Genomic DNA, 47,618 nt, shown 5'->3' on the forward strand with positions numbered 1-47,618 from the left:
TCGCCTTCGCACCCGCGATCGAGCTGATCGACTCGCGGATCAAGGACTGGAATATCGGCCTCGCCGACACCATCTCCGACAACGCGTCCTCCGCCGGTTTCGTGCTCGGCGCCCAGCGTGTCGCGCCGAAGGACATCGACGTCAAGGCCATCGACGCGGTGCTCACCCGCAACGGCGAGGTGGTCGCCGAGGGCCGCAGCGACGCCGTGCTCGGCGATCCGGTGATCGCGGTGGCCTGGCTGGCGCGCAAGGTCGCGAGCTTCGGCGTCCGGTTGAAGGCCGGTGACATCGTGCTGCCCGGCTCGTGCACCCGCGCCATCGACGCCCGTCCGGGCGATGACTTCCACGCCGAGTTCGCCGGACTCGGCTCTGTCCGTCTGCAATTCATCTAGGGAGGCTGTCGTGTCCAACGGGACCGTCACCGCCGCGATCGTCGGGTCCGGCAACATCAGCACCGATCTGCTCTACAAATTGCTGCGTTCGCAGAAGATCCAGCCGCGCTGGATGATCGGGATCGACCCGGACAGCGAGGGTCTGAAGCGGGCGCGCGGGCTCGGGCTGGAAACCTCGCACGAGGGCGTGGACTGGCTGCTCGGACAATCCGAACTGCCCGACCTGATCTTCGAGGCGACCTCGGCGTACGTGCACCGCGCCGCCGCACCGCGCTACGCCGAAGCGGGCATCCGCGCCGTCGACCTCACCCCCGCCGCCGTCGGCCCCGCCGTCGTGCCGCCGGTGAACCTGGGAGCGAATATCGACGCGCCGAACGTCAACATGATCACCTGTGGCGGCCAGGCGACGATCCCGATCGTCGCCGCGGTGTCGCGGGTGGTACCGGTGCCGTACGCGGAGATCGTCGCGTCGGTGTCCTCGGTCTCCGCGGGCCCCGGCACCCGCGCGAACATCGATGAGTTCACCAAGACCACCAGCCGTGGCGTCGAGACCATCGGCGGAGCGCAGCGCGGCAAGGCCATCATCATCCTGAACCCGGCCGAGCCGCCGATGATCATGCGCGACACCATCTTCTGCGCCATCCCCGACGACGCGGACACCGACGCGATCGCCGACTCCATCCACCGGATGGTCGCCGACATCCAGCAGTACGTCCCCGGTTACCGGCTGCTCAACGAGCCGCAGTTCGACGAGCCCTCGGTCGTCTCCGGCGGCATGGCCAAGGTGTCGGTGTTCGTCGAGGTGGAGGGCGCGGGCGACTTCCTGCCCCCGTACGCGGGCAACCTCGACATCATGACCGCCGCCGCGACGCAGGTCGGCGAGGTCATCGCCGAACAGATCGTCACGGCCCGGGTGTAAGGAGCTTTCGTCATGGCCTACTCAGCAGAACTCGACATCCGCGTCACCGACACCTCGTTGCGCGACGGGTCCCACCACAAGCGTCATCAGTTCACCGCCACCGAGGTTCGCGACATCGTGGCCGCGCTCGATGGCGCGGGCGTCCCGGTGATCGAGGTGACCCACGGCGACGGCCTCGGCGGCTCGTCGTTCAACTACGGCTTCTCCAAGACGCCGGAGCAGGACCTGGTCACCATCGCGGCCGAGACGGCCAAGCGGGCGAAGATCGCCGTGCTGATGCTGCCCGGCGTCGGCGTGAAGGAAGACATCAAGATCTCGCAGGACAACGGCGCGTCGATCTGCCGCATCGCGACGCACTGCACCGAGGCCGACGTGTCGATCCAGCACTTCGGTCTGGCGCGGGAACTCGGGCTGGAGACGGTCGGGTTCCTGATGATGTCGCACACCCAGCCGCCGGAGGTGCTGGCCAAGCAGGCGCGCATCATGGCGGACGCGGGCTGCCAGTGCGTCTACATCGTCGATTCCGCCGGAGCTCTTGTGCTGGAACAGGTTTCCGACCGGGTCGCGGCGGTGGTCGCTGAACTCGGCGACGACGCGCAGGTCGGCTTCCACGGCCACGAGAACCTCGACCTCGCCGTCGCCAACTCGGTCTACGCAATCCGCGCCGGCGCCACCCAGATCGACGGCAGCGCGAGGCGTTTCGGCGCGGGTGCGGGCAACACGCCGGTCGAGGCGCTGGTCGGTGTGTGCGACAAGCTGGGCGTCAGGACCGGCATCGATTTCTTCGCCATCGCCGACGCCGCCGAAGACGTCGTGCGTCCCGCGATGCCGCAGGAATGCCTGCTCGACCGCCAGGCCCTGATGATGGGCTACGCGGGCGTCTACTCCAGCTTCCTCAAGCACGCCGAACGCCAGGCCGAGCGCTACGGCGTCTCGGCGGCCGAAATGCTGGTGCGCGCGGGCAAGCGCAAACTGGTCGGCGGCCAGGAGGATCAGCTGATCGACATCGCGCTGGAATTGCAGCGGGAGAAGGCGACCGTCACCGCCTGACCGTTGCGGACCGGCACCGCTGTCGTGCACGTGGAAGGGTGGGGCGACGACGAGGAAGGCCGACCGCACCCATAGGCGCACCTGTGGACAACTGTGCACAAACCCCGCCCTACGGCAACGACGGGAGCGGGAAGCGCAGTAGCGCCGCGGCGAGGTGTTCCTCGAGTTCGGTGTCGGCCTTGACGTGCCGGACGGAGCCGCTCTCGTCGATGACGTTCTGGGCGAGTTCGTCCAGGATGTCCTCGGTCGGCCGGGGCCGGTCGCCCGACACCGGGCACTCGTCGCCGGACAGGCCGAGCCAGCCGCAGCTGTCGCAGACCGCCCCGGTTGACCAGCGCGCCGTCCTGGATCGGCAGGGTGTCCACCGCCTTGGCGGTGGCGGCTCGCAGGCAGTTCGCGACGCCCACGACGGCCGGGTTGCCGGTGGCGATCCGCTCCAGCACCTCGCCGACCCGGCGGGCGCGCGGCGGTGCCACGGTGAGGGTCCTCCTGCACGCCGCACCGACGTCGTGATTCACCGAGCTCAATCGCCCGGTACAGGCTCGGGCACGACCGGGGAACCCGAGCGCCGACTCGTGCGTGCGCCGTCAACCGGCACGGAGGACGGTGATCAGCTCCTCGGCCGGAATAGTGCGGGGGCGGTCGCTGACCTGTCCGTCACCGAGCTCCACCAGGCGCCAGACCCGATCCTCGCGCAGGACGAAGTCGGCCGTGACGAAGGGGAGGCCGAGTGCGGCGATAGCGTCCTCGACGGCGGCCGCGTCGAATTCGGCCTCCGGCATCTCGTCCGGGGTATCCGGGTGCGGGCCGACCAACCGGCATTTGCCCTCCAGCCACCAGGTGCGGATTTCCGCCGACCGGAAACGCTCGAAGCGGCGCAGGACGAATCCGCCGGTCAGCTCATCGCCACGCAATTCACGGAATCTGTTCGCGATGCGCCAGGCGGCGCCGGCGTCCGCTGTGTCCGGAATGAACGCCGCTTCGTGCCAGTAGTGCTTCATCGACTTGGTGTAGTCGCGCAGGACGGCGGCACCCGTCCCGAGTTCCCGGCACGCGCGATCGAACGCGGCGCGATCATCCCCGGTCGTCCATACCGATCGCGGAGTCATCTCGGCCAGTGCGGGGTACCACCCGGGCAATTCATGGGCGCGCCGGTACTGCTCCGCGGTCGTGCGTAAGGTGACGCCCCGCTGCCGCAAGCTCCGGTCGAACGCGGCGTACTGATCGCTACGCAACATCCACCCGCGATAGACAGCCACACCGTCCGGGCGAACGCGGTTAACGGCCCCCTCCGCGCCGCCAGGGCGGGTCAACGCGTCGTGATCGACCACAGCGACCTCCAGCCCGGCGTCGCTCGCCGCATCCGCCTCGGCGGCGAAATGCTCGTCGACACGCTGGGAACGGAGCACATCGGCCGGAACAAGCAGCAGCACGGCCCAATCCTCGCGCGTCGATACGCGATTCCCAACCGATTTCCGCGCATGACCGGACCGCTATCCGCTCAATTCCATCACGATCCTGCGCAGCTGGGTGGCGCGCTCGGCGGACGTCCGCGACTTCATCAGCCGCAGGAACAGCGCGTACCGCGCGGTGCGGTCGAGCTGATCAAAACGATCTCGGGCGCACGAGCTTTCGCTGAGAGCGGCGGACAAATCGGCAGGACAGGTGGCGGTGCGCTGAGGCGCGTAGGCGGCCTGCCATCGGCCGTCGGACCGGGCGGCGGCGATGGCGGCCGAGCCGGGTGAACGCATGCGGCCCGCGGCGATCAGCGCTTCGGCTTTGGCGACATTGACTTGCGACCAAGGACTCTTCGGACGACGCGGTGAATATCGCTGAAGGTAGTGGTCGGCGTCGAGGCCGCGGCGATGACTGTCGATCCAGCCGAAGCACAGCGCCCCGTCGAGCGCCTCGGCATTGCTGATCGTGTTGCCCCCGCCCCCCTTCTTCGCGATCTTCAGCCACACATCGTCTGCTCGCGAGTGATTGACCGCAAGCCATTCCTCCCACTGCCCGAGGTCAGCGCAATCCAAGATCCCTGTCTCATCGAACCGGCCCACGGCGTCCTCCCAAATCCGGTGCTCCCTTACCCACCCATCCTCCGTCCCAAAGTGCTCACCGAATGAGCACTTAACCCTTCGAGTGGTACATGAGCGTGCGGTCATCTCGCGTTTCGACGCGCTCATGTACCACTCACGAAGAAGCAGCGGAGTTCTGGGGGATCACCGATGCGCGGCTGGCTCTGCTCGTGCATTCGGTGGTGGGCGGCACGCCGGCGTGTCGGACCGAGATGATTCGCTACGACGCGCCTGCGGATCTCGCGGATTTCGATGATTGGGTGGTTCGAGCCATCCTGTCCCCCGGAAGCCCGATGTTCCTGGAAGCGCGGTACCTGCTCGCCGAGGAGCCTGATCTCCGCGACGGCGCGCTCTATCACTCGGTGCTCAACGCCATCGCCACCGGCAACACCGGCCGGGGCGGCATCGCCGGTCACGTCGGCCGCCCGGTGAATACGCTGGCGCACCCTTTGACCGTGCTCGAGGACACCGGATTCATCACTCGCGAACCCGACGCGTTCCGCGCCAACCGCAGCGATTTCCGCATCGCCGAACCGCTGGTCACCTTCTATCACGCGATCATGCGGCCGTTCTGGCCTCAGCTGACCTTGGCCGCCGACACCCGCCGTATCTGGCAACGGGCCTCGCATCGGTACACGAGTAACGTGATCGGCCCGCACTTCGAGCGGATCTGCCGCGAGTGGGCGATGCTTTTCGCCCACGAAGCCACTGGCCGGAGTCGGCTCGGTGACCTTCCGGTGCAGGTTTCGTCGGGCACGGTCAATGATTCGGTGAACCGTACGACGCATGAGGTCGATGTCGTCGCGATCGGTTACGCCGAGGACGGTCGCCCCCCGCTGCTCGGTATCGGTGAGGCCAAGTGGAACGAGGTGATGGGCCTGGGCCACTTGGAGCGGCTACAGCGCATCCGGGAACTGCTGACGGCGAGCGGGAAATTCGATGTCACCGGCATGCGTTTGCTCTGCTTCTCCGGCGCGGGATTCAGCGAGGACCTGCAACGGGCCGAGCGCGAAGGCGCGGTCGAGCTGATCGGACCGGACGAACTGTACGGCCGCTCGTGAACGCGCGGCCCGACGGGCGCTGGTGTGGAGATGAGATCGCGCTTCGCGGCCGAGGTGAGCGCTACGAGTGTTCCGTAGCGCGTCGCGGCGTCCTCGTCGAGCGGCTTACAGCCAGGTGTCCAATGTCGTCGTCGTCAGGAAGTGCTCCAGGTCCGCGCGCCACGGGGCCGGGGTGGTCTTCTCCGGTTCGATGGCGGTGTACTGCCCTCGGTAGAACAGTAGGGGGCGGCCCGTGGTGGTGGTTTCGGAGAGGGCTTGGACCCGGCCGATGACGATGTAGTGGTCGCCGCCGTCGACGACGCTGTCGACCGTGCACTGGATGGTGGCCAGCGCGTCGTCCAGGACGGGGAGTTCCAGATCGGAGCTGTGCCAAGCGGCGCCGGCGAACTTGTCGGGCTCGCGGGAGCCGAAGCGGGCGCACAGCTCGCGCTGCTGTTCGGCGAGGACATTCACGCAGAAGCGGCCGGTTTTCTCGATCGCCGCCCAGGATCGGGACGCCTTGGTGGGGCAGAACAGCACCAGCGGCGGTTCGAGGGAGAGGGCGGCGAAGGACTGGCAGGCGAAGCCGATCGGCGCCCCGTCACCGTCGAAGGTGGTGATCACGGTGATGCCGGTGCAGAACTGCCCCAGCACGTTCCGGAACTGCCGTGGATCGATCTCGGATCCGTCCGCGGTCATCGTTTCGCTCGCCCTCTCGGTCACTGCTGCCGCTGTCCGACGGTGAAGTCGTGGCCCCACAGGCTGACCGCGGTGGATTCCCGCGCGATCCAGTCGTGGTCGTCCACTTCCAGACCCTCACAACCGAATTCGACGTCGAACCCGCCCGGCGTCTTCATGTAGAAGGAGAGCATCTTGTCGTTGACGTGCCGTCCCAGCGTCGCCGACATCTTGACCTTCTTGCGCAGCGCGCGATCCAGGGCCAGCCCGACGTCGTCGGCGTTCTCCACCTCGATCATCAGGTGCACGATGCCGCTGGGTGTCGGCATGGGCAGGAACGCCAGCGAGTGGTGGCGCGGGTTGCAGCCGAAGAAGCGCAGCCAGGCGGGCTCGCCGTCGGCCGGGCGGCCGACCATCTGCGGTGGCAGCCGCATCGAGTCGCGCAGCCGGAAGCCGAGCACGTCGCGGTAGAACTCCAGCGCCGCCTTGTCGTCCTTGGTGGACAGCACCACGTGCCCGAGCCCCTGCTCCTCGGTGACGAACTTGTGCCCGTATGGGCTGACCACCCGGCGATGCTCCAGCGCCGCACCGTGGAACGCCTCGAGCGTGTTACCGGAGGGGTCGTCGAACCGGATCAGCTCGTACACCCGGCGATCGGCCAGTTCGGCGGCGGTGCCCTCCTTGAAGGGCACACCGGCCGCGTCCAACCGGTCGCGGATGTCCTGCAGCTCCTCGGCGTTGGCGGTTTCCCAGCCCGAGATCTGCAGCCGGTCCTTCTCGCCGGGGACGATCACCAGCCGGGCCGGGAACTCGTCCATGCGCAAATACAGCGCTTCGGGGTCGGCGCCCTTGCCCTCGACCATGCCGAGGACTTTGAGCCCGTACTCCCGCCAGGCGGCCATGTCGGTCGCCTCGATACGCAGATAACCCAGTGAACGGATGCCCATCACTTCTCCTTGACGCCCGCGAGGAAATCGATCGCGAGCCGGTTGAATTCGTGGAACTTCTCCAGCTGTGCCCAGTGTCCGCATCCACCGAAAACGTGCAACTGTGCCCGCGGGATCAGTTTGGTCGCCACCAGCGCACCGTCGAGCGGGTTGACCCGATCCTCGCGGCCCCAGATCAGCAGCACCGGCTGGCGCAACTTGTAGGCGTCGCGCCAGAGCATGCCCTTCTCGAAGTCCGCGCTCGCGAACGACTTGCCCATCGCCCGGGTCGCGGCCAGCGCCTCGGGCGTGCTCGCCGAGGCGAACCGCTCGTCGATCAACTCGTCGGTGACCAGCGACTGGTCGAAGACCATGATGCGCAGGAACGCCTCCAGGTTCTCCCTGGTCGGCTCGTAGTTGAACTTGGAAAGCAGCTTCACGCCCTCGGTCGGGTCGGGCGCGAACAGGTTGGTGCTCAGCCCGCCCGGGCCCATCAGGATCAGCTTCCCGGCGCGATCCGGGTAGTCCAGCGCGAACCGGACCGCCGCGCCGCCGCCCAGCGAGTTGCCCAGCAGGTGCACCCGGGAGGTGATCTCCAGATGGTCGAGCAGATCCTTCAGCGCCGAGGCGCTGTGCACGAAGTACTGCGGATGCTCGGTGGGCTTGTCGGAGCGGCCGTAGCCCGGCTGGTCCACCGCGAGCACGTGGAAGTGCTCGGCCAGCACCGGGATGTTGCGCGCGAAGTTCGACCACGAGGACGCGCCCGGCCCGCCGCCGTGCAGCAGGACGATCGTCGGCCCGTTGCCCACGCCCGCCTCGTGGTAGTGCAGCCGCAGATCGGATCGCACCTGCGCGTAGCGCGAGGTCGATTCGGCGGTGAGTTCCGCGGTCGATGTCACGGTCACCCCTACACCATGCCGTCGGTGACAGGGAGGCCGAACTCGTGCGTGCCGTACATCAGGTAGGCGCGCTCGGGATCGTTGGCCGCGTGCACCCGGCCCGCGTGCGCGTCGCGCCAGAAGCGCTGCAGCGGAGTGCCGTTGGACAGCGCGGTGGCGCCGGAGCTCTCGAACAGCTTGTCGATCGCGGCGATCGATCGGCCGGTCGCGCGCACCTGGTCGCGGCGGGCGCGCACGCGCAGGTCGAACGGGATCTCCTTGCCCGCCACCAGCAGCGCGTATTCGTCGGCGACGTTGCCCGACAACTGCCGCCACGCGGCGTCGATGTCGCTGGCGGCCTCCGCGATGCGCACCTTGGCGAACGGGTCCTCCTTGGCCTTCTCGCCCGCGTAGGCCGCGCGCACCCGCTTGCCCTGGTGCTCGACGTGCGCCGCGTAGGCGCCGTAGGCCATGCCGACGATCGGAGTGGAGATCGTGGTGGGATGGATGGTGCCCCAGGGCATCTTGTAGACCGGATCGGTGTTCTGTTCCAGGCCGGGCGACTTCAGCTCGCTCATGGCGCGGAAACTGAGGAACCGGTGCGAGGGCACGAACACGTCTTTCACCACGACGGTGTTGGACCCGGTGCCGCGCAGGCCGACCACGTTCCACACGTCGTCGATGCGGTAGTCGTCGCGCGGGATGAGGAAGCTGCCGAAGTCGACCGGCTTGCCGTCCTTGATCACCGGGCCGCCGAGCACCGCCCAGGTGGCGTGATCGCAGCCGGACGACCAGGCCCACGCGCCGTTGACGAGGTAGCCGCCGTCGACCACGGTGCCCGCGCCCATCGGCGCGTAGGAGGAGGAGATCCGCACTTCGGTGTCCTCGCCCCAGACGTCTTCCTGCGCCTGCTGCGCGAACAGCGCGAGGTGCCAGTTGTGCACGCCCACAATGCCCGCCACCCAGCCGGTGGACCCGCAGGCGCTGGCGATCTTGCGCACGGTGTCGTAGAAGACCACCGGATCGGCGGCGTGACCGCCCCACTGCTTGGGCTGGAGCAGCCGGAAGAAGCCGGTCTCCTGCAACGCCTTCATGCTTTCGTCGGGGATGCGCCGCAGGTCCTCGGCCTCCTGTGCGCGTTCGCGCAACGTCGGCAACAGCGCTTCGACCCGTTCGGTCACTTCTTGCGTCATCTCGGGACCTGCTCCTGCCTGGTCGGTTGATGTCCGGAATCTCATTTGCCTCTGAGACTAGAACAGGTTCCTATTTCTGTCGAGAACCGGTGTCCACCCCTGCCTGGACATGCGCTCATGCAGGAAGTGAGGGGAATCGCTGGCATCCAGAGCGCCAGTTTTGTAACGTGTTCTAGTACAGATGGAGGAGGAAACGCGATGGCAGTTACGCCACAGGCCGGTGCGAAGGTCCGGGAGCTGGATGTCGGCGCCGTACCGACCCGCTATGCGCGGGGATGGCATTGCCTGGGTCTGGCCAACACGTTCCGGGACGGCAAGCCGCACGCGGTGAACGTCTTCGGCACCAAGCTCGTCGTCTGGGCCGACAGCAACGGTGAACTGCGAGTGCTGGACGCCTACTGCAGGCACATGGGCGGCGACCTGAGCATGGGCGAGGTCAAGGGCGACGACATCGCCTGCCCGTTCCACGACTGGCGCTGGTCGGGCACCAACGGCAAGTGCACCGCGATTCCGTACGCGCGGCGGGTGCCGCCGCTGGCGCGTACCAGGAAGTGGACCACGCTGGAGCGCAACGGTCAGCTGTTCGTCTGGCACGACCACGAGGGCAGCCAGCCGCCGCCCGAGGTCACGATCCCGCACATCAAGGGCCCTTACACCGACGCCGACGGTAACCCCAGCGAGCAACTCGACAGCGGGTGGACCGACTGGACCTGGAACTCGATGCTGATCGAGGGCGCCAACTGCCGCGAGATCATCGACAACGTGGTCGACATGGCCCACTTCTTCTACATCCATTTCGCCTTCCCGACGTACTTCAAGAACGTCTTCGAGGGTCACATCGCCACCCAGTTCCTGGAGACCAAGGGCAGGCCGGACATCGGCATGGCCTCCAAGTACGGCGGTGACACGCTGCTGAAGTCCGAGGCCTCGTACTTCGGCCCCTCGTACATGATCAACCCGCTGATCAATATCTACAGCGGTTACGAGGTCAAGAGCGTCCTGATCAACTGCCACTACCCGGTCACCCAGGACTCGTTCGTCCTGCAGTGGGGCATCACGCTGGAGAAGCCGAAGGGCGTCGACGGCGAGATGGCGGCCAAGCTGGCGGAGAAGATGACCGAGGGCATCAGCGTCGGTTTCCTGCAGGACGTCGAGATCTGGAAGCACAAGTCCAAGGTCGAGAACCCGCTGCTGTGCGAGGAGGACGGGCCGGTCTACCAGCTGCGTCGCTGGTATGACCAGTTCTACGTCGACCTGGCCGACGTCACCGAGAAGATGACCCAGCGCTTCGAGTTCGAGGTGGACACCACCAAGGCCAACGAGGCGTGGGAGGCCGAGGTCGCGGAGAACCTGCGGCGCAAGCGCGAGTCCGAGGAAGCCGAGGCCGGCGTCTGATGGCGGCCACCTGGGCGAAGGCACCCGATTTCGCCGACCAGCCCGCTCGGCGAGCCGAAGTGCGCGCCCAGACGGTGGTCGACAAACAGCGCTATCTGGAGGACGGCCTGACCCCGCTGCGGTGTCAGGCCTGCCAGAGCCAGGTGCTGGTGCGCAAGAGCAGTACGCACCAGACCTCGGTGCAGTGGACCGGCGACCCGGCCGAGCGCTGCCCGGTCTTCGCCGAACTGAGCGCGCGCGGCCACGGGCCGGGCCGCCCCGACTCCTGTCCGAACCTCGAGCGCACCATCGCCTGGGCCGTGGACGAGGGCGTGCTCGAAATACCTGAGTGATCAGGCTGTTCGGGGCAGGTGGGCGCTGATCGGTTTGCCCGCCGATCGCCGCGGCGGTGACCGCGCTGTCGCGGCCGAGCCGTGCTCCGGCTACGTTGACGGGAACAAAAAGGACCTTCGTGCCGGAACGGATACCGTTCGATCCGGCGCCGCAGGAGGGAGTTTCCGCGATGCTGGTGCGGCATCTGGACTGCGCGACCATGTGCCCGGTCGGCGGGCGCGCGCTGCTGGGCAGCGGTGGGCTGCTGACCGGCGGACTGGTCGGCCATTGCCTGCTCGTCGAGTCCGAGGACGGACTGGTGCTGGTGGACACCGGATTCGGCATGGCCGACGTGCTCGACCGCGCCAGGCTGGGGGCGGGCAGCGCGCGGCTGCTGCGGCCCCGCTTGCGTCCGGAGCTCACCGCGCTGCACCAGATTCGCGGGCTCGGCTATCGGCGCGAGGATGTCCGGCACGTCGTGCTGACCCATCTCGATCTCGATCACGCCGGCGGGCTGTCGGACTTCCCCGACGCCACGGTGCACGTCTTCGCCGACGAACTCGACGCGGCGACCCAGCGCCCGACCCTCGGCGAGAAACTGCGCTACCAGCCGCGTCAGTGGGAGCACGGGCCCCGCTGGCTGGCTCACGAGACCGGGGCGGACACGTGGTTCGGTTTCACCGCCGTCCCGGTGCTGGAGGACATCATGCTGATCCCGCTGGTCGGGCACACCCGCGGGCACAGCGGTGTCGCGGTCCGGCAGAGCGACGGATGGTTGTTGCACTGCGGTGACGCCTATTTCCACCATCGGCAACTGGCGGCGGGGAAGGGTCGGCCGCCGGTCGGCCTGGGTGTCTTCGAGGTGCTGGCGAGCACGCTGGGGCGCGCCCGGGTGGAGAATCTGGAGCGCCTGCGCACGCTGCACGCCGACCACGGCGACCGGGTGCGGATGTTCTGCGCGCACGATCCGCACGAGCTCGCCCAGTTCGCCACCGTGCCGGTGCGGTGAATCCGGTCAGTCCAGCCGGAAGTCGGCGAAGTCGAACCCCGGCGAGACAATGCAGCTGACCAGGACGTATTCCGCGCCCGCAGGCCGCGCCGACTGACTGACGCCGCCGGGCACCACGGCTTGGAGCAGCTGCCCCTGCTCGAGGTCGGGGCCGAGGGTCACCACTTCGCCGCCGATGTCCAGCGCGAGCGGCCCGCCGCGATGCCAGAGCCACAGCTCGTCGGAGCGCACCGTGTGCGGGGCGGACTGCTCGCCCGGCAACAGCAGGAAATGGATCGCCGTCGCCGCCGCACGCGGGCCCGGGTAGCCCTCTGGCATGAATTCCACCGGGCTGCGCCAGGTTTCGCGATACCAGCCGCCCTCTGGGTGCGGCGCGAGATCGAGTGCGACGGCGAGCGGCGGTCGATTGTCGGTCATCGTTCGACTATGCCCGATCGGCGCCGCCGCTCAGCTCTCGTCGATCCGCCAGGTGATTCCGAACGGCGCCAGCGCATCGAGGAAATCGGCGGCGTCGAACGCCTCGGCGGGGGACAGCGCGCCCGGTGTAGGGGAGCCCTCGGCGAGCCGAACGGCGGTTTCCGCCGCCATCAGGGCCGAGTCGCGGTAGGAGTCGACGCCGCTGAGCACACCGCGGACGCGGCGCCCGTCCGCGCCGAACGTGTCGACGACGAGGTCGTAGCGCAGGTCGGCGCTGGGCGCGTCGGGCAGCGTGTCGATGAGTTCGGCGGTGAACCCGCCGAGTGTCTCCAGGATCGAGGTGGCGAGGACGCCCTCGACGTAGGAGACGTCGGAGTGCCGGGGGATGGTCAGGACCGGTGGCTGTGGGAATTTCGCGACCGTAGTCGGCTCGGTGTGGCCGGGGAAGGTCATCGTGTCGTGGCGTGCCGTCGCTCCGGTGCGCAGTTCGCCATCGGCATAGTGCCACCCGCCCCCGCGGAACCAGTCCAGGCCGGCGAACACCGTCTTGGCGCTGCCTTTGGAACCGTTGCCGCCGCTCTTGCTCAGGTGGCTCAGCACCACCTCGGCCGGTCCGGCCGCGCGCCGCGTGGTGAGGTGGGCGAGCAGGTCACCGGGGAGATTGCTGTCGGTGACGCCGGAGACCAGGGTGACGCCCGCCGCCGCGGCGCGCGGTCCGAACTCGTCGAAGACCCGTTTCAGGAACAGCTGCTCGCCGGACATGTCGGTGTAGTGCGCACCCGCCTCGATCGCCGCGGCGAGCACCGCGGAGCCGTGCTCGACGTAGGCGGGCAGGCTGCTGATCACCACGTCGGCTCCGGTGAACGCGGTGACGAGGGCCGCGTGGTCGGCGAGTTCGGCCACCCGGACGTCGGCGTCGGGCAGATCGACGGCATCGGCGGCGGCGCGCACGCGATCGCCGTCGCGGCCGACCAGGATCGGGGTGACGCCCCGGCGGCGCAGTTCGGTGAGCAGGTAGCCGCCGGTGTGTCCGGTGGCGCCGTAGACGGCGATGGCGCGGGTGGTTTCGGTGGATGTCATGTGTACGAATCTATTGCTCGGATATGAGTCGACCAATGCCCATGAAGCTCGATAGTTTGTTCCAAACGCTCATTACTAGAGTGCTACGGTGAGATAGTGGACATTCTCAGCGAGGCCATCGCGGCCATCCGCACCGGCAGCCCCACCTCCGGCTTGTTCATCCGGCACGCTCCTTGGGGCCGCCGGTATCCCGTCGTGCCGGGCGCGGGTTTCCACGTGGTTCTGCAGGGTTCGTGCTGGGTGGTGCCGCCGAGCGGCGAACCCATGGCGCTCGGCGCGGGGGACGTCTTGTTCATGCCGCGCGGGGCCGACCACGACCTGGTCGACAGTCTGGCCACCCCGATCACCGAGATCGCGCTGCCCGGTGAGCCCAGGGAGATCGCGGGGCCCGGCGTGCGGACCGCATTGCTCTGCGGCGCTTACGAACTCGGCCGGGGTCGCAGCCATCCGATGCTCGACGAGTTGCCCGAGTTCATCCATCTGCCCGCACGCCCGGGACGTCATCCCGCGTTGCGCGGCGCGGTCGACCTGCTGGCCGCGGAGATCGCCGAGCCGCGCCCGGGCAGCGACGCGGCCGTGCCCGCGATCCTCGAGACGTTGCTGTTGTTCGTCCTGCGCGCCTGGTTCGACGAGCAAGCCGATGCGCAATCCTCCGGCTGGTCAGGCGCTTTCGCCGATCCGGCGGTCGCGTCGGTGCTGCGCGCGGTGCACGAGGAACCGGCGCGCGCGTGGACCGTCTCCGACCTCGGTGACATCGCGGGCGTTTCCCGCGCGACTCTCGCCCGCCGCTTCACCGCGACGGTCGGCGAACCGCCACTGGCTTACGTGACCCGCTGGCGCATGCTGACCGCCGCCCGCCTGCTCCGCGAAACCGACAACAGCCTCGGCGCCGTGGCCCGGCGGGTCGGCTACGCCTCGGAGTTCGCTTTCGCGAAAGCGTTCAAACGCGAATACGGCCTGGCGCCAGGGCAGTATCGCCGTGCGGCCGACAGTCCACCGTTGGTCGCGGTCTGACGCACCGAACTCAGCTGAACGGCGAACTGGGCCGTTCCTGGAGTTCGTCGTCCACGTAGATGTCCACCTTCTCGTTGTAGAAGCAGACGAGACCGGCGACCTTCTGGCTCTCCGGAAGCGGCGTGCGGTAACCCCACACGTAGTCGGGATACTCCTTGCCCTCGACTCGGACGGTCCAGTAGTCGGCGGTGCCCTTGTACGGGCAGCTGGTGTGCGTGGCCGACGGGTACAGCAGATCCATGCGGACGTCCGTCATCGGCAGGTAATACCGTGGCGGCAGACCGGTTTCGAACAGAATGCGCGGCGTGCGCGAGTCGGCGACCGTGACGCCGTCGATCTGCACCCGCACGTGCCGCGAACTGGCCAGGATATCGACGCGCGAGTAGGGGTTGCGCGGATGGACGTAGATCGGCTCGTCCTCCTCGAACCACTCGTCCATCGCACCCCACTCCAGCCGGACGAGGTCGCGCAGTTCGGTCAGTGGTGAATCGTGGTACCGCAGCGCGGCTCCGCCCGCCGTCGTGCTGTCGACCATGACGTCGTAGACGGTCGCGTCGCCGCGGCTCGCGGAGTGCTGGGTCTGCCCGCTCGGTTCGAGCTTCGCGCGCAGATCCGCGACCGGCAGGTAGTAGGCCGGGTAATGCGGGTTCTCCCAGACGAGCACCGGCCGCACGCTGTCGGCCACCAAATGCCCGCCCAAGTAGACGCGCACTCGCTTCTTGCTGGTCTCGACGCTGACGCGGCCCCGCTTCGCTTCGGTCATATCTCTCGACCGTACTCCTCGCAGCCGCCCTGGCCAGGGTGAAAGAACGACGAAGGCAGCCACGCGTGTGGCTGCCTTCGATGCGCTCGGGGGTCAGTCGCCGACCGTAATGGCCTGCGCTTCCTCGACGCTGTGCGGTGCGGGATCGTGGTCGTCGAGGTGGGCCAGGGCGGCGCGCCCGGCCAGCAGGACGACGACCGCGGCGGCGGTGCACGCCGCGCCCACCCAGAACGGCAACGAGATGCTGTGCTCGCCGAGTTTGCCCGCGAGGTAGGGGGCGGCGGCGCCGCCGGCGAACCGGACGAAGCTGTAGGCCGCCGACGCGGTGGACCGCTCCACCGGCGCGGAGATCATCACGGCCTCGGTGATCAGCGTGTTGTTCACGCCGAGGAACAAGCCCGCCAGCACGGTGCCGACGATCAGCACCGGCTTGTGCTCGGCGAAGACGGCCATCATCGCCAGGTCCGCCGCGAACAGCGCCAGCGAGAGGCCCATCATCGGCAGCGAACCGAACCGGCGCTGCAACCGGGGGGCCAGGAACACCGACGCGATCGCCAGCAGCACACCCCAGCCGCAGAAGATGAAGCCGATCGCGTAGGTGCCCATGTCCAGCGGGAACGGGGTGTAGGCGAGCAGGGTGAAGAAGCCGAAGTTGTACAGCAGGGCGGTGAGGCTCACGATCAGCAACCCCCGGTGGCGCAACGCGCGGAACGGCGCGGCGATCGAGGTGCGGTGCGCGGGCTCGGGGCCTTCCGGCAGCAGGACGACGATGCTGATCAGCGCGACGGCCATCAGCGCGGAGACGCCGAAGAACGGTCCGCGCCAGCTGATTCCGCCGAGCACGCCGCCGACCAGCGGTCCGGTCGCGATGCCGATGCCGAGCGCCGCCTCGTACAGGATGATCGCGCGTGCCACGCCGCCGCTGGCCGCGCCGACGATGGTGGCCAGCGCGGTGGCGATGAACAGCGCGTTGCCCAGGCCCCAGCCCGCCCGGAAGCCGACGATCTGCGCCACCGTGTCGGACATGCCGGCCAGCGCCGCGAACACGATGATGATCGCCAACCCGGCCAGCAGCGTCTTCTTGGCGCCGAAGCGGCTGGACACCACACCGGTGACCAGCATGGCCACGCCCGTGACCAGCATGTAGCTGGTGAACAGCAGCGACACCTGGGAGGGGGAGGCGTGCAGTTGTTCGCCGATGGGTTTGAGGATGGGATCGACCAGGCCGATGCCCATGAAGGCGATCACGCTGGCGAACGCGACCGCCCAGACGGCTTTCGGTTGCTTGGTGTCGTTCGCGGCCGGTGCCGCGGCGCGGGTGGGAGCCAATGTGCTCATCGATGTCCCCTCGGGATCGGATCGTGCTGTCGCGTAGCCGTTTTCAGGGCCTCCAGCAGGTCGTGCAATTCGGTGTCCAGCCGCTCCAGACGTTCGGCGTCGAAGCCGGGCAGGTTCCCGCCGATCGCGGCGGCGAACGCTCGGCGGAACTGGGCCAGCCGGTTTCGCCCGGCCGGGGTGAGTTCGATGACGACGGCCCGGAAGTCCTCCGGGTCTTTGCGTCGGGTCGCGAAGCCTTCCGCGACCAGCTTGCCGATCAGCGCCGTTGCCGCCGGCTGTGAACATCGGTCGATCCTGGCGAATTCGCTGACCCGCAGCGCGCCGTGTTCGTCGAGCACCGCCAGTGCCCGCAACATGGCGCGCGGCAGGTCGTCGCCGCTGAGCACCCCGGCCAGCCGGGTGAGCCTGCCCGCGGTGACGAGAAGGTCGACGACGATGTCATCCGCTACGTTCACCTGAGCTTGCCGCACAGGAAATATTATTACATAGGCTAACTATCTATTCGCCGTGAAGTCGGCCACAGGCGGGAGCGGTCCCGCGGAGCAGGTCCGCGGGACCGTCGGTGTTGCTGCTCAATCCGGTTGTGCTACACCGATATCGGTTGAGTGTGCCGGTTCCTCGTAGTGGATGTCGTACGCCGCCGCGATCGGGTTGATCTTCACCGGGTCCAGCGCTCCGCCGGTCAGCACCGACGCGCCGGCTTCGAAGAGATCCTCCAGGTAGCACTCCCAGCCGCCGGGAGAGGAGATCTGCAGCACCCGCGGCGGCGGTTGCGATCCGCACCGCAGAGCGTGCGGCACACCGTGCGGGAGCAGGACGAACATGCCTTCCGTCGCGGAGAGGGTCCGGTCGTCGAACTCGACGTCCAGCGTGCCTTCGAGCACGTAGATGCATTCGTCCGCCACGTGGTGGGTGTGCCGTGGGATGTCGCGCGCGAGCGTCACCTCCAGTAGGGAGAACCTGCCCTCGGTGTCGGCGGTGGTGGCCTTCACCGCGAAGGCGGGCGGCAACGGCACCCGCCCCGGCCTTGCTTCGCCGGGGGTCAGGAGGCGGAAACGATTGTGGGACATGGAGTGCTACCCTTCGAAGCGATTAATCGGAACCGGAATCCGATTCCGTTTGAAGCGTAAACCCGGAGGTATCGCCAGTGTCAAGGCCCACGCCCCGCAGGCAGCGGGCCGACGCCGCGCTCAACCGCACGCGCATCGTGGCCGTGGCCCGCACCCTGTTCGCCGAGCGCGGCAGCGCGGTGCAATTGCCCGAGATCGCACGCGCCGCCGGAGTCGGAATCGGCACCGTCTACCGCCATTTCCCCACCCATGCCGACCTCATCGAGGCCGCGGCCGAGCAGCGCTTCGCCGAGATCGAGGACTTCGCCCGCGCCGAATGTCTGCGCGCCGAGCCCGGGCAGGGGCTCGCCCGCTACTTGCGCCATGTCGGCGCGGTGCTGACCGCCGACCGGGGTTTGTCGGCGGCGATCGAGGCGGCGCGGCAGTCGACGGGCAGCGAGCCGCGCGGCGAATCCCGCGGCAGGCTCGAGGAGGTGATCGGCGAGCTCGTCGCGCGGGACCGGGCCGCGGGAACACTGCGCGACGACTGCACGGTGGCTGACGTCTACATGATCGTCGGCGCGATGTCCGCGACGATCGGCAGCGGCAGCGGCGATTGGCGCAGGCTCGTGGAGATCGTTCTCGACGGCCTGCGTCCCGGCGGACGGCCGGACGAGTGAGTCAGCCGGGAGCTATGTTCGCGTTGCGGTGGAAGATATTGCCCGGGTCGTAGTCGGCCTTGATGTGGGCCAGTTTGGCGTACTTGACGCGTCCATAGGATTCTCGGACCCGGTCGTAATCCGGGTCCGCCATGAAGTTCACGTATCCGCCGCGGTTGGAAGCCATCGGACGCAGCGCTTCCCACGTCGTGCGCACCCATTCCCGGTCGTGGGCGAGCGTCTCGGAGTCGGGAGCGATCGCGGTGATATTGCACCCGTAATGCGGGGTGCGCGCGCCGCCGAATGCCGTGTCGTCCTCGCCGACGGTGCTGAACGCGCCGCTGAGCGGGAAGATCGGCATGAACGACAGCGGCGCGGATTTCCTCGCGGCGTGCTCGATGAGCACGGAGATGATCTCGTTGGAGAAATCATCCAGGTCGAGCGCCTTCTCGTACCCGCGCAAGCCCCACGGCGCCGCATCGTCGAGCATCCGCTGCAACCCGGCATACGGAACCGGGCTGAGGAATTCGAACAGCGGCGGCAAAGCCTCCCGGATCGGCGCCACCGCCGCCGCGTGCTCCTCGGCGGTGCCGAAACCCGCGACGATCAGGGCATTGCCCGCTCGACCGTGGTAGCGCTCCGGCACGAAGGGGGCGGGCGGCGCCGACATCGCCAGCGCTATCAACGCTCCCGACCGGCGCGGCAGGGTCGGAATGAACTCCCGGATCAGGCGCAGAGCGTCGATTCCATCGGGCATGTCCCAGAAGAACAGGCCGAGATGGACTTCGGGCCCGACGTGATGCAGACGGTACTCGAATTCGGTGACCACTCCGAAGTTTCCGCCGCCTCCGCGCAGCGCCCAGAACAGCTCCGCGTTCTCGGTCTCGCCGGCCCGCACCACTTGGCCGTCGGCGAGCACCACCTGCGCCGAGACGAGATTGTCGACCGCGAGCCCGGCCATGCGGGTCAGCCAGCCCATGCCGCCGCCGAGGGTGAGGCCGCCGACGCCGGTGTCGCTGATCACCCCGCCGGTCACCGCCAGCCCGTACGCCTGGGTCGCGGCGTCCAGGTCGGCCATCGTCGCCCCGCCGCCGACCCGGGCGCGCTCCGTCTCCGGATCGACGACGACGCCGGTCAGCGCGCTGAGATTGATCATCAGGCCGCCCTCGGCGACCGCGGTCCCGCTGTAGGAGTGGCCGCCGCCGCGCACGGATATCTCCAGCCCGCGGTCCCGGCCGAAGGCCAATGCCGCGGCCACGTCACCGGACGACAGGCACTGGGCTATCACGGCGGGGTGCCGGTCGATATCGCCGTTCCAGATGGCGCGGGCGCGATCGTATCCGGCGTCGGTGGGGCCGAACACCGGCCCGTCCATGGTGGACCGTAATGCTTCGAGATCGGAATTCACTGTTTGCGTCATGGCATCCTCCCGGATGGTGGCCCCGACGACTTGTTGGGCGGCGAGCCGGTATCTCGACTCGCTACGGCACCGATCCCGACCTGCGGTGCCACTCGAAAACGCATCCCCCGACCATGCGCATGTGGCGCTCGTCACATCTTAGTGGATCATGTCCAGGCCCGACAGCCTCCGGGACAGGACGCACCGTCGATCCGACCGTGCGCCGCTGTCCGAGAGTCAGGCGGGCTGCGGCGCCGGGCGGTGCGCGGCGCCGAACAGCTGGGCGTCGCCGTGGGCACGCTTGAAGAACAGATGGGCGTCATGTTCCCAGGTGATCGCGATGCCGCCGTGCAACTGGACGGTCTCGGCCGCGATGGCGGTGAGCGCCTCCGAGCAGTGCACGCGCGCGACCCAGACGTCTTCGGCGGCCGACGAGCTGTGCGCCGCCACCGCCGCGGTGGCGGCGACGGACGCGGAGCGGGCCGATTCCAGCAGCACGTACATGTCCGCCATGCGGTGCTTGAGCGCCTGGAAGCTGCCGATCACCCGGCCGAACTGCACGCGGGACTTGGCGTAGTCCACCGTCATCTCCAGGCAGCGCTCGGCGGCCCCCACCTGCTCGGCGGCCAGCGCGGCCCACGCGATCTCCCGCAGCCGGGCGACGGCCGCCGCCGGATCGCCCGACCCGAGCCGTCGCGCGGGCGCCCCGGCGAAGCCGACCTCGGCCAGCTTGCGGGTGGGGTCCATGGTGGGCACGGGCCGCCGGGTGACGCCCGCCGCGGTGGGCTCGATCTCGAACAGCCCGGTCGGAGTGACGACGACGAGAGTGTCCGCCGACATCCCGTCGAGCACGTAGTGCGCCGTTCCGGTGAGGGCGCCGTCCGTCTCGCGCACGCCCGGCTCGTCCCAGCCGCGCTCGCCCGCCCAGCAGACCGCGATGGTCCGCGCGCCCTCCGCCACCTGGGGCAACAGTCGCTCGCAGGCCTCGGTGTCGCCCGACAGCAGCACGGCCTGCCCGCCGAGGACGGCCGAACCGAGCATCGGCACCCCGGCGAGCGTGCGGCCCAATTCGCCCACCACCAGCAGGGACTCGACCAGGCTCGCGCCGAAGCCGCCGTACTCCTCGGGAATCGCCAGCGCGGCCACGCCGATCTGCTCGCACAGCAGCCGCCACAGCGCCGCGTCGTAGCCGAGTTCGGTGTCCATCGCGGCACGCACCGCCCCGGAACCCGCGTGCTTGGTCAGCAGCGCCCGCACCGAAGCGAGGAATTCCTGGTGTTCGGCGGTGCTCATCGGTGTCCTTTCAGGTATGAGCGGCGGCCCTGCGTGGTGATGCTGCGCTGCCGCCTCCGGGCCTGACCGCTCATGCGATGCCTCGCGCGGCGCTATCGGAGTCGGTGTCTTCCCGCAACGCCCGCGCGATCCGGGCGCGGTGCAGATCCGGTGTGCCCCAGGCCGAACGCAAGGCGGTCACCTTGGTCAGCCACAGCGAGAGGTCGTACTCGGCGGTGTAGCCGATCGCGCCGTGCACCTGCAACGCCGTGCGGGCCGCGCGGTAGGCGGCGTCGCCGCAGGCGATCACGGCGGCCGAGACGTCCCGGCTCCGGGTGGCTTCGGTCATGGTCAGCGCGGCGCGGTAGAGCAGCGGCTCGGCCAGATCCAGCGCGATGAGCACGTCGGCGAGCTTCTGCTTCACGGCCTGGAACTCGCCGATCGGCTTGCCGAACTGCTTACGCTGCTTGGCGTACTCGGTGGACGCGTGCAGCAGGGCCTTGCCCGCGCCGAGCAACTGCGCCGCGCAGGCCAGCGCGCCGGTGTCGAAACCGGCGGCCGCGGCCGCGCCGACTCCATCGCCCTCGGCGACGGTCTCGGCCGCGGCGACGGTGAACAGGCGGCGAGCGGGATCGACCGAGCGCACCAGGCCGGTGCGATGCCCGAGGGACAGCTGCTGCTCCCCGGCCAGCAAGACCACCTCGGCGGTGTCGGCGTCCAGCGCGACACTGCCCGGTGACGCGAACGCGACGGTGCCCAGCGCCGTGCCCTCCACGAAGCCCGGCAGCCAGCGCGCGGCCGGCTCCTGATCCGGAAGGGCTTGCAGCAGAGCCGGGATCACCGCGGCCGTCTCCACCAGCGGTCCGGGCACGGCCGCCCGGCCGATCTCCAGGAACGCCACGACCAGGTCGATCGGTTCGGCGCCGATGCCGCCGTGCTCCTCCGCGACGGCCAGACCCAGCACACCGGCCTCGGCCAGTTGCCGGATCAGCGCGCGACCGGGCCCGCTGTCGCCGGACGCCCACGCGCGCACCGCGGCGGGCGCGCGGCCCGCCTCCAGCAGTTTGCGAAGGCTGGCGCCGAAATCGGTTTGTTCGGGGCTGAGCGCGAATCTCATCGGCTGCTTCCTCTCGGTAGTCCGAGCAGCCGCTCGGCGATGATGTTGCGCTGGATCTCGTTGGTGCCCGCGTAGATCGGGCCGGACAGGGCGAACAGGTATCCGTCGGTCCACGGCCCGGAGCGCTCCGCCGTCGCACCGAGCACCTCGAGCGCGGTCTCGTGCATGGCGATGTCGAGCTCGGACCAGAACACCTTGGTGATCGACGATTCCGCGCCCAGCTTGCCGCCTTCGTTGAGCCGGGTCACCGTGCCGAACGTGTGCAGCCGGTAGGCCTCGCTGCCGATCCAGGCGTCCACCACCGCGTCGCGCTGCGCGGTGTTGTCCTCGTCGCCGGTCTCGCGCCACAGGTCGATCAGCCGCTGCGCGGTGGCGCTGAACCGGCCGGGGCTGCGCAGCGAGAGTCCGCGTTCGTTGCTGGAGGTGCTCATCGCCACGCGCCAGCCCTCGCCGGGCGCGCCGATCACGTCGCGGTCGGGCACGAACACGTCGTCGAGGAAGATCTCCGCGAAGCCGGGTTCCCCGTCCAGCTGCGGGATCGGGCGGACCGAGATCCCGTCGGCGGTCAGCGGGAACATGACGTAGGTGAGGCCCTTGTGCCGCTCGGCCGCCGGATCGCTGCGGAACAGCCCGAACGCCCAATCGGCGAAGGCGGCGCGCGAACTCCACGTCTTCTGGCCGCTCAGCAGCCAGCCGCCGTTGGTGCGCCGGGCGGTCGAGCGGATACCGGCCAGATCGCTACCCGCTTCGGGCTCCGACCACGCCTGCGCCCAGATGTCGTCGCCGCGCGCCATCCGCGGCATGATCCGCTCCAGCTGTTCGGGGGTGCCGTGTTCGAAAAGCGTCGGCGCCAGCAGGAATATCCCGTTCTGGCTGACCCGTCCCGGCGCGCCCGCCGCGTAGTACTCCTGCTCGAACAGCACCCACTCCAGCAGCGAGGCGTCGCGCCCGCCGAATTCTTCCGGCCAGGCGACCACCGAGAGCCGGGCGTCGGCGAGGGTGCGCTCCCACGCGCGGTGCGCCTCGAATCCGGCCTTCGTGTCCATGGAAGGCAGCGGTTTCGCGGGTTTGTTCGCGGCCAGGAATTCGCGGACCTCCCGCTGGAATTCCTGGGTCGCCTGGTCGAGATCCAGATCCACTAGGTCGTTCCGTTCTGTTCTGCGGTGCTCGCCGATGCCTTCATCGACTTGGCGTTCATGCCGCCGAGCGAGTCGGCGCCGACCTCGGCGTTGTGCGCGTGCGCGAAGTGGTGCAGGCCGAAGACGGAGTCCATGCCCGACCGCATGCCCATCAGGTCCTCGGCCTGGTTGACCGCCTTCTTCGTCAGGGCGAGGCCGAATTGCGGCATGGCGGCGATCTTCTCGGCGAGCGCCAGGGTCTCGGTCTCCAGTTCGGCGCGCGGCACCACCCGGTTGACCATGCCCCACTCCTTGGCCTGCGCGGCGCCGAACCGGTCGCCGGTGAACAGGAACTCCTTGGCCGCGCGGGGACCCATCACCCACGGGTGCGCGAAGTACTCGACGCCCGGAATGCCCATCCGCACCACGGGATCGGAGAAGAACGCGTCGTCGGAGGCGATGATCAGATCGCAGACCCAGGCCAGCATGAGCCCGCCCGCGATGCAGGCGCCCTGCACCATGGCGATGGTCGGCTTGGGAATCTCCCGCCAGCGCCTGCACATGCCGAGGTAGACCTCGAGCTCGCGGGCGAAGCGCTGATCGCCGCCCGCCCGGTCCACGTGGTCCCACCACAGCGCCGCTTTGTTCTGATACCGCACGTGATGATCGCGGCCGGGCGTGCCGATGTCGTGCCCGGCGCTGAAGTGTTTCCCGTTGCCCGCCAGCACGATCACCCCGACCTCGGGATCCTCCACGGCGCGCTCGAAGGCGGCGTCGAGGGCGTAGGTCATCACCGAGTTCTGCGCGTTGCGGTAGTCCGGCCGGTTCAGCGTGACGATCGCGACGCGTCCGCGCCGCTCATAGGTGACGACTTCACCTTCGTCCGGGATCGCCGGACCCTCGTCGGTGGTTGCCGGTTCCGACATTACGACTTCTCCTCACGTAGTTGACGCTTGAGCACTTTCCCGGCGGCGCTGTAGGGCAGCTGGTCGCGGAATTCGATGAACCGCGGCACCTTGAAATTGGCCAGCACGGTGGCGGCGTGCGACCGCACCTGGTCTTCGGTGAGCGCCGCGCCGGACTTGCGCACCACGTACGCCTTGCCCACCTCGCCCATCCTGGTGTCCGGCACGCCGATCACCGCCGACTCCGCCACGCCGTCGAGCCGGGCCAGCGCCTGTTCCACTTCGGCGGGGTAGACGTTGAAGCCGCCGGAGATGTACATGTCCTTGAGCCGGTCGGTGATCTTCAGGTACCCGCGGTCGTCGATCGTGCCGATGTCACCGGTGTGCAGCCAGCCGTCGGCGTCGATCGTCTGCGCGGTGCTGTCCGGGTCGTCCAGGTAACCGAGCATCACGTTCGGTCCGCGCAGTAGCACCTCGCCCGCGTCGCCGAGCCGCAGTTCGAAGTCCGCGATCGGCCTGCCGCACGTGTTCGCGATGGTCTCGGCGTCGTCGTCGACGCGGCACATGGTGCCGAATCCGGCGCTCTCGGACAGGCCGTAGGCGGTGATCACGACGTCGAAGGCCAGTTCCGAGCGCATCCGCTCGATCAGCACCACCGGCACCGTCGCGGCGCCGGTGACGGCCACCCGCAGTGAGTTCAAGTCGAATTCGGAGCGTCGCGGGAAATCCAGGATCGTCTGGTAGATCGTCGGCGGCCCGGGCAACACCGTGACCCGTTCCGCGCCGATCAGCCGCATCGTCTCCGGCACGTCGAAGGTGACCTGCGGGATGATCGTGGCTCCGGTGACCACGCAGGCGAGGATGCCCGCCTTGTAGCCGAAGTTGTGGAAGAACGGGTTCACCACCAGGTATCGGTCGTCCTCGCGCAGGGTGGCGCACTCGGCCCAGGCCCGCACCACCGACAGCGCCTGCCGATGGGCGACCAGCGTGCCCTTGCTGCGGCCGGTGGTGCCGGAGGTGAACAGGATGTCGGAGATGTCGTCGGGCCGGACCGATGCGGCGCGTTCCTCGGCTTGGGCCACGGTGACCGGCGCGGCGACGGTCGCGAGTTCCGACCAGTCCAGTGCGGCGATGTCGGTGTTCTCGGTCCCGGGCTCGACCGGGATCACCACCACCGTGTCGATGGCCAGGTCCGGGGCGGACGCGCGCAGTTCGGCGAGCCGCTCGCGGCCGAGGAACGGACCCGCGATGAACAGGGCCTTCGCGTGCACCCGGCCGAGCACGTCGGCGGCTTCCTCGGCCACGTAGCGGGTGTTCAACGGCACCAGTGCCGCGCCGGCGTAGTGGGCCGCCAGTGCGGCGATCACCCAGTGGTGCGTATTGGGCGCCCACATGGCCACGCGGTCGCCCACCCGCACGCCGCGTGCGATCAGCGCCCGCGCCACTTCCTGGACCGCTTCGAGCAGCTGGGTCCAGTCCAGCCGGACCTCGCCGTCGGCGATCGCCGGTGCGTCGCCGAAGGTCCGAGCGGCGTGGTGCAGTGCCATCGGTGTCGTCTGAGCAGGGGTTGTCACGGTTGTCCTTACCGTCCGCGAGCCACTTATGCGCGCGCTCTACAAAGCAAGTGCTTGGTAGGTTATCCTACCGGCGTGGGTGCTATCCAGACCTCAGAATCCGACACCGCCGCTCCGGACGGGCGGTTTTCCGCCACGCAGGACGAGCGATTCGCCGCCGACGTGCGCGAGTGGCTGGAGGAGAACCTCAACGGCGAATTCCGCGAGCTGCGCGGCCTCGGCGGTCCCGGCCGCGAACACGAGGCGTTCGACGAACGCCTGGCCTGGGACCGGCACCTGGCCGCGGCCGGGTGGACCTGCCTCGGCTGGCCGAAGGAGTACGGCGGCCGCGCGGCCACGGTGCGCCAGCAGGTGATCTTCCACGAGGAGTACGCCAAGGCGAACGCCCCCGCGCGGGTGTCGCACGTCGGCGAGGAACTGCTCGGACCGACGCTGCTCGCCTTCGGCACGCAGGCCCAGAAGGACCGGTTCCTGCCCGGCATCCGCAATGTCACCGAGCTGTGGTGCCAGGGCTACTCGGAACCCGGCGCGGGCTCCGACCTGGCCGCGATCACCACCGCCGCGCACCTGGACGGCGACGAGTGGTCGATCAACGGGCAGAAGATCTGGACCTCGCTGGCGCACGTCGCGGACTGGTGTTTCGTCGTCGCCCGCACCGAGCGCGGTTCCGTGCGGCACAGGGGCCTGTCCTACCTGCTGGTCCCGATGAAGCAACCGGGCGTCGACGTGCGCCCGATCATCCAGCTGACCGGGACCTCGGAGTTCAACGAAGTCTTCTTCGACAACGCCCGCACCGCGGCCGACCTGGTGGTCGGCGAGCCGGGTGACGGGTGGCGCATCGCCATGGGCACGCTCACCTTCGAGCGCGGCATCTCCACCTTGGGGCAGCAGATCCGCTTCGCCCGGGAACTGGCCGACATCGAGGCATTGGCCCGGCGCACCGGCGCGGCCGGCGATCCGCTGATCGCCGACCGGATCGACCGCGCCTGGGTGGGGCTGCGCGTGCTGCGCGCGCACGCCATGCGCACGATGGAGGGCGCGGGCGTGGACGACGGAGGGGGCCAGGCCTCGGTGGCGAAACTGCTCTGGGCCAATTGGCATCGCGGACTCGGTGAGCTGGCGATGGCCGTGCTCGGCGCCCGCGGCCTGGTGGCGGGCGAAGACGATCTCGACGAATGGCAGCGGCTGTATCTGTTCACCCGCGCCGACACCATCTACGGAGGTTCGAACGAAGTGCAGCGCAACATCATCGCCGAGCGCGTGCTCGGCCTACCGCGCGAGGCGCGCCCGTGACGGGCCCGCTGTCGGTCGCCCCCGCGCCCGTTCCCGGGCACGGCCTGCTGACCGGACGATCGGCGGTGATCACCGCCGCGGCGGGCACCGGCATCGGCTCGGCGACCGCGCGCAGGCTGCTGGCCGAGGGGGCGGACGTGGTGGTCTCCGACTGGCACGAGCGTCGCCTGGCGGAGACCGCGACCGAGCTGGCCGCGGAGTTCCCGGACCGGCGGGTCGCCTCGATCGCGTGCGACGTGCAGAGCACCGAGCAGGTGAACGCGCTGGTGCGCGGCGCGGCCGAGGCCCTGGGCCGGATCGACATCATGGTCAACAACGCCGGTCTGGGCGGGGAGACGCCCGTGGTCGATATGACCGACGAGCAGTGGGATCGCGTCCTCGACATCACGCTGAACGGCACCTTCCGCTGCACGCGCGCCGTCCTCGGCTACTTCCGCGGCGCGGGCCACGGCGGCGTGATCGTGAACAACGCCAGCGTGCTCGGCTGGCGCGCGCAGTACGGCCAAGCGCACTACGCCGCGGCGAAGGCGGGCGTCATGGCATTGACCAGGTGCAGCGCGGTCGAGGCCGCCGAGTTGGGCGTCCGGATCAACGCGGTGGCTCCGAGCATCGCCCGGCACGCGTTCCTGGACAAGGTCAGCTCCACCGAACTGCTCGACCGCCTGTCCGAGCGCGAGGCGTTCGGCCGCGCGGCCGAACCGTGGGAGGTCGCCGCGACGATCGCCATGCTGGCCAGCGACTACACCACGTACCTGACCGGCGAGGTGGTCTCGATCAGCAGTCAGCGCGCCTGAGCCGCTTCATGTTCCGTGCTCGTCCGCTCCACGCCGGGCGGGCGAGCACGCCGGGCGACCATCGAGCAGCCGTTCGCCCGCCGCTTTCCGCAAGCCCTCCCGCGCCGTATTGCGATCGCCTTCTCGCATCGGGCCGGCCCGGTAAATGGGCGGCTGATCAGGTAGAAAAGGGCGAGCCGGAGGGCCTTGCGGTGTGCCATGCTGAAGGAGATCGGATCCGCGCTCTTCAAGGGGGCGATGGCTATGGGCCTGGATCGCCCACCTGCCCGCGAACAATTGGAACTCGACGTGGTGCGCGAAGTCGTGCTGGCCAGGCGCCGGATGGACAGCCTCGTGCTCTCCGCGCTCACCCTCGGCGCCGAGCTCATCCGGCACACCTCCGAGAGCGCGGTCGCCATGGCCGCCGTTCGCATTCTCGAGCAGCACGCCGTCGACGAGAGGGAAGTCGCCCGCGACCCCCGCGGCGCGCTGCGCGCCGATCTGGCGCGTGATCGCGAGCGCGCCCGCCGCGTCGGCCTCGGCGCGGACGGCGGTGAGACCGAGCAGGAGCGGCGCAGACAGCATCAGACGGCGTTGTTGCGCGAGGTGCGCGCCGACCTGCTCGCGGTGGTCGCGAAATGCCGGAAATTCCGCTTCGACCAGGTAACTTTCGCGGACGAGATCGCGCAGGGCCTGTGCGCGGCCACCGATAAGCTGGTGATCGGGGCCGACATGGACACCTACCACGCCTGGCAGCGCGGCATGGTGCTCAAGTTGAGCGAGGAACCGGTGCGGGGCGGCCCGCCGCGGGTGATGGCCACGGTGGACGCCGGGCCGGACCGTGGTCAGCTCACCGTGGAATGGGACAGCTGCGAACGTCGTCTCGCGCTCGTCGCGCGGATGGCGCGAGCGGGGGTCTCGCCCGTGATCATCTGTGACCGCCTGTTGGCGGATCTCTCGGTTTCGTCGCCGCTGCGCTACTCGGCCCGGTGACAACACGCTCTCGACCAAGCAAATGCTTGGTTGTATGATGGCCGTGTGCCCGCACCAGACGCTTCGAAATCAGCACGGCGCAGCGAGTTGCTCGCCATGGCGGCCGAATTGTTCGCCGAGCGAGGACTGCGCGCCACCACAGTGCGTGACATCGCCGACGCGGCGGGGATCCTCTCCGGGAGCCTGTATCACCACTTCGATTCCAAAGAGTCGATGGTGGACGAGATCCTGCGCGGCTTCCTGGACGAACTCTTCGGCCGCTACCGGGAGATCGTCGCCTCCGGCCTGAGTTCGCGAGACACCTTGGAAGCCTTGGTGCTCGCGTCCTACGAGTCGTTCGACCGCTGGCACGCCGCGGTGGCGATCTACCAGGCCGAGGCGAAGCGACTGCGCGACTCGGAGCGCTTCACCTACATCGCCGACTACAACCGCGAATTCCGTGAGCTCTGGCACCGGGTGCTGACCAACGGCGTCCGAGACGGCAGCTTCCGGGCGGAGCTCGACGTCGAACTGGCCTACCGGTTCCTGCGTGACACGGTGTGGGTCGCGGTGCGGTGGTACCGGCCGGGCGGCCCGATCACCGTCGAGAACCTCGCAAAGCAGTACCTGACCATCGTGCTCGACGGGCTCACCGCCGGCGAGCACACCACGTAGGAGTCCTTACATGTCAGCACCTTCCGCGTCCCGTCGTCCGTATGCCCCGCTGCGGGACGCCTACGTGATCGATGCGGTACGCACTCCGGTCGGCAAGCGCGGCGGCGCGCTGGCGGGCGTGCACCCCGCCGATCTCGGTGCGGCCGCGCTGCGCGGCCTCCTGGACCGCAACCCCGTCGACCCGGGCGATGTGGACGACGTCGTCGTCGGCTGCGTCGACAACATCGGCCCGCAGGCGGGCAACATCGGCCGCACCATGTGGCTGACCGCCGGATATCCCGAAGAGGTTCCCGGCGTCACGGTGGACCGGCAGTGCGGATCCAGCCAGCAGGCCATCAATTTCGGCGCCCAGGCCATCATGAGCGGCACCGCCGAGGTCATCGTCGCGGGCGGCGTGCAGAACATGAGCGCGATCCCGATCTCCGCGGCCATGCTCGCGGGCAAGGAGTACGGCTTCGACTCGCCGTTCGTCGGAGCGCAGGGCTGGGACCACCGCTACGGCACCGGCGAGGTGACGCAGTTCCGCGCCGCCCAGCTGATCGCCGAGAAGTGGGGCATCACCAGGGAAGAGATGGAACGCTGGGCGTTGCGCAGCCATGAGCGGGCTCGCGACGCGATCAAGAACGGCCGCTTCGACAAGGAGATCGTGCCGGTCGGCGACTTCTGGATCGACCAGGGACCGCGCGAGACCAGCCTGGAGAAGATGGCGTCACTGCCGCCGCTGGCCGAGGGCAGCCCGCTCACCGCCGCGGTGGCCAGCCAGATCTCCGACGGCGCCAGCGCCACCCTCCTCGCATCCGAGTGGGCGGTGCAGGAGTACGGCTTGACGCCGCGAGCGCGCATCCACCATGTGAGCGCGCGCGGCGCGGACCCGATATTCATGCTCACCGCGCCGATTCCGGCCACCAAGTGGGCGCTGGAGAAGAGCGGTCTCACCATCGACGACATCGACGTGATCGAGATCAACGAGGCGTTCGCGCCGGTGGTGCTGTCCTGGCTGAAGGAGACCGGCGCGGACCCCGAGAAGGTGAACGTGAACGGCGGCGCCATCGCGCTGGGCCACCCGCTCGGAGCGACGGGCGCGAAGCTCTTCGCGACGTTGCTCAACGAACTCGAGCGCATCGAAGGCCGCTACGGCCTGCTCACCATCTGCGAGGGCGGCGGCACCGCCAACGCGACCATCATCGAGCGCCTTCCGCGCTGACCGGCACCGAGCGGCACGTCGGCGAATTCGCGTCGCCCGACGTGCCGCTCGGCATGCGCGTCGAGGGTGCCGGGGTCAGTCGGATGGCACCTCGTGACCCGACTGTCCCTGTGACGAAACGTCGTTCATGACGCGCTGCTCGTAGAACCGTTGGTGGATTCGCTGTCGCCGTCCCCGCGAGCGTCCGGTTTCGCGGACGAGTCCGTCTCGGCGTCGCGGGCGGTGGGTCCTGTTGACGAGCCGGTCTGTTCGTCGCTGCGCACGTCGGGTTCTGCGGATGAGTCCGGCTCGGAGTCGCCGAGGGCGGTCGGCTTGCCCTCGCTGCCCTTCCCCTTGCCTTTTCCCTTGCCCTTTCCCTCGGACTTGCCTTTTCCTTTGCCCTTCCCCTTCCCCTTGCCTTCGCCTTCGTCGGCGTCACTCGCGTCGGAGGGTCGACCCTGCTCTTCGTCCTGCGCCAGGTAGGCGACCGGATCGCCGCCGATCGTCTCGCTCGTCGCGGGCTGCGCGACGAGCCCCACCGTCAACGTGCCCGCGGCGACCGCCGCTGCTGTCACGATGGCCCGAACGGTTGTCTTTCCCACTACCAAACCTCCCTGGTGATCGGTTTCGTCGGTGGAGCAGCGCGAAGTTAGCACCGGGAACGAGCCGCGTACCCGGGCTCGCCGCGCCCGAATGCCCTCGTGACGAGGCCGACATCCCGCTGTGACGTAGTCCCGGGATGCCCGGATGGTCGGCTATCGCTGCGACCGCAGGTATTGGTCGTGTTCGCGATCTTCGCGGTAGTAACGCTGGGTCAGCGCGGTGAGCCGGTTGATCTCGGCCGCCATCGCGGAAGGTTCCAGCGGTTTGGCGACGATGGGGTCGCCGGTCTTGACGTAGTAGCGGCCGTCCGCGTAATCCATCCACCAGAAGCCGCGTCCGAAGCTCGGGCGCGCGTCGACGGCCGGACCCGCGAGCACCGTGATCTCACCGAGGCCGAGGCGTTCGCGTTTGAAGATTCGGTCCAGTTGTGCGACGACGCCGACCTCATACGGCTTGCGCACCGGCCGATCCCGGTCGGCGCTCACTTCTTCCCGCCGCGCTTCGATCGGCGGATGGGTGCCCGCAGGCATCTTGGGCAGCGCGGCGACCGCTTTCGCGGCCACTCGTTGCGCGGCGCAATAACTCACGATCACGTCACCGCCGGTGTCCGGCGCGGTACCGGGAAGCTGGACCAGGGTGGCGCCGATCTCGCCGCGTACGGCCCCGTGGAAACGGAAGACGATCGACATGTCCGGGCCGCCCATCCCTTTGGACTCGACGCGCGCCTCCGGTTCCAGCAATACGTCGAGCGCCCGTTCCAGTTCGACGGCGTATCGCCCGAGTAGCGCGTCCACCGCTGCCTCGCGCTGACGCTTCAGGTCGGCGAAATCCATCTCCTCCGGGCGGTATTGCAGCGGGTAGGGCAGGCGGTCGCGACCGTAGGCTGCCCAGAGGATTTCGAATTCCTGCCCGGTGAAGCGCCAGTCAGCCATCCGGGTTTTCTCCGATGACCGGAGGGACGGACTTGGGCAAGGAGTCCAGACCGGTGAGTTCCGCGCCGTTGTGCTGGTTGATCAGGTAGTCCTTGATGCCGGAGGTCTCTCGCTCGTCGTCCTTGCCGCGAGCCCCCATTCCGGGTGCCATGCCGGTCGTGCCTGCCGCGCCGGATCGAGCCGCCTGGTTGCCTGTTGCCGTGGCGGCCGGAAGGGCATTCGGCTGCTGTGGACCGGCGGGAACGTTGCGGCCCGGTGCCGGAGTGGCGGTGGAATTCGGCGTACCGGGACTGCTCGGGCTGCCGGATCGCCGGGGAGTGCTCGGGCTCGTGGTACCGGGTCGACCCGGTGTCGTCGGGACGGTGGTAGTACTCGGGCTCGGTGTAGCGGTGCTGCTCGGAGTGGTCGACGGCGCGTTCGAGGTGGTCGGCTGCACGCTGGCCGGCTGGTCCACACCAGCAGGGGTGACCGCCTCGGGCGTGGTGGCGGCGGGGTCGGTCCGGGGTGATTCTTGCGGATCGCCATCGGACTGCTCGGTGGACTCCGGTTCCGCGTTTGCGGGATTGCCCGTGTCGGACGTTCCTTGTGGGACAGAGGGATTGGATGTACCAGGTGACGACGGACCTGGCTGGCCATCGTCCGCGACAATCTGCGGAGCGGTCGGCAGGACGGGCACGCCGTGATCGGTTTGATGGGCGACTTGCCCGTACACCGTGCGCAGAATCCGCCGCGCTTCTTGCGTGGCCTCCTCCTCGGTGTAATCACCGGCCTTCATGACGCCGTCCTGCGGCAACGTCTTACCCATCAGGTCCGGGCGTTCGGTGGCCTGCGGCATCAGCGCCTGCGTCTGCTCGAGACCGGTATGCATCTCCGACAGCTTGAAACTCACCAGACAAGCGGCATCGGCCAGGTTCCCCGACTGATTGCGGTAGTTCGTGACCGCCTCGGCCGCCGCCTTGCCGGACTGCCCCGTCCACCCCGGATTCGTGCCGTCACCGGTCACGGTGCGGCCGAACTGCTCGTTGAACGCCTGAATCGCCCCCGTCAGGTTCATCCCGATGTTCAGCCACGCCTCCGACGCCTCCCGCACCGTCCCCGGCCGCATCGCGTTCACGGCATCGACCATCTGCGCCAACGTCATACTGTCGTAGTTGTCCGGCCCGGGAATCCGCGGCGGCTCGTATTCCCCCTGGAACGAGGTGCCCAGCCGGTTGGTGAAGTCGTAGATCGTGTCCCGCTCCCGATTCCACTGCTCCTGCGCGGCGATGATCCGGTTCCGGTACTCGTCGTAGGTCATGGTTGCGCGTCCAGACCGGTGAACTGGTCGGCCCTGGACTGATCCAGTTCCACGAAGTTCGCAATAGCCTTGGCCACAACCTCTTTCGCGATCTTCACCGCGTCGATGTGCTGCATGAGGACGGCGTCCAGTGATTGCTCCGTACCGCTCGACTTGAGTCTGAACTTCTCTTGTAGCGCAACCCCGGACGGGAACGGGCCGAAGCCGGTTACATCAATGAGCCGGTCGGCCATCCGCATGATTCCGTCGAGGCGGTCTAGGTAGCTATCACACGCTGTATCCAGACCTTTGCCGACATCGGGATGCAGCATCAACTCGCCCGCGTTCGCCTGGTCCAATAGTCCGCGCCATTCCGCCGGATCGACCCCTATGGCCATCACCCCTCCTCAGTTCGCGGGCAGGTACCGCACCAGGTCGTCGGCGTGACGATCAGCCTCCTGGCAAGGCTCGCCTTGCTTTCCGACTGAATAGCGCGTCGTAACCTTGAAAATCACTGTTCCGTGGGCATTTTCAACCGCCACACTGCATTTGAGCCGCTTGCTGTCACCGACGTCCAGGTATTGCAGAGCACGGTGCGAGCCCACCGTCAAGGGCGTGAACGATTCCTTGTCCTGACGTTGACGAACTTCGTCCAGAGCGAAGGCTCCGGACAGTACACCGAGGTCATACCAGCGTGATGCCGCCTGCCAGCCGCAAACCTTCCACCCGGTGAAGTCCACTCCGGCGACATCCTTCTCCCTGGTCGCCTGATTGAGACCGGTGCCGGAAATGGCTGATTCGGGCAACGTGCACGGATCCCACAGAGCCGCGTCGGGGCCACCGGACTTCGACGTTGACGTCGAGGCGGCGGCCACGGTGGTGTTTGCCGTTGGCGTGGCTTTGTCCGTGGCGTCATCGCATCCCACGGCAACAAGAGTGGCACCGATCGCAAGCGCGGCACCACGCAGGAACTTCCCCCAGCTCGTCATAGGTTCCTCACCGCCGGTGCCGTAACGCATCGACGGGGGCCGGACCGGCTTATCCGCCCCCTGCAAGCTGGGATCGACGCTACTGGCCGGTCCCCACGGGTGCAACCAGGTCGGTGCTGATTCACGCCATCGCAGTTGTGAAGTTGTGCAACACACCTGACCAGCCGCGACCGCGTGCAACGGTGAGCGACTCATGCCCTCAGCGCGGTCTGCGGCTCGGCGGGGCGACTCGCCTTCTTCGGCGGGCATCGCAGCAGGCGGCATCAGCTCCAACCTGCGCGATAGACGAGTTCCCGATACGGCTCGGCGTGAGTTCGGTGGTTTGTGTCCAGCCCCTACCGACCCGCTAGGAGCCGTACCGAGCTACGGCCCGCCGGGTAGGCGGCGTTGTCCCGTCCCGACTTCGTCCTTCAAGTCTTCGTAGCCGACCGCCAGTTCGGCCAGGCGTTCCCATGCGTCGCCGAGGACCCAATTCGAACTACTGGCCAACGCCGCGTAGGCGAGTGCGGTGTACTCGGCGAGGCGGTCTACTACCGAGCCGACCGTCTCGGTGTGGACGCGGGCCGCGCCGAGAGAGGGCCGGAGCTGGGCAGTGACCCAGCGGTCGATGTCGCGAACCAGGCGGGCGCGGCACTGATCGATCGACTCGGCTTGCGCCAGTCCGGCGGAGAGGCGGCTTTCGTGTAGGGCGGTGAGGTCTCGAGCTGCGGTCAAGAGGGGATGGTCGTCGTGGGCGTCGCCACGGCAGGCGGCCAGCAGGCGGTGTTTGGGCGGTAAAGGTTCCGGTGTCATCGCGCGCCGCCGGGGGACGGTCGGTCCATTTGCGGATGGGTGATATGGAGAAGTGGGAAGGTCACGCGCTCAGGCCCTTTCCGGATTCGCCGCTCGCCGCCGTGTGCCGGTTTCGCGGGTGTCGAGTGGACGCTCCGAGTGCAAGGTGCCGGATCGACGCCAGGATCAACTGGCCGGACGGGCGGTACGCGGAGCGTGGAGGTTCGATCCAATGGCGGAACAAGGCACATCGGTCGGTGGGGGAAGGGAGCGCGATCTCACCGCCCGCGCGCACTATCGAGACGTCGAGGCGGAACATCTCCGCGAACAGACTGTCGTCGTTCGGCAGGTCGGGACGTACCAAGTAACTCCACCGTTGTGAACGCGGGTGGGACATGATCGGGCCGATATCGTGCCCACGGCGCTGTAGGTCGATCTTCACGAGTTGCCCAAGGTGGGCGGGCATCATCAGCGCCCAGACGATACCGGCCCGAATCACGATGCGGCCCAACTCGGGTGGCTCGACGATCGCGGGCAGGCCGCACACCTGCCGGTAATACCGGCAGCGGGACACAGGCGTGTCCCCGAACTCCGATTGGTTCATTTCCAGACCTCTGCGCGAGTCGGTGAGCTAGGGTGCGCCCAGCCCTGGAAGTCGGCAGAACTCAGGGGTGGGGGGCGTGGTGGGAATCGGGGTGGCCTCCTCCTGGGCGCGGAGTCAGCAAAACACCTGTGACCTGCGCGGAGAGCGAAGTTTGGGTTTCCCAGACGAACTCGGCCGAAGGTCCAGAGCAAATCCCGTGCCGGGTCGTAGTCGTCACCCGGTACGGGTCGAATTCGCACTAGAGAGGGGACCCATGGACGAGCACAGCACCGGCTCGACTCTGCCGAGGCGTCAGCTCGGGTATTACCTGCGTGACGCCCGGACAGCGCTGAACCTGTCGTTGGAAAGGCTTGCGGAGCTGACGGATTTGAGTTCGTCGGTATTGCAACGACTGGAGAAGGGGGCGGCAACTCGGTTGAAGGTGCGTGATATCGAGGCGCTTTGTGATGTGCTGGGCATGTCCCGGGAGGTGACGGCTGCCATGGTCGGGCTACACCAACAAGGCGCTGCGACGAGTTGGTGGCACGAGTACGGGACGGTGATACCTGCGGATTTCGACGTGTACGTCGGGTTGGAGACGGCGGCACGGAAGCTGACCGTGTACCAGCCGTCGCTGGTGCACGGCTTACTTCAGACCTCCGACTATGCTCGCGCTCTCATACGAGTGGGAAGGCCGACGGAGACCAGGGCCGACCATGACCGTCGTGTCGAGTTGCGGACGAAGCGCCAGAAGATGATCACCAGGAGGTATCAGCCTCTCACGCTCGATGTGGTGCTGCACGAGTCAGTGCTGCGAAGTGCAGTGGGAGGGCCAGAAGTTATGACACCTCAACTGCACCACCTGGCTGAGATCGGGAAACTGCCCAACGTGACAATCCGAATCCTGCCGTTCTCGGCTGGAGCACCAGTCGGTGATCCTGTGGGGCAGTTCGCGATTCTGGAGTTCGAAGAGAACCTTCAGGGGGTGTCGGTGTCACCTCCGGTTGCCTATCTGGAAACCTTCACGGGCTGCATGTATTTGGAAAAACCAGATGATGTGCAGCGGTACGATCGAGTGCATGACCGTCTCCGACGGGCGGCGCTTGATGAAGCGGCCAGCAGGAGTCTGCTCCGCCAGATAGCGAAGGAGTTCTCAGCATGACTGCCGATCTACCCAAGGCCGACTGGTTCAAGAGCAGCTACAGCGCGACTCATTCAGATTGCGTCGAAGCCGCGTTCTTGGACGGTGGCAAAGTCGGCGTGCGGGACTCGAAGAATCCGACGGGCCCAGCGCTTGTGTTTCAGCCTCACGCATGGGATGTGTTCACCGCTGGCTTCATCGCTGATGACCTGCATCGGCGATAGTCGTCACGTTCTGCTGTTCATCGGGTCGAGTCAAGGCGGTTTGGCGTGGTAGTCGGAGGTGTCGGGGCCGAATGGTTCAAGAGCAGCCATAGTGCAACCCAAGCCGATTGTGTCGAGGTTGCCTTTCTCTCGAGCGGCCAGGTCGGCTTGCGAGATTCCAAGGATCCCGACGGCCCCACGCTCGTCTTCGACCCTGGCGAGTGGGACGCCTTCACCACACGTGTGCACGCTGGAAGGTTCGCTCGCACACGGGCCTGAATAACCGAGCCGCAGAGCTTTCGGCGCCTCGGGGTCAGACGACTCCGGGGCGCCGCCTTCTATCGGTGTCCGGCGTGGCCCGTCCTCTTCCGGTTGGTCCGCTTCTGGTCACGCCGCTGGGGCAACCAAGCGCTGACCGGCGTACCGGCGGAACCGGATGGTGGCTTGCGCCAGGGGTCCAATATGTCCAGGTCGTCGAAGCGGTTGCGGCCGTGCTGGACACCGCCGAGGAGGCCACCCTCACCCCGTCGCCACTCAACTCGCCTTGATCACTCTGGAGCCAGCACATGGTCCGTGATGCCGTCGCGGCGGGCGATCTCACCTGCGCCGACTCCGACGAAGAATGAGTGCCCCGCCGTGTCGGGGGTTCTAGGCGTTCTTCTCCTGGCCCCGGTCCTTCAGCCCCGCAAGTGAATCCACGTACTGAAGCAGGAGGCGGGCCAGTTCCAGACGGTCATGCTCCGACCAGTCGGCGGTGATGTAGTCGTAGGCGTCGCGCTGGTGCTTACGGAAGCGGGCCATCAGGTCGCGGCCGGCTTCGCTCAGTTCGAGGATCGTGCGGCGGCCATCTTGCTGTGAGGCGGCGCGTATGAGATAGCCGGCTTTGATGTTGTCGCTGACCATGCGGCTGGCCACGGACGGGTCGACGCCGAGCATCTCGGCGATCATGCCAACGGTGATCTCGTTGCCCTGACTGTGCTCCAGTACCAGATTGAGCACCAGTGTGCGGTTCAAATCCTTGGCGGAGATGGGGTTCGCCACATCCAGCATCGAGGTCCGCCGCAGTTTTCCGAACGCCGGGCCCACCGCGTTGAGCAGGTCGTCGGCGGTTCGCGCATCGTTCGCAGTCATGTGCACATGGTAACTCCATGCTCAAGTTTCAATGTGTGTTGACAAGCAAATGCGTGCAGAGCAACATGTATTTGCACAAGCGCACAGAACATCCTCGAACCGGAGAACTCATGACCTTCCTTGTCACCGGCGCCCGCGGCCGGATCGGCCAGGCGATCATCACCGCCCTGCATGCCGCCGACCTGCCTGTCCGCGCCGCCAGCGCCGACCCGGCCGCCCTCACCGTCCCCGCCGGAGTCGAAGTCGCCGAAGTGCGCCTCGACGCCCCCCACACCTTCGGCCCGGCGCTGGAGGGCGTCACCGGGGTCTTTCTCTATCCCGAACCCGCCGGCATCGACGCCTTCATCACCACCGCCCAGCGCGCCGGTGTCGAACACATCGTGCTGCTGTCGTCCTCGGCTGTCCTGTCACCCGACGCCGAAGACGACCCCCTCGCCTCCCACAACCTTGCCGTCGAAAGGGGCTTGGCTGCTTCGAATCTCACCACCACCGTGCTGCGCCCCGACAGCTTCGCCACCAATGCCCTCGGCTGGGCCCACCTCGTCAGCAACGGCATGCCCGTCGAGCACGCCTACCCGGATGCCGCCATGGCGGTCATCCACCCCACCGACATCGCCGATATCGCCGTCGCCGCCCTCACCGCGGACGAGCTGCGCGGCCGAACCGTCACCCTGACCGGCCCCGAGCTGCTCACCTTCCGCGAACAGCTCGCCATCGTCTGCGACGTCCTCGGACGCGAAATCCCCATGGTCTCCATCACACGCGCCGCGGCCGAGCAGCAGATGAGCCGGCATATGCCGCCCACCTTCGTCGGCTCCCTGCTCGACTACTGGGCCACCGCCACCGAACGACCCGCCCCTGTCGCCGAGACCACCAAATCCCTGCTCGGCACGCAGGCCCGCGGCTTCGAGCAGTGGGTCCGCGAGAACGTCGGCGCCTTCCTCCCGGCTTGATCCAACCTCGTGCCTCCTCTCCGAGGCTCGTGTCCTGAAAAGGCATTTCCATGTCCACAGACCTGGCCCCCGACCTGCGCGCTGCGGCGCGCGCTCGCTGGGCCGTTCTCGCTGTCATCCTGTTCGCATCCGTCCTCGACCTGCTGGACGCCACCATCACCAATATCGCCGCACCCACTATCTCCGCCGATCTCGGTGGCGGGGCGGCTCTCGTGCAATGGCTCGGCGCCTCGTACTCCCTTGCCATGGGGGTGCTGCTGGTGGTCGGCGGGCGGCTCGGCGACAGGTTCGGGCGCCGCAGACTGTTCCTCATCGGCATCATCGGCTTCACCTTCGCTTCCATCGCCTGCGGGCTTGCGGTCGGTCCCGCCTCCGTCGTCGTGTTTCGCGTTCTGCAAGGTGGTTTCGGCGCACTGCTCATTCCGCAGGGGTTCGGCATACTCACCGCTGTCTTCCCCCGCGATGAACTGGCCAAGGCCTTCGGCGTCTTCGCACCCGCCCTCGGCCTGTCCGCCGTCGGCGGACCGCTGCTCGCCGGGTTTCTCATCGACGCAGACCTTTTCGGATTCGGTTGGCGGTCGATGTTCCTGATCAATATCGTGCTCGGCGGCTTGGCCGTCGCGCTGGCCGCCCGGCTGCTGCCCCGGGACGACGGCGATCGCTCTGTCACCGTGGACGGACTCGGTTCCGTTCTGCTCGCAGCCGCCATGTTCGGTGTGCTCTACGGACTGATCGAGGGCTCAGCACACGGATGGTCCGCCGCGCCGATCCTGTCATTCCTTACCGGACTCGTCTTCTTCGCGCTGTTCGGGCTACGCCAGCACAGTGCCGCAAGCCCCTTGATCGAGCCCTCGCTGCTGCACAATCGCGGGTTCACATCGGGCCTGTCGCTTGGCTTTCTCTATTTCGCCGCGACATCCGGGTTGCTGCTCGTACTGTCGCTGTACCTACAGGAAGTGCTGCGCCGCAGCCCAACCCAGGCCTCACTCGGACTCGCGCCGGTCGCCGTCGGGATCATCGTCTCTTCCATCGCGGCACATCAACTGCTCGAACGGCTCGGTCGCACACTGGTCACCGTCGGGCTCCTGCTCACTCTGCTCGGCACGCTCACGCTACTGGCCCTCGTCGCGGCGATCGATCCCACACCACCGATGCTGATCGTGCCGGCATTTCTCACCGGCCTCGGTCTGGGAGCCTGCTTCGGCAGCATCTACCAGGTCACCCTCGGGGACATCGATCCGAGCGAATCCGGCAGCGCCAGCGGCTCACTGTCCGCTGTCCAGCAGTTGGCCAACAGCCTCGGCGCGGCCGCTGTCACCACCGTGTACTTCCACACCACCGGCACAGCCGCCGCCCTGGCGGCAGTCGTCGCCATCTCAGCGCTGTGCTGCGTCGTGGTCCCGTTGCTACCACGACATGCGCCACCGCAATCTCGCTGAGACCGGGCCATCCGCGATATCGAGTGGGATGCCAACCGGTCGGAGAACGCCCGAGTCGCCAGGGCAGCCGCAGGGCCCCGACCAGCCACCCTGCCCGCCGCGGTAACGCACGGATACGTCACGACGTTCGACTCGACGGGAGAGTTCCCATGTTCCACTGGTTGCCGCCGACAGGCGGCTATTTGCCCCGAACGGGCAGCTGGCTACCCCTGCTGATGTCGATCTGGCCCCCGCGCGCTATCTGAGCTCCGCGCCGATAGTGACCGGGGAGCGGCCCAATTCCGGGCTCCTGCGAGCAGCGCCTGGCGCGGTCGGCTCCCAAGCCTTCCGCGTCAGGCAGTCAGTGCCTATTACTTCTACGTGTCGACGGTGTAGGTGCCGATGAGCTGGCCGTCTCCGATGCTCGCGTCGACGATCGCGGACCTCGCGTCGTCGGCTGACGTCCGCGCGTCCACCCGTATGGGACGCGAGAGCGCGTAGACGATGAATCGGTAATGGTGGACGCCGGTGCCCGCAGGTGGGCACGGTCCGAAGTATTCGGCGCGCTTCGCGCTGTTGAGGCTGACCACCCCGCCCGCAGGTGCTTCCCCCTCCGCGCTGGACGTGGTCGTCGGCGGAATATTGCTGACCACCCAATGTGTGAACAGGCCGCTCGGGGCGTCCGGGTCGTCCACGATCAGCGCCGAGGTGGCGGCTTCCGGGGGAGTCGTCCAGTTCAGCGGTGGCGGCTCGTTCCTGCCCTGGCAGGTGTAGACCACCGGAATCGGGTCGCCATTGTCGAAAGCGGTACTACGCACCGAGATCTCGTTCGTCGCGGGCATCGCGGCCTCCGCTCGGGTCGAGGATGGGAGTCGAGTCCTGCGATTCGCCTGTCCCGGTCCGTGCGGACGAGCCCGGCGCGCGACGGCGGCGGATACCAGGCGAACCCGGTATGTCGTTGTCAGTCCAGCGTAAGCCGAGGAGGCCCGATCGACCAGGCTCGGCCGCGAACGCGCCGTTACCGACGGACGGACTACCGGCGAGGCCGTCTTCCATGCTCGTCGCGCCGGATCGAGCGCCCTGCGGATGACGGCGGCCGCCATCGCGGCCGCCGTTCATCAGTCGGACCCCACCGCCGCTTGTTTCGTTCCGGCGAGCGCCGCGATCGTCTCGATCCGCCCCACCGCGTCCGTGACGATCCGATCGATCAACTCCTTGCAGGTGGGCAGATCGTCGATGATCCCGGTGACCTGCCCCGCCGCGAGCACGCCCGCCTCGGTATTGCCCTCGACCAATCCGGCGCGCAGCAGCATCGGCGTGTTCGCGGCCATCACGACCTGAGACCAAGTGAGGTCCTTGGCCTTTCGCATGGCAAGGCCGTCGCGGATCATGGTGGACCACTTCATGCCGGTCATGCTCTTGAACCGGGCCGCGTTGCCCACCGCGGCGGTGAGCCCGCGCCAGCGGCCCGAATGTTCCAGCCGCTGCACGAGTTCGGTGTTCAGCACGCGATGCGGCATGCCGTCGACCTTGAGCGACACCACCGTGTCCTGGAGCTGTCGCCGCAGGTACTCCTGCTTGACGGCGTCCGGAACGGTGCTCTCCTGCGTGAGCAGGAACCGGGTGCCCATGGCGACGCCCGCCGCACCGTAGGCCAGGGCGGCGGCCAGGCCGCGCCCGTCGAAGAACCCGCCTGCCGCGACCACGGGAATGTCCACCGCGTCCAGCACCGAGGGCAGCAGCAGGGTGGTGGCCACCGGGCCGGTGTGCCCGCCGCCCTCCCCGCCCTGCACGATCACCGCGTCGGCGCCCCAGGACGCGACTTTGACCGCGTGCTTGGCCGCGCCGATCGACGGGATGACCACCACTCCGGCGTCTTTCAACTTCGCGATCAGATCCTGCTTCGGCGCGAGCGCGAACGACGCGACCGCCACGTTCTCCCGGATCAGCAGATCGATCCGCTCGGGCGCGTCCGCGGCGTCGGCGCGGATGTTCACGCCGAACGGTTTCGCCGTCTGCGCCTTGGTCTTGGCGATGGCCGCCTCGAGTTCGGCGAACGTCATGGTGGCGGAGGCGAGGATGCCGAGTCCGCCCGCTTCGGCGGTGGCCGACACCAGGCTCGGGCCGGCCACCCAGCCCATGCCGGTCTGCACGATCGGATGCTCGATGCCGACCAGATCGGTCAGCGCGGTGCGCAGGCGTGCGCTCATGACGGGACCTCGGTTTCGCGAATCTTCTTGGGGTCGAGCACCTCCCGGATCAGCCGCAACTCCTCGGCGGTGGGCTGGCGTGTCTCATCCGCCTCGGCGAGACCGGCGATCTCGAACGAAGTGTTCTCGGCGACCTCGTCGGCGGTGACGCCGGGATGCAGGCTACGGGCGCGCATGGTGTGTTCCGGGCCCTCGAAGTCGAAGACGCCCAGATTGGTCACCACGCGATGCAAATGGTGGAACCGGTAGGCGGGGTTGCTCGCGTCGACCTTGTCGTATCCCACGCCGGAGACGATGTCGACACCGTCGGTGAACACACGCTTCGTGTGCCGGGCGACCCAGTAACTGGTGGCGTGGTTGATCGTGTTGCCCGGCGCGCCACGCACACCGAACATCTGCCGGGTGGGCTGCTGCAACGATCCGAACGCCGAGAGGTTCTGATTGCCGAACCGGTCGATCTGATTGGCGCCCATCACCACGTGCCGCCGCCCGGAGGCCACCACGTCGAAGACCCTCCGGAACGGAATCCAGCCTTCGATCGGCGCTTTTCCGCCCAGCGGGGGAGTTTCGGCGAACAGCAGCGCCTCGCCGTCGGACAGCAGCAGATCCGATTCGGTGGTGAGTTTGGCCAGGCGCGCCCCGATGATCGACATCGGCGACATGGGGCTGGCCATGATCTCCCCTGCGCCACTGAAGATCTCCGCGCAGGCCACGGCGCAGATCTCGGCGCGGGCGACGGTTTCGATGCTGGTCATCACGCCTCCTCGGCGAATCGGCGGACGGCGGCCTGGTACTGCTCCTCGGAGCCGGAAAGGAAGGTGTCGGCGAACGCCTGCCACGCTTCCGGCGTCTTCGCGGATTCGACGTAGTGCTTCTGGAACTTCTCGTCCCGGCCGTAGTCGTCGGCGGCCAGGGTGAAGTGCGCGCCGCCCGGGGCCTCGACCACGCCGTCCACCATCATGCGGTTGAGCAGCAGCGCTTGCAGGGGAACGGTTTTCACCAGCTCGTCGGTGTCCACCACGCGCTCGACCGAGACGTAGCGGCGCTGCGCCGCCAGGCAGAACAGGTCGTCGAAGTAGGGGTCGACGCCGGTGTAGGCGGCGTTGCCGTGCGCGTCCCCGAGATTCAGGTGCACCAGCGCCGCATCCAGGTTCAGCGCGGGCATGGCGATCAGAGTCTCGGGCGTGCCGTCGACCGGGTAGGGCGATTCGACCGTCTTCAGCTCGCCCTCCCAGAAGTTCGGCACGTCGGAGCCGAGTCCGGCACGGATCGGCAGGAACGGCAGTCGCGCCGCCGCCGCCTCCAGCCCGCACTTGAGCATGCCCTCGTCCATCTCGCGGGCGACCAGCGCGCCCGAGGTGCGCGCCTTCGCGAACCACGGATCGTAGAACGGCGCCGAATCCAGCGACACGAAGCCGTAGTACGCCTTGCGCACCTTGCCCGCCGAGCACAGCAGGCCCAGATCCGGCCCGCCGTAGCCGACCACGGTCAGATCCGTGATGTCCGACCGCAGGATGGCTCGCACCAGCGCCATCGGCTTACGTCGCGAACCCCAGCCGCCGATGCCGATCGTCATCCCGCTGCGCAGCTCGCCGACGACCTCGTCGAGCGACATCCGCTTGTCTCGCATGGAAGTTCCTCTCTACTGCCCGCTCTTGCGCGCCGCGAGGTCGTCGTCGAACCTGGCGCGGATCTCGTCGGCGACGCCGGCGAGGTTGAGTTCGAAGGTGAATCCCTGCTCGTACCGGTAGCTGCGGTGCACGTCCTGCACGTCGATGCCGTTGAGGGCCCGCTTGGCCGCCCGGATCACCCGGCCGTCCTTGGCCGCGATGTTCTTGGCCAGCTCGAGGGCGGCGGCATCGAGTTCGGCGCGCGGCACCACCTGGTAGACCGAGCCGTAGTGGTGCAACTGCTGCGCGGTGATGGTGCTCGCGGTGTAGAACAGCGCGCGCATCAAGTGCTGGGGCACCAGGCGGGCGAGGTGGGTGGCCGCGCCGAGTGCGCCGCGGTCGACCTCGGGCAGCCCGAAGGTGGCGTCGTCGGAGGCGATCACGACATCCGCGTTGCCCACCAAGCCGATGCCGCCGCCCAGGCAGAAGCCCTGGACCACGGCGATCACCGGCACCTGGCACTCGTACACCGCGGCGAAGGCTTCGAAGCAGCCGTGGTTCGCGTCGATCAGGGCCTGGTGGCCCGGCTTGCTCTGGATCTCCTTGATGTCCACGCCCGCGTTGAATCCGCGGTTCTCCGCGCGCAGCACCACCACCTTGGTGTCCGGGTCGCGTCCCGCCGCGCGCACTTCGTCGGCGATCGCGAACCAGCCGTCCGTCGGGATGGCGTTGACCGGCGGATAGTCGACGGTGACCACGCTGATCCCGGTCGATTCGGAGTGGCGGTTGATCCCCATGGCAAGTCCCATCGTGTGTACCAGCGCATTGGCAAAGCAAGCAGTTGCTTGGTAGGTTAGCACGGTGGCACTCGAAATCGATCTGGCCGGGCGCGTCGTTCTGGTGACGGGCGGCGTGCGCGGCGTCGGCGCCGGCGTGAGCAAGGCGTTTCTCGCCGCTGGCGCGACCGTCGTGGCGTGTGCGCGGCGACCGGCCGACGCACCTGTCGAAGTGGACGGCCGCGCGATCGACTACCTGCCCTGCGATGTGCGGGACGCGGACGCGGTGCACGCGCTGGTCGAGACGATCACCGAGCGCCACGGCCGCCTCGACCATCTGGTCAACAACGCGGGCGGCGCTCCCTTCGCGCTCGCCGCCGAGGCGAGCAAGAACTTCCACACCAAGATCGTCGAGCTGAACCTGCTCGCTCCGCTGCTGCTGGCCCAGGCCGCCAACGCGGTGATGCAGCGCCAGGACGACGGCGGCTCCATCGTGAACATCTCCAGCGTCAGCGGTCACCGCCCGTCGCCGGGCACCGCGGCCTACGGCGCGGCCAAGGCGGGCGTGGACAGCCTCACCGGTTCACTCGCCGTCGAGTGGGCGCCCAAAGTGCGGGTGAACTCGCTGGTGGTCGGTCCGGTCGACACCGAGTTGAGTCGGATGCACTACGGCGATCAGGACGGCGTCGACGCGGTTGGCCGGACCATCCCGCTCGGCCGGATGGCCCGCCCCGACGACGTCGGCCGCTGCGCGGTCTTCCTCGCCTCGTCGCTGGCCGCCTACGTCAGCGGCGCGACGCTACTGGTGCACGGCGGCGGTGAACGGCCCGCCTTCCTCGCCGCCTCCAACGCCGACCAGCAGTCCTGAACAAGACCGGACACGAAGTAAGGACACCTATGGATACCGAGCAGATCTGCGCCGGGCGCGTCGTCATCGTCACCGGCGCGGGCCGGGGCATCGGCCGCGCACACGCCCTCGCCTTCGCCGCGGCGGGCGCCGCCGTGGTGGTGAACGACATCGGTTCGACGCTGGACGGGGCGGCCACCGCGGAAACCCCCGCGGCACAGGTCGTGGCGGAGATCGAGGCGCTGGGTGGCCGAGCCGTGGCCAACGGCGACGACGTCGCCGACTGGGCAGGGGCCCGCAGGCTCGTCCAGCAGGCCGTCGACACCTTCGGCAAGCTCGACGTGCTGGTCAACAACGCCGGTTTCGTGCGCGACCGGATGCTGGTCAACCTGAGCGAGGACGAGTGGGACGCGGTGATCCGCGTGCACCTGAAGGGCCACTTCGCCACCATGCGGCACGCGATCGAGTACTGGCGCGGCGAGGCCAAGGCGGGCCGTCCGGTCGACGGCCGGATCATCAACACCAGCTCCGGCGCGGGTTTGCAGGGCAGCGTCGGCCAGAGCAATTACGGCGCGGCCAAAGCGGGCATCGCGGGCTTGACGCTGACCGCCGCCGCGGAGTTCGCCCGCTACGGCGTGACGGTGAACGCGATCGCCCCGTCCGCGCGCACCAGGATGACCGAGACGGTCTTCGCGGACATGATGGCCAAGCCGGAGAACGGCTTCGACACGATGGCGCCGGAGAACGTGTCCCCCCTGGTCGTGTGGTTGGGCAGTGAGCAGTCGGCGGCGGTGACGGGGCGGGTGTTCGAGGTCGAGGGCGGCAAGGTGGCGCTGGCCGACGGCTGGCGGCACGGGGTGGCCGTGGACCGCGGCGCCCGCTGGGATCCGGCCGAACTCGGACCCGTTGTGGCCGATCTGATCGCCAAGGCGACTCCACCGGAGCCGGTGTACGGGGCCTGATCGGCCTCGCCCCTTCCGGGGGCGCGTTCGCGGACCGGGGTCTAGTATGGGCACCCATCCGTTCGGAAAGTCCCGTGTCAGAGTGGCGACCGGGCACAGAACTGCGCTTCGACTGATGAGGGGAAGGCTCGGCGCATGGCAGGAGGCCGCGCATTCCGTGTGCCGATGGTGGCAATCGCCGCCGTGGGCGCGGCTCTGCTCGGCAGCCCGGCCTTCGCCGACGTGGGACCACCCTGCCCCGCATGCGTCGCGGACCCTGCTCCGCCGCCCTATGACAGCGGCGATCCCTGGTATTCGCTGACCGTCCCCGGGCAGCGGTCGGAAATCAGCGCGCCCTCGGTCCAGACCGCCGCCGGAACCGGTTCGGCCGCAGCGGGTTCGGCGGCAGCTGGATCCACCGCGGGTTCCGCAGGGCCGGGTGTGGTGCTCGGTTCGGGTTCGGCCGGTCTCGGCGTGGTGCTCGGTTCGGGGTCCGCTGGTCTCGCGCCGGTCCTCGGTTCCGGCTCGGCCGGCCTGGGCGTCGCGCTCGGCGCTGGTTCGGTGGCCGTCGGCTCGGCTGCCGCCGGTACCGGTTCGGCCGCGCTCGCGACGGGATCCGCTGCCCTCGGCGCGGGTTCGGCCGCGCTGGGCGGCGCGGGTTCGGCAGCGCTCGGCACCGGCTCCGCTGCGCTGGGCGGCACGGGTTCGGCTGTGCTGGGTTCGGGTTCGGCGGCGTTGGGTACCGGTTCGGCTGTGGTGGGTGGCG

At 68.4% G+C, this 47,618-nt stretch carries 53 protein-coding genes and 1 pseudogene (1 of these 54 only partly in view); 22 read left to right on the forward strand and 32 right to left on the reverse strand.

The window, feature by feature from the left end; genetic code table 11:
* The 3 genes in view from NNI01S_RS23285 to dmpG are tightly spaced (at most 12 nt apart) and all read left to right on the forward strand, a layout consistent with a single transcriptional unit that may run on beyond the window.
* Positions 1 to 392: the end of a 2-keto-4-pentenoate hydratase gene (locus NNI01S_RS23285; protein WP_063022249.1), read on the forward strand. It extends 394 nt beyond the left edge of the window; only the last 392 of its 786 coding nucleotides appear in the window; the start codon falls outside the window, past its left edge; it ends in the stop codon at positions 390 to 392.
* Between the two features lie 10 nt (positions 393 to 402).
* On the forward strand, positions 403 to 1,311 hold the full coding sequence (locus NNI01S_RS23290) for an acetaldehyde dehydrogenase (acetylating) (RefSeq protein ID WP_063022250.1): 909 nt from the start codon (positions 403 to 405) through the stop codon (positions 1,309 to 1,311).
* 12 nt (positions 1,312 to 1,323) lie between these two features.
* Complete coding sequence (gene dmpG, locus NNI01S_RS23295; protein WP_063022251.1) at positions 1,324 to 2,361, forward strand: 4-hydroxy-2-oxovalerate aldolase; 1,038 nt, start codon at positions 1,324 to 1,326, stop codon at positions 2,359 to 2,361.
* Between the two features lie 109 nt (positions 2,362 to 2,470).
* On the opposite strand, the gene NNI01S_RS34710 is transcribed toward dmpG, so the two are convergent.
* The 3 genes from NNI01S_RS34710 to NNI01S_RS23310 all read right to left on the reverse strand — a co-directional run bounded on the left by NNI01S_RS34710 (position 2,471) and on the right by NNI01S_RS23310 (position 4,544).
* Positions 2,471 to 2,632, reverse strand: a complete 162-nt coding sequence (locus NNI01S_RS34710; RefSeq protein ID WP_157114931.1) for a hypothetical protein — start codon at positions 2,630 to 2,632, stop codon at positions 2,471 to 2,473.
* 316 nt (positions 2,633 to 2,948) lie between these two features.
* Positions 2,949 to 3,794: an ATP-grasp domain-containing protein gene (locus NNI01S_RS23305; RefSeq protein ID WP_063022253.1), complete on the reverse strand. Its 846-nt coding sequence runs from the start codon at positions 3,792 to 3,794 to the stop codon at positions 2,949 to 2,951.
* A gap of 60 nt (positions 3,795 to 3,854) precedes the next feature.
* Positions 3,855 to 4,544: a YdeI/OmpD-associated family protein gene (locus tag NNI01S_RS23310; RefSeq protein WP_245676338.1), complete on the reverse strand. Its 690-nt coding sequence runs from the start codon at positions 4,542 to 4,544 to the stop codon at positions 3,855 to 3,857.
* A 152-nt stretch (positions 4,545 to 4,696) separates the two neighbouring features.
* On the opposite strand from NNI01S_RS23310, the gene NNI01S_RS23315 reads away from it, so the two are divergent.
* Complete coding sequence (locus NNI01S_RS23315) at positions 4,697 to 5,497, forward strand: ATP-binding protein (RefSeq protein ID WP_157114932.1); 801 nt, start codon at positions 4,697 to 4,699, stop codon at positions 5,495 to 5,497.
* 105 nt (positions 5,498 to 5,602) lie between these two features.
* On the opposite strand, the gene hsaB is transcribed toward NNI01S_RS23315, so the two are convergent.
* Genes hsaB through hsaA form a run of 4 tightly spaced genes read right to left on the reverse strand, consistent with a single transcriptional unit; the run spans position 5,603 to position 9,151 of the window.
* Complete coding sequence (gene hsaB, locus NNI01S_RS23320) at positions 5,603 to 6,175, reverse strand: 3-hydroxy-9,10-secoandrosta-1,3,5(10)-triene-9,17-dione monooxygenase reductase subunit (RefSeq protein WP_063022313.1); 573 nt, start codon at positions 6,173 to 6,175, stop codon at positions 5,603 to 5,605.
* A gap of 20 nt (positions 6,176 to 6,195) precedes the next feature.
* Positions 6,196 to 7,101: an iron-dependent extradiol dioxygenase HsaC gene (gene hsaC / locus NNI01S_RS23325; protein WP_063022256.1), complete on the reverse strand. Its 906-nt coding sequence runs from the start codon at positions 7,099 to 7,101 to the stop codon at positions 6,196 to 6,198.
* The gene (gene hsaD, locus NNI01S_RS23330; protein WP_063022312.1) at positions 7,101 to 7,979 is read right to left on the reverse strand and encodes a 4,5:9,10-diseco-3-hydroxy-5,9,17-trioxoandrosta-1(10),2-diene-4-oate hydrolase; all 879 of its coding nucleotides are present in this window, start codon (positions 7,977 to 7,979) and stop codon (positions 7,101 to 7,103) included. The genes hsaC and hsaD overlap by 1 nt, the downstream gene beginning before the upstream one ends.
* An 8-nt stretch (positions 7,980 to 7,987) precedes the next feature.
* On the reverse strand, positions 7,988 to 9,151 hold the full coding sequence (hsaA, locus tag NNI01S_RS23335) for a 3-hydroxy-9,10-secoandrosta-1,3,5(10)-triene-9,17-dione monooxygenase oxygenase subunit (protein ID WP_063022257.1): 1,164 nt from the start codon (positions 9,149 to 9,151) through the stop codon (positions 7,988 to 7,990).
* A gap of 198 nt (positions 9,152 to 9,349) precedes the next feature.
* Between hsaA and NNI01S_RS23340 the strand changes: the two genes are divergently transcribed.
* The 3 genes from NNI01S_RS23340 to NNI01S_RS23350 all read left to right on the forward strand — a co-directional run bounded on the left by NNI01S_RS23340 (position 9,350) and on the right by NNI01S_RS23350 (position 11,867).
* Positions 9,350 to 10,546 carry a 3-ketosteroid-9-alpha-monooxygenase, oxygenase component gene (locus tag NNI01S_RS23340; protein WP_063022258.1) on the forward strand — a complete coding sequence of 399 codons (1,197 nt, stop codon included), beginning with the start codon at positions 9,350 to 9,352 and terminating at the stop codon, positions 10,544 to 10,546.
* On the forward strand, positions 10,546 to 10,878 hold the full coding sequence (locus NNI01S_RS23345; protein ID WP_063022259.1) for a hypothetical protein: 333 nt from the start codon (positions 10,546 to 10,548) through the stop codon (positions 10,876 to 10,878). The genes NNI01S_RS23340 and NNI01S_RS23345 overlap by 1 nt, the downstream gene beginning before the upstream one ends.
* A gap of 119 nt (positions 10,879 to 10,997) precedes the next feature.
* Positions 10,998 to 11,867: an MBL fold metallo-hydrolase gene (locus NNI01S_RS23350; protein WP_245676339.1), complete on the forward strand. Its 870-nt coding sequence runs from the start codon at positions 10,998 to 11,000 to the stop codon at positions 11,865 to 11,867.
* 6 nt (positions 11,868 to 11,873) lie between these two features.
* Here NNI01S_RS23350 and NNI01S_RS23355 read toward each other — a convergent pair whose 3' ends face one another.
* Positions 11,874 to 12,284, reverse strand: coding sequence for a cupin domain-containing protein (locus tag NNI01S_RS23355; protein WP_063022261.1), 411 nt, complete (start codon positions 12,282 to 12,284; stop codon positions 11,874 to 11,876).
* A 30-nt stretch (positions 12,285 to 12,314) separates the two neighbouring features.
* Complete coding sequence (locus tag NNI01S_RS23360; RefSeq protein WP_063022262.1) at positions 12,315 to 13,364, reverse strand: saccharopine dehydrogenase family protein; 1,050 nt, start codon at positions 13,362 to 13,364, stop codon at positions 12,315 to 12,317.
* 96 nt (positions 13,365 to 13,460) lie between these two features.
* Here NNI01S_RS23360 and NNI01S_RS23365 point away from each other — a divergent pair, with 96 nt between their 5' ends.
* Positions 13,461 to 14,378 (forward strand): AraC family transcriptional regulator, encoded by a 918-nt coding sequence (locus tag NNI01S_RS23365; RefSeq protein WP_063022263.1) that lies wholly within the window; start codon positions 13,461 to 13,463, stop codon positions 14,376 to 14,378.
* 10 nt (positions 14,379 to 14,388) lie between these two features.
* Here NNI01S_RS23365 and NNI01S_RS23370 read toward each other — a convergent pair whose 3' ends face one another.
* From NNI01S_RS23370 to NNI01S_RS23385, 4 genes are all read right to left on the reverse strand, one after another.
* On the reverse strand, positions 14,389 to 15,141 hold the full coding sequence (locus NNI01S_RS23370; RefSeq protein WP_063022264.1) for a DUF427 domain-containing protein: 753 nt from the start codon (positions 15,139 to 15,141) through the stop codon (positions 14,389 to 14,391).
* A 93-nt stretch (positions 15,142 to 15,234) separates the two neighbouring features.
* Positions 15,235 to 16,479, reverse strand: a complete 1,245-nt coding sequence (locus NNI01S_RS23375) for an MFS transporter (protein ID WP_063022265.1) — start codon at positions 16,477 to 16,479, stop codon at positions 15,235 to 15,237.
* A complete protein-coding gene (locus tag NNI01S_RS23380; protein ID WP_063022266.1) occupies positions 16,476 to 16,949 on the reverse strand; it encodes a MarR family winged helix-turn-helix transcriptional regulator in 474 nt (157 codons plus the stop codon). Before NNI01S_RS23380 ends, NNI01S_RS23375 begins: the two co-directional genes overlap by 4 nt.
* A gap of 102 nt (positions 16,950 to 17,051) precedes the next feature.
* Entirely contained in the window at positions 17,052 to 17,549 is a 498-nt protein-coding gene (locus NNI01S_RS23385; RefSeq protein ID WP_063022267.1) for a cupin domain-containing protein, read from the reverse strand.
* 77 nt (positions 17,550 to 17,626) lie between these two features.
* On the opposite strand from NNI01S_RS23385, the gene NNI01S_RS23390 reads away from it, so the two are divergent.
* The gene (locus tag NNI01S_RS23390) at positions 17,627 to 18,208 is read left to right on the forward strand and encodes a TetR/AcrR family transcriptional regulator (protein ID WP_063022268.1); all 582 of its coding nucleotides are present in this window, start codon (positions 17,627 to 17,629) and stop codon (positions 18,206 to 18,208) included.
* A gap of 1 nt (position 18,209) precedes the next feature.
* Here NNI01S_RS23390 and NNI01S_RS23395 read toward each other — a convergent pair whose 3' ends face one another.
* The 6 genes from NNI01S_RS23395 to NNI01S_RS23420 all read right to left on the reverse strand — a co-directional run bounded on the left by NNI01S_RS23395 (position 18,210) and on the right by NNI01S_RS23420 (position 25,572).
* Positions 18,210 to 19,607 (reverse strand): FAD-binding oxidoreductase, encoded by a 1,398-nt coding sequence (locus tag NNI01S_RS23395; RefSeq protein ID WP_063022269.1) that lies wholly within the window; start codon positions 19,605 to 19,607, stop codon positions 18,210 to 18,212.
* A gap of 216 nt (positions 19,608 to 19,823) precedes the next feature.
* On the reverse strand, positions 19,824 to 20,879 hold the full coding sequence (locus tag NNI01S_RS23400; protein ID WP_063022270.1) for an acyl-CoA dehydrogenase family protein: 1,056 nt from the start codon (positions 20,877 to 20,879) through the stop codon (positions 19,824 to 19,826).
* A 70-nt stretch (positions 20,880 to 20,949) separates the two neighbouring features.
* Entirely contained in the window at positions 20,950 to 21,975 is a 1,026-nt protein-coding gene (locus tag NNI01S_RS23405) for an acyl-CoA dehydrogenase family protein (RefSeq protein ID WP_063022271.1), read from the reverse strand.
* Complete coding sequence (locus tag NNI01S_RS23410) at positions 21,972 to 23,114, reverse strand: acyl-CoA dehydrogenase family protein (RefSeq protein ID WP_063022272.1); 1,143 nt, start codon at positions 23,112 to 23,114, stop codon at positions 21,972 to 21,974. The genes NNI01S_RS23405 and NNI01S_RS23410 overlap by 4 nt, the downstream gene beginning before the upstream one ends.
* Complete coding sequence (locus NNI01S_RS23415; protein ID WP_063022273.1) at positions 23,114 to 24,019, reverse strand: enoyl-CoA hydratase; 906 nt, start codon at positions 24,017 to 24,019, stop codon at positions 23,114 to 23,116. Before NNI01S_RS23415 ends, NNI01S_RS23410 begins: the two co-directional genes overlap by 1 nt.
* Complete coding sequence (locus tag NNI01S_RS23420; protein WP_281180679.1) at positions 24,019 to 25,572, reverse strand: FadD3 family acyl-CoA ligase; 1,554 nt, start codon at positions 25,570 to 25,572, stop codon at positions 24,019 to 24,021. The genes NNI01S_RS23415 and NNI01S_RS23420 overlap by 1 nt, the downstream gene beginning before the upstream one ends.
* Before the next feature lie 75 nt (positions 25,573 to 25,647).
* Here NNI01S_RS23420 and NNI01S_RS23425 point away from each other — a divergent pair, with 75 nt between their 5' ends.
* The 5 genes from NNI01S_RS23425 (at position 25,648) to NNI01S_RS23445 (ending at position 30,489) form a co-directional block, all read left to right on the forward strand.
* A complete protein-coding gene (locus NNI01S_RS23425) occupies positions 25,648 to 26,865 on the forward strand; it encodes an acyl-CoA dehydrogenase family protein (protein ID WP_174554474.1) in 1,218 nt (405 codons plus the stop codon).
* A complete protein-coding gene (locus NNI01S_RS23430; protein ID WP_063022275.1) occupies positions 26,862 to 27,659 on the forward strand; it encodes an SDR family oxidoreductase in 798 nt (265 codons plus the stop codon). The genes NNI01S_RS23425 and NNI01S_RS23430 overlap by 4 nt, the downstream gene beginning before the upstream one ends.
* Positions 27,660 to 27,857: 198 nt before the next feature.
* Positions 27,858 to 28,631, forward strand: a complete 774-nt coding sequence (locus NNI01S_RS23435) for a hypothetical protein (protein WP_245676340.1) — start codon at positions 27,858 to 27,860, stop codon at positions 28,629 to 28,631.
* A gap of 96 nt (positions 28,632 to 28,727) precedes the next feature.
* Complete coding sequence (locus NNI01S_RS23440) at positions 28,728 to 29,285, forward strand: TetR/AcrR family transcriptional regulator (RefSeq protein WP_063022276.1); 558 nt, start codon at positions 28,728 to 28,730, stop codon at positions 29,283 to 29,285.
* A gap of 10 nt (positions 29,286 to 29,295) precedes the next feature.
* Positions 29,296 to 30,489 (forward strand): acetyl-CoA C-acetyltransferase, encoded by a 1,194-nt coding sequence (locus tag NNI01S_RS23445; RefSeq protein ID WP_439956141.1) that lies wholly within the window; start codon positions 29,296 to 29,298, stop codon positions 30,487 to 30,489.
* Between the two features lie 125 nt (positions 30,490 to 30,614).
* Here the strand turns inward: NNI01S_RS23445 and NNI01S_RS34715 are convergent, their stop codons facing one another.
* The 7 genes from NNI01S_RS34715 to NNI01S_RS23480 form a co-directional block, all read right to left on the reverse strand.
* Positions 30,615 to 31,070, reverse strand: a complete 456-nt coding sequence (locus NNI01S_RS34715; RefSeq protein WP_063022277.1) for a hypothetical protein — start codon at positions 31,068 to 31,070, stop codon at positions 30,615 to 30,617.
* Positions 31,071 to 31,223: 153 nt separating this feature from the next.
* Positions 31,224 to 32,003 (reverse strand): ESX secretion-associated protein EspG, encoded by a 780-nt coding sequence (locus tag NNI01S_RS23455; RefSeq protein WP_063022278.1) that lies wholly within the window; start codon positions 32,001 to 32,003, stop codon positions 31,224 to 31,226.
* Positions 31,996 to 33,300 (reverse strand): hypothetical protein, encoded by a 1,305-nt coding sequence (locus tag NNI01S_RS23460; protein WP_063022279.1) that lies wholly within the window; start codon positions 33,298 to 33,300, stop codon positions 31,996 to 31,998. The genes NNI01S_RS23455 and NNI01S_RS23460 overlap by 8 nt, the downstream gene beginning before the upstream one ends.
* Entirely contained in the window at positions 33,297 to 33,677 is a 381-nt protein-coding gene (locus NNI01S_RS23465; protein WP_084489239.1) for a hypothetical protein, read from the reverse strand. Before NNI01S_RS23465 ends, NNI01S_RS23460 begins: the two co-directional genes overlap by 4 nt.
* Positions 33,678 to 33,686: 9 nt before the next feature.
* On the reverse strand, positions 33,687 to 34,268 hold the full coding sequence (locus NNI01S_RS33765) for a DUF3558 domain-containing protein (protein ID WP_169813008.1): 582 nt from the start codon (positions 34,266 to 34,268) through the stop codon (positions 33,687 to 33,689).
* A 363-nt stretch (positions 34,269 to 34,631) separates the two neighbouring features.
* Positions 34,632 to 34,982 carry a DUF4254 domain-containing protein gene (locus NNI01S_RS23475; protein ID WP_245676341.1) on the reverse strand — a complete coding sequence of 117 codons (351 nt, stop codon included), beginning with the start codon at positions 34,980 to 34,982 and terminating at the stop codon, positions 34,632 to 34,634.
* 139 nt (positions 34,983 to 35,121) lie between these two features.
* On the reverse strand, positions 35,122 to 35,643 hold the full coding sequence (locus NNI01S_RS23480; protein WP_063917623.1) for a hypothetical protein: 522 nt from the start codon (positions 35,641 to 35,643) through the stop codon (positions 35,122 to 35,124).
* Positions 35,644 to 35,896: 253 nt separating this feature from the next.
* On the opposite strand from NNI01S_RS23480, the gene NNI01S_RS23485 reads away from it, so the two are divergent.
* From NNI01S_RS23485 to NNI01S_RS33775, 3 genes are read left to right on the forward strand one after another with little or no spacing between them, the layout of a single operon-like run.
* Positions 35,897 to 36,784, forward strand: coding sequence for a helix-turn-helix domain-containing protein (locus tag NNI01S_RS23485; protein ID WP_063022283.1), 888 nt, complete (start codon positions 35,897 to 35,899; stop codon positions 36,782 to 36,784).
* On the forward strand, positions 36,781 to 36,987 hold the full coding sequence (locus tag NNI01S_RS33770; RefSeq protein ID WP_084489224.1) for a DUF397 domain-containing protein: 207 nt from the start codon (positions 36,781 to 36,783) through the stop codon (positions 36,985 to 36,987). The genes NNI01S_RS23485 and NNI01S_RS33770 overlap by 4 nt, the downstream gene beginning before the upstream one ends.
* Before the next feature lie 45 nt (positions 36,988 to 37,032).
* Complete coding sequence (locus tag NNI01S_RS33775; RefSeq protein ID WP_084489226.1) at positions 37,033 to 37,245, forward strand: DUF397 domain-containing protein; 213 nt, start codon at positions 37,033 to 37,035, stop codon at positions 37,243 to 37,245.
* A gap of 369 nt (positions 37,246 to 37,614) precedes the next feature.
* On the opposite strand, the gene NNI01S_RS23490 is transcribed toward NNI01S_RS33775, so the two are convergent.
* The gene (locus NNI01S_RS23490; RefSeq protein ID WP_063022284.1) at positions 37,615 to 38,097 is read right to left on the reverse strand and encodes a MarR family winged helix-turn-helix transcriptional regulator; all 483 of its coding nucleotides are present in this window, start codon (positions 38,095 to 38,097) and stop codon (positions 37,615 to 37,617) included.
* 110 nt (positions 38,098 to 38,207) lie between these two features.
* On the opposite strand from NNI01S_RS23490, the gene NNI01S_RS23495 reads away from it, so the two are divergent.
* Positions 38,208 to 39,050, forward strand: a complete 843-nt coding sequence (locus tag NNI01S_RS23495) for an SDR family oxidoreductase (protein WP_063022285.1) — start codon at positions 38,208 to 38,210, stop codon at positions 39,048 to 39,050.
* Between the two features lie 50 nt (positions 39,051 to 39,100).
* Positions 39,101 to 40,489: an MFS transporter gene (locus NNI01S_RS23500; protein ID WP_063022286.1), complete on the forward strand. Its 1,389-nt coding sequence runs from the start codon at positions 39,101 to 39,103 to the stop codon at positions 40,487 to 40,489.
* A gap of 356 nt (positions 40,490 to 40,845) precedes the next feature.
* Here NNI01S_RS23500 and NNI01S_RS35450 read toward each other — a convergent pair whose 3' ends face one another.
* From NNI01S_RS35450 to NNI01S_RS23525, 5 genes are all read right to left on the reverse strand, one after another.
* The gene (locus tag NNI01S_RS35450) at positions 40,846 to 41,310 is read right to left on the reverse strand and encodes a YbhB/YbcL family Raf kinase inhibitor-like protein (protein WP_063022287.1); all 465 of its coding nucleotides are present in this window, start codon (positions 41,308 to 41,310) and stop codon (positions 40,846 to 40,848) included.
* A 276-nt stretch (positions 41,311 to 41,586) separates the two neighbouring features.
* Positions 41,587 to 42,678: an NAD(P)H-dependent flavin oxidoreductase gene (locus NNI01S_RS23510; protein WP_063022288.1), complete on the reverse strand. Its 1,092-nt coding sequence runs from the start codon at positions 42,676 to 42,678 to the stop codon at positions 41,587 to 41,589.
* Positions 42,675 to 43,433, reverse strand: coding sequence for a CoA-transferase subunit beta (locus NNI01S_RS23515; protein WP_063022289.1), 759 nt, complete (start codon positions 43,431 to 43,433; stop codon positions 42,675 to 42,677). Before NNI01S_RS23515 ends, NNI01S_RS23510 begins: the two co-directional genes overlap by 4 nt.
* On the reverse strand, positions 43,433 to 44,308 hold the full coding sequence (locus tag NNI01S_RS23520) for a CoA transferase subunit A (protein ID WP_218019250.1): 876 nt from the start codon (positions 44,306 to 44,308) through the stop codon (positions 43,433 to 43,435). Before NNI01S_RS23520 ends, NNI01S_RS23515 begins: the two co-directional genes overlap by 1 nt.
* A 12-nt stretch (positions 44,309 to 44,320) precedes the next feature.
* Positions 44,321 to 45,085 (reverse strand): enoyl-CoA hydratase family protein, encoded by a 765-nt coding sequence (locus NNI01S_RS23525; RefSeq protein ID WP_039794869.1) that lies wholly within the window; start codon positions 45,083 to 45,085, stop codon positions 44,321 to 44,323.
* Between the two features lie 64 nt (positions 45,086 to 45,149).
* Between NNI01S_RS23525 and NNI01S_RS23530 the strand changes: the two genes are divergently transcribed.
* The 3 genes and pseudogenes from NNI01S_RS23530 to NNI01S_RS23540 all read left to right on the forward strand — a co-directional run.
* Positions 45,150 to 45,932 (forward strand): SDR family oxidoreductase, encoded by a 783-nt coding sequence (locus NNI01S_RS23530; RefSeq protein WP_063022291.1) that lies wholly within the window; start codon positions 45,150 to 45,152, stop codon positions 45,930 to 45,932.
* 29 nt (positions 45,933 to 45,961) lie between these two features.
* Positions 45,962 to 46,873, forward strand: a complete 912-nt coding sequence (locus NNI01S_RS23535) for an SDR family oxidoreductase (protein ID WP_063022292.1) — start codon at positions 45,962 to 45,964, stop codon at positions 46,871 to 46,873.
* Between the two features lie 165 nt (positions 46,874 to 47,038).
* Positions 47,039 to 47,618 (forward strand): annotated as a pseudogene (locus NNI01S_RS23540) (hypothetical protein); the annotation flags it as partial.

Origin of the sequence: Nocardia niwae NBRC 108934 = DSM 45340, from assembly GCF_001613465.1 — a bacterium.
GTDB lineage: Bacteria > Actinomycetota > Actinomycetes > Mycobacteriales > Mycobacteriaceae > Nocardia > Nocardia niwae.

What these genes read in the sequence shown, in the direction of transcription:
- dmpG (WP_063022251.1), top strand. Translation starts at nt 1,324, where the DNA reads ATGGCCTACTCAGCAGAACTCGACATCCGCGTCACCGACACCTCGTTG.
- NNI01S_RS23310 (WP_245676338.1), bottom strand. Translation starts at nt 4,544, where the DNA reads ATGAGCGCGTCGAAACGCGAGATGACCGCACGCTCATGTACCACTCGA.
- hsaB (WP_063022313.1), bottom strand. Translation starts at nt 6,175, where the DNA reads ATGACCGCGGACGGATCCGAGATCGATCCACGGCAGTTCCGGAACGTG.
- hsaC (WP_063022256.1), bottom strand. Translation starts at nt 7,101, where the DNA reads ATGGGCATCCGTTCACTGGGTTATCTGCGTATCGAGGCGACCGACATG.
- hsaA (WP_063022257.1), bottom strand. Translation starts at nt 9,151, where the DNA reads ATGACGCAAGAAGTGACCGAACGGGTCGAAGCGCTGTTGCCGACGTTG.
- NNI01S_RS23340 (WP_063022258.1), top strand. Translation starts at nt 9,350, where the DNA reads ATGGCAGTTACGCCACAGGCCGGTGCGAAGGTCCGGGAGCTGGATGTC.
- NNI01S_RS23345 (WP_063022259.1), top strand. Translation starts at nt 10,546, where the DNA reads ATGGCGGCCACCTGGGCGAAGGCACCCGATTTCGCCGACCAGCCCGCT.
- NNI01S_RS23355 (WP_063022261.1), bottom strand. Translation starts at nt 12,284, where the DNA reads ATGACCGACAATCGACCGCCGCTCGCCGTCGCACTCGATCTCGCGCCG.
- NNI01S_RS23360 (WP_063022262.1), bottom strand. Translation starts at nt 13,364, where the DNA reads ATGACATCCACCGAAACCACCCGCGCCATCGCCGTCTACGGCGCCACC.
- NNI01S_RS23370 (WP_063022264.1), bottom strand. Translation starts at nt 15,141, where the DNA reads ATGACCGAAGCGAAGCGGGGCCGCGTCAGCGTCGAGACCAGCAAGAAG.
- NNI01S_RS23375 (WP_063022265.1), bottom strand. Translation starts at nt 16,479, where the DNA reads ATGAGCACATTGGCTCCCACCCGCGCCGCGGCACCGGCCGCGAACGAC.
- NNI01S_RS23385 (WP_063022267.1), bottom strand. Translation starts at nt 17,549, where the DNA reads ATGTCCCACAATCGTTTCCGCCTCCTGACCCCCGGCGAAGCAAGGCCG.
- NNI01S_RS23395 (WP_063022269.1), bottom strand. Translation starts at nt 19,607, where the DNA reads ATGACGCAAACAGTGAATTCCGATCTCGAAGCATTACGGTCCACCATG.
- NNI01S_RS23400 (WP_063022270.1), bottom strand. Translation starts at nt 20,879, where the DNA reads ATGAGCACCGCCGAACACCAGGAATTCCTCGCTTCGGTGCGGGCGCTG.
- NNI01S_RS23405 (WP_063022271.1), bottom strand. Translation starts at nt 21,975, where the DNA reads ATGAGATTCGCGCTCAGCCCCGAACAAACCGATTTCGGCGCCAGCCTT.
- NNI01S_RS23415 (WP_063022273.1), bottom strand. Translation starts at nt 24,019, where the DNA reads ATGTCGGAACCGGCAACCACCGACGAGGGTCCGGCGATCCCGGACGAA.
- NNI01S_RS23435 (WP_245676340.1), top strand. Translation starts at nt 27,858, where the DNA reads ATGCTGAAGGAGATCGGATCCGCGCTCTTCAAGGGGGCGATGGCTATG.
- NNI01S_RS23440 (WP_063022276.1), top strand. Translation starts at nt 28,728, where the DNA reads ATGGCGGCCGAATTGTTCGCCGAGCGAGGACTGCGCGCCACCACAGTG.
- NNI01S_RS23445 (WP_439956141.1), top strand. Translation starts at nt 29,296, where the DNA reads ATGTCAGCACCTTCCGCGTCCCGTCGTCCGTATGCCCCGCTGCGGGAC.
- NNI01S_RS23455 (WP_063022278.1), bottom strand. Translation starts at nt 32,003, where the DNA reads ATGGCTGACTGGCGCTTCACCGGGCAGGAATTCGAAATCCTCTGGGCA.
- NNI01S_RS23460 (WP_063022279.1), bottom strand. Translation starts at nt 33,300, where the DNA reads ATGACCTACGACGAGTACCGGAACCGGATCATCGCCGCGCAGGAGCAG.
- NNI01S_RS23465 (WP_084489239.1), bottom strand. Translation starts at nt 33,677, where the DNA reads ATGGCCATAGGGGTCGATCCGGCGGAATGGCGCGGACTATTGGACCAG.
- NNI01S_RS33765 (WP_169813008.1), bottom strand. Translation starts at nt 34,268, where the DNA reads ATGACGAGCTGGGGGAAGTTCCTGCGTGGTGCCGCGCTTGCGATCGGT.
- NNI01S_RS23480 (WP_063917623.1), bottom strand. Translation starts at nt 35,643, where the DNA reads ATGAACCAATCGGAGTTCGGGGACACGCCTGTGTCCCGCTGCCGGTAT.
- NNI01S_RS23485 (WP_063022283.1), top strand. Translation starts at nt 35,897, where the DNA reads ATGGACGAGCACAGCACCGGCTCGACTCTGCCGAGGCGTCAGCTCGGG.
- NNI01S_RS33770 (WP_084489224.1), top strand. Translation starts at nt 36,781, where the DNA reads ATGACTGCCGATCTACCCAAGGCCGACTGGTTCAAGAGCAGCTACAGC.
- NNI01S_RS23490 (WP_063022284.1), bottom strand. Translation starts at nt 38,097, where the DNA reads ATGACTGCGAACGATGCGCGAACCGCCGACGACCTGCTCAACGCGGTG.
- NNI01S_RS23495 (WP_063022285.1), top strand. Translation starts at nt 38,208, where the DNA reads ATGACCTTCCTTGTCACCGGCGCCCGCGGCCGGATCGGCCAGGCGATC.
- NNI01S_RS23500 (WP_063022286.1), top strand. Translation starts at nt 39,101, where the DNA reads ATGTCCACAGACCTGGCCCCCGACCTGCGCGCTGCGGCGCGCGCTCGC.
- NNI01S_RS35450 (WP_063022287.1), bottom strand. Translation starts at nt 41,310, where the DNA reads ATGCCCGCGACGAACGAGATCTCGGTGCGTAGTACCGCTTTCGACAAT.
- NNI01S_RS23510 (WP_063022288.1), bottom strand. Translation starts at nt 42,678, where the DNA reads ATGAGCGCACGCCTGCGCACCGCGCTGACCGATCTGGTCGGCATCGAG.
- NNI01S_RS23515 (WP_063022289.1), bottom strand. Translation starts at nt 43,433, where the DNA reads ATGACCAGCATCGAAACCGTCGCCCGCGCCGAGATCTGCGCCGTGGCC.
- NNI01S_RS23520 (WP_218019250.1), bottom strand. Translation starts at nt 44,308, where the DNA reads ATGCGAGACAAGCGGATGTCGCTCGACGAGGTCGTCGGCGAGCTGCGC.
- NNI01S_RS23525 (WP_039794869.1), bottom strand. Translation starts at nt 45,085, where the DNA reads ATGGGGATCAACCGCCACTCCGAATCGACCGGGATCAGCGTGGTCACC.
- NNI01S_RS23535 (WP_063022292.1), top strand. Translation starts at nt 45,962, where the DNA reads ATGGATACCGAGCAGATCTGCGCCGGGCGCGTCGTCATCGTCACCGGC.